Raw genomic sequence first — 57,671 nt, forward strand, 5'->3', positions numbered from 1 at the left:
CACCTACATCTCCTAGAGATAAACGTTGACTTAGCTTGCCTTCTTTTCCTACAGTGAGGCTCAAGCGATGCAACTCGGCGGCCATACGCTCATTCATTTCTAAAACCTCATTGAATGCGTCAGCCACTTTTCCGGCGACACCTTCCCATTGAATAGGCAAGCGGATTCCGGAATGTCCCTTTCGTAATGCGATGAGTGCCTGCAGAAGGATGGTCATCATTCCATTATAGTCGACTATTTCTTGATCAAAAGGCGCTAAACTAGACATATTATATCCCTGACGATTTCTATTTATCCCTATACTATTGGGCAGTGATGCTAACTTAAGTGATCAATTAAAAGCAAATTTTTTTATTGAGCCATGAGGCAAATTTTTTGGGGGAAAATTCTATTATTTTAGAGTGTTAGATAAAATAATAAATGAGATTTTTTTATACAAAAAAGGACAGGATTTTGTTTAATTGGCTCCCTGCGGATTGCAGGAAGCCGAAGGAGTTCACGACGATCCTGAGAGATGCTTTTTCAAAAGTGTATTAACTAATTCAGGATTTGCTTGCCCCTTTGTTTGCTTCATTATTTGTCCTACAAAAAAAGCGAGTAAGCGCTCTTTACCAGCACGATACTCAGCGGTTTGCTCAGGGAACTGTTGGAGTAAGGAGGCAATCAATTCTTCTAAGGCGACACTATCATCAACTTTTTGGTAGCCTTCTCGTGTAATCAACGCATCAATGTCTTCTTCTCCCATCCATAACAAGGAAAACAAAGAGCGAGCGTTAATTAATGAAATGCTGTCCTCATGCAATTTATCTAGAAGTTGTGCCATCATTTTTGCCGAAACGCGAGGGGTTTCAAAGCTTAAATGTTCATTATTCAACGCTGCGGCATATTGACCTTTTAACCAGTTAACAATCATTTTTTCTGAGGCTTGGCTCATTGATTTGATTTCTTTATAAAAATGATAGATTGCTGGTGCTGAGAGAAGAAAATCAATATCATCTTCTTTTAAATTTGGGATCTGACTTAACTGAGCACGAATTTTCCCTGGCAAATCCGGTAGTTGCCTTTTTATTTCCGCAATCTGGTAACGGGTTATTTGAATAGGCAATAAATCAGGATCTGGAAAATAGCGGTAATCGTTCTCATTTTCCTTTTCACGTAAGGTATGGGTGCTGTTGGTATCTGGATTATAAAGACGGGTTTCTTGAACGATGTTTTCCCCACATTCTAACAAATCTTGATGTCTTGCCTCTTCATAAGTAATGGCTTTTTCAATAAAACGAAATGAGTTTAGATTTTTTAATTCTGTACGGGTTCCTAAAACAGAGGAGCCTTTAGGCTTTAATGAAAGGTTCACGTCACAGCGAAATGAGCCTTCCTGCATATTCCCATCACAAATTCCTAAGAACTGAACTAATTGATGTAAGGTTCTTAAATAGCTGATAGCTTCTTGTGCTGAATACAAGCAGGGGGCTGTTACTATTTCCAATAGGGGAGTACCCGCACGGTTTAAATCAATTCCACTAAAACCTTGTTGAACACCGTGTAAGGACTTACCTGCATCCTCTTCTAAATGGGCGCGGACAATTTCTACATCACGCGTACTGCCATCACCTAAGGTAATTTGCAGTGTGCCATTACTCACAATAGGCTTTTGAAATTGGCTAATCTGATACCCTTTAGGTAGATCTGGATAAAAATAGTTTTTACGTTCAAAAATTGATTGGTCATTAATATCCGCATGGATTGCCAAACCAAATTGAATTGCCATGGTTACTGCTTCCTGATTTAAAACAGGTAAAACTCCGGGAAGACCTGCATCAATCAGACAAGTTTGCGTATTGGGTGCCGAACCAAAAGCGGTAGATGCGCCAGAAAAAAGCTTGGATTTTGTTTTAAGTTGGACATGTACTTCAAGTCCAATTACGGTATCCCATTCCATAGTTCACCTCTATTGCTGTGGTTTGGCTAGATGCCAATCAGTATGTTGTTGGTAATGATGTGCGGCATTTAATAGAAGCCCCTCGCTAAAATGCTTACCCATTAATTGCATGCCAATAGGTAATCCCTTAGCAAAACCTGCAGGTATGGAGATTGCAGGAATGCCTGCAAGATTAGCGGCTACGGTAAAGACATCAGCGAGATAGTTTTGAATGGGGTCGGCGATTTTTTCACCTATCTTAAATGCTGTAGTTGGTGTAGTTGGGCCAAGAATTACATCGACAGAGCGAAGAGTTGTGAGTAGCTCCTCCTGAATTAAACGGCGAATTTTTTGTGCTTGCAAATAATAGGCATCAAAGTAACCTGAAGAGAGAACATGAGTTCCAGTAATTATGCGGCGCTTTACTTCAGCACCAAAGCCTTCACTGCGAGAATAGCGTATTAACTCATTTAGACTCGCAGCCTTAATACTGCGATGGCCAAATCGCACTCCATCATAGCGGGATAAATTAGATGATGCTTCGGCGCAGGCAACAACATAGTAACAGGGCACCCATAAGGGTTGTAACTTTAAATCCAAAGGAATGATTTCCGCCCCCAGACGCTCATATACTTTAACGGCTTGGTGAATGGCTTGCTGAATTTCCGCTTCTACTTCTGGTTGAAAAAAGCAAGAGGGCAGGCCTATTTTTAATTTCGCTAAAGGTTTATTTAATTCGTTTTCATAATTGGGGATGGGAGTTTCTACAGAAGTTGAATCCTTATTATCAAAACCTGCTATAGCTTGTAAAACCAGAGCCAAGTCTTCTGCGTTACGGGCCATTGGTCCACCTTGATCTAGGCTGGAAGCATAAGCAACCATGCCAAAACGAGAGACTAAGCCATAAGTGGGTTTAATGCCACTGATTCCACAAAATGCTGCGGGTTGACGTATAGAACCACCGGTATCTGAGCCTATTGAAAAGGGAATTAAACCTGCAGCAACGGCTGCGGCTGAGCCGCCGGAGGAACCACCTGGAACCCGCTCTTTATCCCAAGGATTTTTTACTGCGCCAAAATAACTGTTTTCATTGCTAGATCCCATGGCAAATTCATCCATATTTGTCTTACCGACTAAAATGGTGCCATAATTTTTTAATTTTGCCGCAAGTGTTGCTTCATAGGGAGATTGAAAGTTAGCCAGCATTTTCGAACCGCAGGTGGTTGTCATTCGTTGGGTACAAAATAAATCTTTAAGTGCCATCGGAATCCCTGTAAGCGCATGGGCATTACCATGCCGTAATTGCCGATCGGCTTGTTGCGCATTCTGCAAAGCATGTTCTTCGTCCAGACTAATAAAGGCATTCAGCTCCTGATGTTTATTGATTTGTGCCAGGTAGTGCTGAGTGAGTTCGACGCTGGATATTTTTCCTTGATGCAAGGCTTCAGATAACTGTTTTAAAGCAAGCTGTTCCATGATTATTTGTCCTGTTCAATAACTTGGGGAACTAAATAAAGATCATCCTCAAACAAGGGCGCAATGGCTTCTAAGTCTGCCAGGCAGCTTTCTTCTGTAACGGCATCAGGTCTTAATCGTTGCTGTAAGGCAAAGGGATGAAATAAAGGGGTAACCTCAGTAGTATCTACCGAACGTAATTGTTCTACAAAATCCATGATTTCATTAACTTCTTGGATTAATTGAGGAGTATGATCCGTATCTGTATCCAGATAAGCGAGTTGTGCGATTTTTTCCAAGTCAGTAGGTGTGATGGTCATAATGAACAACGTCCAAAAAGAGAAACAGCTTATTATAACGAGGATAAATTAAGTTACAAATATAATTATCTTAAGTTAAATAGGGAAAATCAGCACGTAGCAAGCTTAATACTTCTTCTTGTTTATCCTTACTTTTAACAATCAACAAAACAGTATCATCTCCAGCTATGGTCCCTAAAATTCCTGAGCACTTATTACCTTGTATTGAAAAAGAAACGTATTTCTTATCAATATAATAAGCAAGACTATTGGCGTTACCCGGATGCGTATGCAAGACGATTAATCCAAAATCCGAAACTTGGATGTTCAATACCAAAGGAAGATTCGGAACATTAAAATCTACAACTTGATATACCCCTGCCACTTTAGCAATTTTTAATTTCTTTAAACGACGCGATAAGGTTGCTTGAGGGATAACATAACCCCGTTCTGTTAAGCTTTTTTGTAAATCCATTTGTTCAGAAATTTTTTCTGTTTGCACAATATTTAATATATGTCCGTCGAGAATTGTATCTTGGCTCATAATATCCCTTAACGTGAATACACAATCACTTTGAAGAAATTATATTCATTTGTTCTTGACATAACAAGCATTAAGTTGATAAATTCAAAAAACGGATAAAATTTGGATTTGTATTCATATGAAAAAGATAATTAATATAATAATTATTAGTTTTGCTCTTGTTGTTTCATGGTGTTATGCCTATATCCCTGAGGAAAATAAGAAGTTTATTCATTTTGCTATTTCCGCAGAATATCCACCATTTGAATATAATGAGCGGGGGGAAATTAAAGGTTTTGATATTGACTTGGCGCGTTTAATTGCAAAGCAGCTTGGTAAAGAGGCTGTTTTTGACAGCATGCAATTTAGCAGTATTTTACCTGCTTTAAGTATGAGTCAGGTGGATGTGGCAATATCCACATTGACGATTACCGAACAAAGAAAAAAGAGTTTTGATTTTAGTGCGCCTTACTATTTTGAAAGCCTAGCGGTTGTCTATTCGGAACAGCAACCCATAAAAAATATTGCGCAGCTTGCGAATAAAAAAATTGCGGTGCAATTAGGTAGTACTATGGAGGTATGGTTAAAGAACACTCTTCCTAATGCCAAGCTGCTTGTTATGGATAATAACAATCAAGCTATTGCTGCTTTAAAAGCAGGACATGCTGATGCGGTTGTGGTAGATGGGGCACAAGGCGCTACCTTTAGTCAGAAAAATCCTGGTTTAGCATTTACGGTAATTTCGAAATCTAATGATGGTTATGGTTTGGCTTTAAAAAAGAACTCCCCACTAACCCATGAAATTAATAAGGCATTACAACAGCTTGAGCAAAATGGAGAGTTGGCCAAGCTTAAACAAAAATGGTTTGGAGGTGCCTAATGGATGAGTTGAAACAAAATATTATGTTTATTGGTGAAGGGGTCATGATGACCCTATCTCTTTTGATTGGCAGCTTACTGATTGGAACTGTATTTGGAACAATGCTGGCTTTATTGCGTCATCAAGGAATTGCAAAGCCAATAATTAATGGGTTTATTTCCATTATGAGAGGGACGCCCATGATTTTGCAATTAAGCTTTGCATATTTTGCGGTGCCGGTGTTGATTGGTTTCAAACCGAATATTTTAATGGCGGGTTTATTGACCTTTGGTTTGAACAGTTCTGCTTATGTAGCTGAAATTTTAAGAGCTGGAATAGAAAATTTGCCAAAAGGACAATTTGAAGCGGCAAAAACTTTACAAATTTCGGGGTTTTACTTATGGAAAGACATTATTCTACCGCAAGTGATAAAGAATATTTTTCCGGCATTTATTAATGAAACAATAACCTTACTTAAAGAAACGGCATTGATTGCAACGATTGGAGGCATGGATGTAATGCGTCGAGCTCAATCTGTTGCGGCGGAACAATTTACTTATTTTATTCCTTTATGCATCGCAGCCGCTTATTACTATGGTTTAGTTTTGTTTATCGAATATATAGGCAAGAAAATTGAAGCAAGGGGGGCGCTATGCTAGTGCTGAATAATGTCTATAAATATTTTGGTTCATTACCGGTTTTAAATGGGATCAGCTTGCAAATAGAATCGCAAACTATTTTGGGGTTGGCAGGCTCCTCAGGAGGTGGCAAATCTACCTTATTGCGTTGCATTCAAGGATTAGAAACTCTGGATTCAGGGAGTATTAACTACAGGGGAAAAAGTGGATTTATGTTTCAGGACTTCCAACTTTTTCCGCATATGACGGTATTACAAAACCTTATCTATGCGCCAAGTTTGCAGGACAAAATAACAAATCATGAATCACAAGCTCAAGCCTTACTTCAACGTTTAGGAATTAGTGATAAAGCTGGGGCTTATCCGCAGCAACTTTCTGGCGGACAAAAACAACGCGTTGCTTTAGCTCGATGTTTAATGATGCAACCTGCTTTATTACTGTGTGATGAACCTACATCTGGCTTGGACTTAGCAACAATCGATGAAGTAGTTCATTTATTAAATTCGGTTAAATCTTTAGGTGTAACAATGGTTATTGCTTCACATGACCTTGATTTTCTTAGCAAAATGACTGATCGTTTGGTGGTTTTGAAAGAGGGAAAGATAGTTGCTGACATACTGCCTAAAAATTTGGCTGAGCCCATTTCGTATTTAAAACATTTTTATCAGGAGTAAATCATGGCTGAATCCGTCCAAAAAATTATATTAGCTTATTCTGGTGGACTTGATACCTCAGTAATGATTCCATGGTTAAAGGAACATTACCAACAAGCAGAAATTATTGCTGTGATCTGTGATCTTGGCCAAAGTGAGGATTTGCCAGCAATTAAAGAAAAAGCAATTCGTAGCGGAGCCTCTAAAGCTTATCTAATCGATGTACAGGAAGAGTTTGTCGATAATTATCTATGGAAGTTAGTTAAAGCAGGGGCTCTTTATGAAAATCAATACATCCTGGGAACTATTTCTAGACCATTGATTGCCCAAAAATTAGTAGAAATCGCCAAACAAGAGCAGGCTGAAGCAGTGGCCCATGGAGCTACTGGCAAAGGAAATGATCAGGTACGATTTGAATATACCATTAAAGCATTGGCGCCAGAACTTAAAATAATTGCCCCATGGAGAGTCTGGTCGATTAAATCCAGGCAAGAAGCTATTGAGTATGCCAAGTTGCATGGGATTGAAGTACCGGTGACGCCTAAGTCACCTTACTCCAGAGATCATAATGCCTGGTATATTTCTCATGAGGGTGGGGTTCTGGAAGATCCATCCCAACCTATGCCCAGTGATTTATTGTTAATGACTGCTTCTTTGGAACACACTCCTGCATCACCTGAATTGATTAGTATTGATTTTAAGCAAGGAGTTCCTGTTGCATTAAATTCAAAAACAATGACACCTGTAGCTTTATTAGCAGAGCTTAATAAAATTGCGGGAAAACATGGCATTGGGGTTGCTGATCTTGTTGAAAATAGATTGGTAGGGATGAAAATTAGAGGCGTGTATGAAGCACCTGCAGCAGCTGTTTTGTATAAGGCTCATTTAATGCTCGAAAGTCTGTGCATGGATAGAGCAACGCTCCATCTAAAACAGTCATTACAGCAGACTTATGCCAATATGGTTTATGAAGGACGTTGGTTTTCGCAAGCTAAGAATGCTTTGGATGCATTGATTGATGTAACACAACAGCATGTTACTGGAAGCGTTAAGCTGCAACTATTTAAAGGAAACATGATTCCTTATGGCATGCAATCTCCTTATAGTTTACATGATCCCGCTTTAGCAACCTTTGAAGAAGATTGTGTTTATAATCAATATGATGCAGAAGGATTCATTAACTTATTCTCTTTATCCGCTAAAATATATGGAGTAGTACATAAAGGGGAAGTTTTATGAGTCACAAAACCTGGGGCGGTCGTTTCAGTAAAGAGCTCGATCCACGAGTGATGCATTTTAATGCGTCATTAGCTTTTGACCGAGTTCTTTATGCCCATGATATTGTTGGAAGCCAGGCTCATGCCACAATGCTCGCACAGCAAGGGCTTATTTTATATAGTGAGGCAGAATTGATTTGCCAAGCACTGGCAGAAATTGGCTATGAAATAGAGCATGGCATTCAAGAATTTGATGAGTCATGTGAAGATATTCACATGTTTATTGAGCAACTATTGATTGCTAAAATTGGTGATGTAGGGAAAAAATTACATACGGGCAGGAGTCGTAACGATCAAGTCGCTCTTGATTTACGGTTGTATGCTCGCGATGCAGGAAATAGCATTAGTGTTTTGTTGCAAGAATTGAATAAGGTATTGGAGGCGTTGGCTACAGAACATGCTGAAGCGAAAATGCCGGGATATACACATTTACAACAAGCACAGCCAATTTATTTAGGCCAGTATTTTGCAGCTTATCAATCTATGTTTGAGCGTGATTTAAGCCGTATAGCAGATTGGCATGATCGCATGAACTATTCGCCCTTAGGGGCAGGTGCTTTGGCTGGAAGCAATTTACCGCTGGATCGCAATTGGACTGCTAAAACGTTAGGCTTTGCTGGAATCATTGAAAATACATTAGATGCAGTAAGTGATCGTGATTTTGTAATTGAATTTTGTTCGCTTGCCGCAATTATCATGATGCATTTATCACGTTTGGCTGAAGATTTAATTTTATGGGCAACCCAGGAGTTTGGTTTTATCACGCTTGATGACGCTTTTGCTACTGGTTCCTCGTTAATGCCTAATAAGAAAAATCCTGATGTATTGGAATTAATTCGAGGCAAAAGCGGTAGAGTATTCGGTCATTTAATGGGTATTTTAACCATCATGAAAGGATTACCGCTTGCCTATAATAAAGACATGCAAGAGGATAAAGAGTGTTTATTTGATACAGTAACCACGCTTAACGCATGCTTGCAAATTATTGCGCCTTTCCTACAAAGTATTCATTTTAATACGGCGCTAATGCAAGATAAAGCAAGCAGTGGTTTTCTGGATGCCACAGAGGTTTTGGAGTCTTTAGTGTTAAAAGGCATCCCCTTTCGCGATGCGCATCATCAAGTAGGACTTTGGATTAAAGAGGCAATAGAAAAGAAATGTACTTTAGCTAAGATAGTAAAGACTAAGAACATTAAATAACTTTGAATCGCTTTTATTAATATAAAGAAACTTTTGAGAGGCCTGTCATCCAGGGAGTTCCTAAATGTGTTTTGACATAATAGGGCATATTTAGGAATCCTTCGCCGAAAAAATTCGTGGGATACATCAGCTCCGGATGACGTACATTGTTAATTTCTCTTAATCTTTTTTTTGCAGTAGAATGCTGAGTAATCCCTAATTATCAGTGAGTAAGTAATTCATGCTGCAGCAATTTAAAACCCAGGGGGGTGTTCTGGTTGAGGTTTCTCAACAGCAATTAGATTATCAAGAAGGTATTACGCACCTTATTGAGCGTTTGGACTCCGAGCGTGGAGCCTTATTTGCCTCAAGCTTTGAATATCCAGGACGTTATACTTGCTGGGATATTGGGTTTTGTAATCCGCCGCTGGCCCTTGTGTGCAAGCAAAATTTTATTCAGATTGATGCCTTAAATAAAAGGGGAGAGGTTCTACTTGGGTTTATGCAGCAGCTTTTTAACTCAGATGAACACCTAGAGCTTATTACTCAAAATGCGCAGCAAATCCAGATTAATATAAAAGTCTCAGAACAGGTTTTTAGTGAAGAAGAGCGTAGCCAACAGCCTTCTGTATTTACAGTTATCAGATTATTACTTTCATTTTTTAAATCAGAGCAAGAACCTTATCTAGGCTTATATGGCTCATTTGGTTTTGATTTAATTTTTCAATTTGAGGACTTACTCCAGCATAAAAAACGCGATCCGTTACAACGTGACATGGTTCTTTATTTGCCGGATGAAATTTTTGTAGTGAATCATCGTAAAGAAGAAGCTTTTGTTAATCGTTATGAGTTTCAATTTCAAGGTCATGCCACTCAAGGTTTTCCACGCGAAGGTACTCGCTCTGCCTATGAGTCACCTAATAAACCCGAAAAATTTTGTGATCACGAGCCGGGTGAATATGCGGCAGTAGTCAATAAAGCGAAAGAGCGATTTGCTTGTGGCGATTTATTTGAGGTAGTACCAAGTCAAACATTCTACACCCATTATACGGAGCAGCCATCTTATTTATTTAAGCAAATGCGTCAGTTAAATCCTTCTCCTTATGGATTTTTTATTAACTTAGGTGAGGGAGAGTATTTAGTTGGCGCCTCTCCAGAAATGTATGTGCGCGTGACGGGCAAACGGGTAGAGACTTGTCCTATTTCTGGAACCATCAAACGTGGTGCAGATGCAATTGAGGATGCGCAAAATATCCAGCTTCTGCTTGATTCTCCAAAAGAAGAATCGGAATTAACCATGTGTACTGATGTGGATCGTAATGATAAGTCACGTATTTGTGAAGCGGGTTCTGTTAAGGTAATTGGTAGGCGTCAAATTGAAGTTTATTCCCGAGTAATTCATACTGTAGACCATGTCGAAGGAACGCTAAGAAAAGAATTCGATGCCGTTGATGCATTCCTAACTCACATGTGGGTAGTCACGGTAACCGGGGCTCCCAAAATTTGGGCTTTAAATTTTATTGAACAGCATGAGAAATCACCTCGTAAATGGTATGCAGGAGCCGTAGGATGGTTTGGTTTTAATGGTAATTTAAATACCGGTCTGGTTTTAAGAACAGTTCGTATATCCCAAGGTATTGCAGAGGTTCGTGTAGGTGCGACTTTGCTTTATGATTCAATTCCTGAGTCTGAAGAACAAGAAACACGTTTAAAAGCTTCAGCGTTTTTGGATATGTTAAATCATAAAACTCCAGCAAGCGCTCACAAAGAGCCATTGCCGCTTACGGGAAAAGGAAAGCGAGTACTTCTGATTGATCATCAAGATTCGTTCGTCCACACATTAGCCAACTATATTCGTCAGACTGGGGCCGAAGTAAGTACGATTCGTTTTGATAAAGCGCAATCCTATTTGCAAGAACATCATTATGATTTAGTGGTTTTATCTCCAGGACCAGGAAAACCTAGTGATTTTAATTTATCGGCAAGTATTGATGCGGTTGTAGCACAAAGTATACCTTTATTTGGCGTGTGCTTAGGTCTTCAGGGGTTGGTTGAACATTTTGGTGGCGTATTGGATATACTTGACTACCCTATGCATGGTAAATCGTCCATAATTAAGGTTTTAGATTCTTCTGATCTCTTTGCAGGTTTAGGGGATGAGTTCAAAGCGGGTCGATATCATTCGCTTTATGCACGCTTAAATGCAATACCAGAAGCGCTTAAGGTAACTGCTTTAAGTGAGGATGGTGTCGTGATGGCCATATCACATCGCCATTTACCGATTTATGCCGTGCAATTTCACCCAGAAACCATTTTGTCTTTAGTAAATCAAGCAGGATTGAAAATTATTACGAACTTAATGGGAATGGTAACAAGGAATGCGCCATAAAATTGTAATTTTGTATTTTGTTTCTATTGTACTGGGAGTTATTGTTGGACTAGTTGGATCTTCCTTTCGTTTATCAATCGATCTGGTAGGTTCCTCATTAATGCATGTAGTTCATCTGCTTGGTGGGCAGGGATGGCTGGCGGGAATTATTTCCGGAGCTTTTTCTATGCTCATGGTGCTTTCTGCATTTATGGCTGTGAAGTACATTGCTCCGGAAGCTGGTGGTAGTGGTGTTCAAGAAATTGAAGGAGCTTTATTGCATGTGCGCCCTATCCATTGGCATCGTTTATTACCGGTAAAATATTTTTTTGGTATTTTAGCGATTTCTTCGAACATGATTTTAGGTCGTGAAGGTCCAACCATCCATGTCGGTGGTAATTTAGGAGAAATGCTAGGCTGCGTGTTTAACCTTAGTCGACGTCGGAGGGATAGCCTTATCGCAGCAGGGGCGGCAGCAGGTCTTGCGGTAGCCTTTAATGCGCCTTTAGCCGGTGTTATTTTTGTCATGGAAGAAATGCGCAATCAATTTAACTATTCATTTACCAGTTTCACAATAGTGGTCATTACCTGTATTACAGCGACGGTGATGATGGATTTAATTATTGGCACCCAAGCGACCATTCCTATGGATGTCTTTCAATTTCCATCTTTAGACGCATTATGGCTTTTTGTGTTTTTTGGATTCATTGTGGGTCTAGCAGGACTTTTCTTTAATAAAGCATTAATGGCAACACTGGCCTGGGTTGACCGATTATCTGCATCCCAAAAGCTAATTTATGTGTCAATCGTAAGCTTTCTTGTCGGCTATTTAGCCGTTTCTACTCCAGCAGCTACTGGAGGCGGCATGCATATTATTCATCAAGCCTTAACACTCTCCCCTGGATTTGCCATTTTATGCATGCTGTTTCTTATCCGTTTTGTTGGTAGCATTGCTTGTTATGCAACCGGCATTCCGGGAGGTATTTTTGCACCAACTTTAGCTTTAGGAACCTTACTGGGTTTAGCCTCGTTTCAGATGCTGATATTTTTTCACTTAGACTTTTTAGTTCATCCCGGTATGTTTGCTGTAGCTGGAATGGCTGCATTTTTTGCCGCGATTACGCGCTCACCGATTACGGGAGGAATTTTAGTTGTAGAAATGACTCAAAATTACGCCCTCATCTTTCCGGTTATGATTACCTGTATTTGTGCGACGATAATGCTGCAACTTGCACGCAATGAACCTATTTATGCTCAGCTATTGGAGCGCACGATGAGGAACAGCACGTTTAAGAGCGTGTCAAAACATACCTCTTAATACCGTAGGCTGGCTGTCAAGCCCAGCAATGACGCAGCTCAATATCCTATGCTGGGCTTAACAGCCTAGCCTACGTTTATTTATGCAACGTGAATAACAATTTTGCCAAAATGGATGCCGGCTTGCATGTGTTGTTGTGCTTCTTCGATTTGCTCCAAGTTAAACTCAGAATCAATAACTGGTTTGATTTGCTGTTTGGCTAAAGCATCAAACCACTGTTCATGGGCTAATTTCCATAAAAGCGATTTTTCTTGTAAGCTTTGTGAACGTAATACAAAGCCAATAATTTGTAATCTCTTATGCATAACTAAAGCCAGATTACATTCAACCTTGCAACCTTTGAGACAAGCAATTTGAATTAATTTACCTTGAGGTTTTAACAGCTGAAGATGCTTATTAAAATAATCACCAGCAATAAAGTCTAATACCAAATCAATATTTTGTTCGCCAATCACATCCTCAAAATCATGAGTCTTGTAGTTGATTACTTGATCTGCACCAAGCTGTAGTGCTTTAGCAAATTTATCATCTTTACCTACTGTGGTGATAATTTTGGCTCCAACCTGTTTTGCCATTTGAATGGCTAATGAGGCAATCCCACTGCCTGCTCCATGGATTAATAATGTTTGTCCTGCTTTTAATTCACCCAAATTAAAGAGGGTAGCATAAACCGTGACTAAGGATTCAGGAAGGGCTGCGGCAAGGGAATAATCCCAGCCTTCTGGAATTAAATGAGCCAGGGATGATTCAACCAGACAATACTCGGCATAAGCCCCACTTCCTACAAGCGCATAGACTTTATCCCCAGGTTTAAACTGAGTCACTTTAGCACCTACAGCAACCACATCACCAGCAAGTTCTAAACCTGGAATTTCTGATTCACCTTTAGGAGGAGGATATTTGCCATAGCGTTGCATTAGGTCGGCGCGATTAAGCGCTGTTGCTTTGACCTGAACTAATATTTGGCTGTCTTTACATTCTGGGGTAGGGGCGTTTTCAATCGTTAGACGACTGTATGAGCCAGGATTTTCTATATGTACGTAGCGCAAAATATCTTCCTTATAGGGTAATTGTTTATTTGTTTTTTTGGCTAAGACTCAAGCACTGTTCCTCATTAAATTGTAGGCTAGACTGCAGCAAAGGCCAGTGAATAGGATTGGCCAGTATCCAGTTCCCAAGGCTGGGCTTTGTAGTTCAACCTACATTGAATACGAAAGATGCATGGTTTGTTCACCAAGTTACCACTTTACTTGAATCTATATACCCAAAGTATATAATCATAGCCTTACACGACTTTTTGCACCATGTAGGGCTAATGTCAAAATTTAATCATCAGCGTTTTTATGCCTGGCTTTTTATAGTCCCACAAATTATTGTCACCCTAATATTTTTTATTTGGCCTGCATGCAATGCTTTAGTACAAGCGTTTTTTTATACCGATGCTTTTGGGCTACACAAACGCTTTGCGGGTTTAACTAATTTTACTGACTTGTTTGCTGATGCCAGCTACCGTAAAGCAATAGTCGTAACCTTTATTATTGCCTGCAGCGTGACGTTCTGCACTATGAGCCTTGGGTTATTTACAGCCATATTAGTTAACAATCGTAGTAAAACGCAAGGAGTTTATAAGTCTTTATTATTATGGCCTTATGCAGTAGCGCCAGCAGTGGCTGCGATTCTTTGGCGTTTCTTATGCCATCCTACTTTGGGCTGGTTAACCCATGTATTACAGTCTTGGGGAATTGATTTTGATTACGTAAATAACGTAAACCAAGCCTTACTAGTTGTTATACTTACCGCGAGCTGGCAACAATACAGCTATAATTTTTTATTTTATTTTGCGGCCTTAAAAGCAGTGCCATCATCGCTGATTGATGCAGCAATTATCGATGGTGCATCGGCTTGGCAGCGTTTTTGGCAAATCGTTTTTCCCTTATTGTCACCCACAACATTTTTTCTATTAATCATGAACTTAATGTATGGATTTTTTGATACCTTTGGGATTATTCATGTTATGACACATGGAGGACCTGGCAATAGCACAACAAACATGATGTATAAAGTCTATCAGGATGGATTTGAGGGAATGGATTTAGGCAGTTCTTCAGCCCAGTCTGTAATTCTAATGGTTGTCGTGATACTTGTTTCTCTAATACAGTTTAAGTATCTCGAGAAAAAGGTTCATTACGCATGAAATTAATGGGACGTATTTTATCTCATGGATTTTTATCCTTATTCATTTTGTTGATGCTGCTGCCTATTTATTTGGCCATTGTCGCGGCAAGCCATGATGGCAGCGCGATGATGCATTCATCTTTACCCATGGTTCCAGGAAACTTATTATTAAAGAACTTAAAGACCGTGTTGAGCGAAGGTCTATCGGTCACCGGGGGCGAGCCAATTACCTCCATGTTATTTAATAGTTTAATTATGGCTTTAGCTATTGCCGTGGGCAAAATTATTTTGGCCTTAGGATCTGCATTTGCTTTAGTTTATTTTGACTTCCCTTTTAAAAGACTCTGTTTTGCACTGATTTTTGCCACAATGATGTTACCGGTTGAAGTGCGTATTGTACCTACCTTTCATGTGGTGGCTTCTTTTGGATTATTAAACTCATTTACTGGGTTAACCTTACCTCTATTTGTATCGGCAACCGGGACCTTCTTATTCAGGCAATTTTTTAAAACGGTACCGGCTGAATTAGTCGACGCAGCCAAATTAGATGGTGCAGGTGCAGTACGCTTCTTTTTTGATATTCTTTTACCTTTATCTAAAACACAAATCGCTTCTTTATTTGTAATTTTATTTGTCTATGGATGGAATCAGTACTTATGGCCTTTGGTCATTACTACAGAAACAAAAATGGCGACGGTAGTAATGGGAATTCGTTATCTTGCGGGGGTAGCTGATCAAGTCCCGCAATGGCATTATATTATGACAATTGCCCTGGTTGCTTTAATTCCACCTTGTTTGGTTGTGATGTTGATGCAGCGATGGTTTGAAAAAGGATTAAAGTAACATGGCAACAGTAACTTTGGTTGATGTCTCAAAACACGTTGGGCAAACGACCATTTTAGATAGCATAAATCTCAGCATCAAAAAAGGCGAGTTTATGGTCGTTGTGGGGCCTTCAGGCTGCGGCAAGTCAACTTTGCTTCGATTAATTGCTGGTTTAGATGAGGTAAGTTCCGGTTCTATTTTAATTAATGAGCAGTGTGTGAATAATCTTCCTGCCGCAAAACGCGACATGGCAATGGTCTTTCAAAATTACGCCCTTTATCCGCATATGAGCGTTTTTGATAATATGGCTTATGGGCTAAAAATGCGTGGCTTTAAAAAAGAGATTATTAAACAGCGAGTGGCTAATGCAGCAAAGATGTTACACTTAACCGATTATTTGGAGCGAAAGCCGCAAGCTTTATCAGGTGGCCAAAAGCAACGAGTGGCAATGGGAAGGGCTATAGTTCGCTCTCCTTCGGTATTTTTATTTGATGAGCCTTTATCGAATCTTGATGCCAAATTGCGTACCGAAATGCGTCAAGAACTAAGACGTCTACATCAACAGCTTAATACTACCAGCGTCTATGTAACACATGATCAAACCGAAGCAATGACCATGGCTGAGCGGGTGATTGTACTCAACCAAGGGAGAGTTGAACAAATTGGCACTCCGCAGGAATTATACCAAAATCCGGCAAGCTTATTTGTTGCAGGTTTTACAGGCCATTTTCCATTAAATACATTTTCAGGCGTATTTAATAAAAAGAGTGCTACTATAGAAACGAGTTTAGGTATTAATTTTCCAGCTCCCGACACAAGTTCATTACTTGCGGACCAAATGGAATTGGTTTTGGCAGTGAGGGCTGAGCATGTGCAATTGGCTACTGAAGCTAGCTTACAACGCATTTCTGTTGCGGTTGATTTTATCGATGATATGGGGGCGGATAAGCTAATTAGAGCGCGCTGTATAAACAATGGGGAACAACTAAATTTACGAGTTTCCGCTGAACAAGTAATTCCTAGTGGACAATTCAATGTTGAACTACCTAAAATGAAATTACATGTATTTAATCAGCAAACTGGACAACGTATTGGAGAATGACGTGGGTAAAGAAAAAACTGCATTAAAACCAATGGATACACCGGTATATGGTTATTGGTCTGCACTGTATCGGTCATTTTATTCACGGCGTCTTTATGTGGACGTGGGCAAGCGCTGGAAAGGGTTTGGCGTGCTGTATCTCTTATTAGTTATTGCAATATTGAGCGTGCCATTCTTCTTGAGAATGTCTGTTAGCTTAAATGAATCATTTAAAGAACAAATTGTTAATCCCTTATTAAAAATTCCTGTTTTTTATATTCAAAATGGAAATGTTCTATTTGATAAACCAATGCCTTACTTCATTAAAAATGACAAAGGTCAGACGGTAGTTATCATTGATACCACAGGGATAATAAATGATTTTACCGCCCAATATCCTTATCTAAGTATTCTGATTAATAAAAATCAGATTGCTTTTAGGATACCTAATCCCCAACTATTTACCATGAATAAAGAAGCTCCACCGAGCAGAAGCACACCTATTGTGCAAACTTTTGATAAAGGATCGAATTTAGTGTTTGATGGTAAAAAAATGGTGGAGGCAAATTCGGTTACGGGGCTTAAATATGCGTCACAAGTGGTGCTTTACCCCATCATTGTAGGTATTTTCTTCTCTATTTTTATTGTTTTCTTTTTAGTTTTTGCTTTGCTAGGGCAAACTTTTTCATCAATTTTCTTTTCATTTAAAATATCCTTTGCCGCTTCATGCCGTATGCTGATGGTGGCAGGAACACCCATGTTATTGGTGTTAATGACTATCCTGTCGCTCAATAGTGTATTTACAGGGCTAGGTGTTATCTTATTCTTTCTCTTAATTGCTTATTATAGTTTCGCGCTTTATGCGTTAAGAGCTGAAAGTAGACAAGTAGCTCGTGTATGAAGGAGCTAATCCATTTTGCCCATGGAAACGGATTTCCAGCATTATGCTATAAGCAGATGCTAGATGGCCTCAAGCCTGGTTATGATTATTGTTATATTGACAGAGTGGGGCATGACAAAGCTTTTCCTGTAGAGGAAAATTGGCATAATCTAGTTTTAGAAGTAATTGCCAGTATTGAGCGACAAGCCGATCGCCCAGTTATTGCTTTAGGTCATTCTTTGGGTGGCGTTTTAAGTTTATTGGCGGCTATTGAGCGCCCTGAATTAATAAAAGCGGTGGTCATGTTGGATTCGCCATTACTTGGTGTATTAAAATCCAGCGCAGTTCGGCTCGCAAAAGCCTTTGGTATTATCGATCGAGTGACTCCTGCGTTTAGAACAAAAGGACGACGAGAGTATTGGGAAAATCAAGAACAAGTTATAGCGTATTTAAAGAGCAGAGATTTGTTTAAAAACTTTACAGATCCCTGTTTGAACGACTATATTAAATATGGTCTGGAACATAAAACTGATGGTTATTACCTTCGCTTTAATCGCCATGTAGAGTATCAAATTTATCGAACGATACCGCACATTATTCCCAGGTACGAGGGGAAATTATTAATCCCGTCTGCATTAATTTATGGTGACAAAAGTACTGTGGTTGGTAAAATGGATCTTCGTTATATGAAAAAGAATTTTAATATTACCTGCTATAAAACCCATGGGACTCATTTGTTTCCTATGGAACATCCACAGGTTGTAGCTACACAAGTTTTAGGGGTTTTGGATAAGCTAACATAAGGAGAATACAGTGCTACATGCTATTTTAGTGCTTCTAGCAATAGGGGCTGCAGGGGTATTGTTAACACGGCAAGCGGCAGTCGCGGTATGGGCTATTAGTTTTGGTATATTCACCGGACTGATTTTTTATTATGGCGCCCCAGGATTTTTGGCTAAGACTATTTTAATCTTAGTCGAATTAACGTTAATCGCTTTCGCAATTAAGCCACTAAGACGGGAATTTGTCTCAAAACATTTATTCAAGACGGTAAGCAAAGCAATGCCAGCAATGTCTGCTACTGAGCGAGAGGCTTTAGAGGCAGGAACAGTAAGCTGGGAGGGCGATATTTTCAGTGGCGCTCCAGATTTTTCATTGCTTCGTAGTATCCCTCCAGTTCGTTTAAGCGAAGAAGAGCAGGCTTTTTTAGATGGTCCTGTTAGTACCTTATGTTCTATGCTTAATGATTGGGATATTACCCATAACCGCACTGATTTATCCCCAGAAGTATGGAACTATATTAAAGAAAACCGTTTTCTTGGCATGATTATTCCTAAGCGTTATGGCGGCTTAGAGTTTTCAGCTACCGCACAAATGGCGGTTTTAGCTAAAATTTATGGTTCTTCAATTAGTGCTGCATCAACAATTTCTGTACCTAACTCTTTAGGCCCAGGAGAATTATTACTTAAATACGGAACTGAGGAACAAAAGAACTTTTATTTGCCAAGACTGGCAGATGGACGAGAAATCCCATGTTTCGCTTTGACTGGTCCTAACGCTGGCTCAGATGCAGCTTCTATCCCCGATCAAGGTATTGTGTGCCGCCAAGAGTTTAATGGCAAAGAGGTGGTAGGTATTCGCTTAAATTGGAATAAGCGCTACATCACTTTATGTCCTGTGGCCACAGTGGTTGGTTTGGCTTTTAGAATGTTTGACCCTGAAAATTTATTAGGAAAGGGTGAAGATGTTGGTATTACCTGCGCTTTAATTCCGGCAGAAACCCCTGGAGTAATTAAGGGACGTCGCCATTTTCCTTTAAATATAGGCTTCCTAAATGGCCCAACGCAGGGTAAGAATGTATTTATTCCTTTAGATTATATCATCGGTGGCGCTGCGATGGCAGGTCACGGTTGGCGTATGCTTATGGAATGCTTGAGTGCGGGTAGAGCAATTTCTTTACCCTCAAGTGCCAATGGTGGAGCTCAGGCTGGGGCTTTAGCATCAGGAGCTTATGCACGTGTGCGCAAGCAATTCAATCAACCGATTGGTAAATTTGAAGGTATTGAAGAGCCATTAGCACGAATTGCAGCAAATACGTATATTATTGATGCTGGGGTTACTATGGCTGCAGCGGCAATAGATCACGGAGCTAAACCTTCGGTTGCGGGAGCAATTTTAAAATATCATACGACTGATCGTGCGCGTCAGGTTTCTATGGATGCTATGGATATTCATGGAGGGAAGGGTATCTGTCTGGGACCTAATAATTATCTCGGAAGAGGTTTCCAAGGAGCACCTATTGCCATTACCGTTGAGGGTGCCAATATTCTCTCACGTAGTTTAATTATTTTTGGCCAGGGGGCAATCCGTTGCCATCCTTATGTATTCAAAGAGCTGGAAAGTGTAAGAAACCACGATCTGGTAGGTTTTGATGAGGCATTTTTCTCGCATGCGGCTTTTTATATTGCAAACTTTACTAAGTCACTCTTGTTTAGTTTGACTGATGCTCATTTTTCTAAAGCACCAACCAGCTCGGTAAAACGCTATTATCAATTAACTCATAAGTACAGTGCTAATTTAGCGTTCCTTTCTGATTTTTCTATGACGATTCTTGGTGGTGATTTAAAGCGTAAAGAGAAATTATCTGCGCGTTTAGGGGATATGCTAAGCACCTTATATTTAATTTCAGCGGTGTTAAAACGTTATTATGATGATGGGGAACCTCTTGCTGACTTACCTATAGTGGAGTGGAGTTGCCAGCAATTACTGCATGATTGTGAAATGGCCATGCAAGGGGTTATTATTAACTTCCCTCAACGTTGGGCACGTGTAGTACTTAATATTATTTTAAGACCTTTAGGTAACCGCAGACACCGCCCTACAGATCAATTAGGTCACAAGTTAGCACGTATTTTAATTGAACCAGGTGAGGCACGTAACCGATTAACCCGTTTTGTTTATAAGAAGGCTGGTGAAAATTGTCCTATTGGCCGATTGGAAGAAGCGTTTTATAAAATTTGTGCTGTTGAAGACATAGAGAAAAAGATAATGCGTGCGGTAAAAGATGACGTATTAAAATCACTAACTTTATTAGAACAAATTGACGAGGCTTTGGCATGCGATTTGTTAACTAAAGAAGAAGCTCAGCAAATGAAGGATGCTGAATTAGCTCGACAAGATGTGATTAAGGTTGATGACTTTAGTGATGATGAATTACGTCGTCCAAGTAGTGAATCTAAAGCAAAAAAGTCAGCAGCTAAAAAGGATAAGCCTGTTGTAGTTCTCGGTGATGAAGTAACTAATCCAGAACCAGAGGTACCTTTTCATTAATTTGGCTCAATAAGCTCATTCAATATATCAGTGTAGTTTGGTTGCAAAACAACCAAGCTACACTAAAAGAAAAAGATTAAATATAAAATTAGGTAATAAAATTTTAGAATAATTATTCTATGGAGTAAGCGTTCACACTATGTATTAAAATAAAAAACTGCTGTCATTGTGAACAAAATGAAGCGGCTCCAGTACTGAGTCTTAACGAAGCATCGTTCTGGGTTACTTCGCCCTGGCTTGCAATGACGAAATTACATATCTCGTGAACGCTTACTCTATGGGGGATAAAAATTAACAAAAGAAAAACGGCCTCGGGGGAAGGATCCAAGGAAAAAATAATTAGCTAAGCAAATTAAGCTTCTTCAGCAACATCATCCGGCATGGTAATATTCAATTCAAGAACTGAATTGTCTCCCATACGCTCAAGATTAACACTCACTTGATCACGCGTTACATGGACGTATTTAGCAATAACTGCCAAAATTTCATCCTGAAGTTGTGGCAGATAATCAGGAGTGCTTCGTTGTGAACGCTCATGGGAAATAATTATTTGTAAGCGTTCTTTGGCTACTGAAGCAGAAGCAGTTCTCCGACGTAAATAATTGAAAATGCTCATACAGTCACTTCCTCCTTGTTTTTGCTGAATAAGCGACGCAATAATCCTTTACGCTCATTGCTAATAAAGCGCATTGGTCTTTCTTCTCCAAGAAAGCGGGCAATAGCATCTTGATAAGCAAGGCCTGCATCACTGGTTGTATCAAGTACAACGGGTATACCTGTATTTGACGCTTTAAGTACAGACTTAGATTCAGGAATAACCCCGATCAATGGAATAGCTAATATTTCTTTAACATCTGAAACAGAAAGCATATCACCACGTTCAACACGCTCAGGATCATAGCGAGTTAATAGTAGGTGTTCTTGTACTGGTTTGTTGTTATCAATGGCTCTTTTGGTTTTGCTAGAAAGAATGCCAAGAATGCGGTCCGAGTCACGAACTGAAGAAACCTCAGGGTTAGTGACTACAACGGCGTGATCTGCAAAATGCATTGCCATTAATGCCCCAGTTTCAATACCAGCAGGGGAGTCACAAATAATAAAGTCAAATTCTTTAGAAAGCTCATTCAAAACCTTCTCAACTCCTTCGATGGTCAAGGCATCTTTATCACGAGTTTGTGATGCAGGAAGAATGAAAAGATTGGGAAGACGCTTATCTTTAATTAATGCTTGATTCAAGCTCGCTTCACCATTGATCACATTAATGAAGTCATAAACAACACGTCGCTCACAACCCATGATGATATCAAGATTTCTTAAACCGATATCAAAATCAATAACCACAGTCTTATGCCCTAATAAGGCAAGACCTGATGAAATAGCTGCAGAAGAAGTAGTTTTTCCTACTCCGCCTTTACCTGAAGTAATAACGATAATTTTAGCCAACGCTGAACCCTTCCCCGTTTTGTTGATTCAACACAATAATTAACCATCAGTTTACACGTTAATGAATATTCAATTCAAGTGTTATCCATTTAATTCGTTGCAATCACACTGATAATGGTCAAGGTGATTCTTAAAGAGCTTGCCAGTACTGTTGTTGGGCAATAATTGCGGGAAGTGGTTTATATATGGGCGAATGAGCTGGCATCATTGATGAGAGAGAAGCTTTTAAAAGAGAAATAGTCCTTCAACTAAATATTATTAGGACTATATTGGAAGATTTTCCTCGTAAGCTATTCAAATAGCGTGTTTTCCAAGCTATTTTCTTTAATTTATTTGGTATTTGTGATATACTGTTTGGTTAATTTAACTACTTTAATGAGAAGAAAATGTCTCTTAATATTGTGCAGCAATCATTAACCTTTGATGATGTTTTACTTGTCCCTGCACACTCTTTAATTCTACCTAAAGATGTGTCCTTAAAAACCAAATTAACTCGTGAAATAAGCCTGAACATGCCTCTAGTATCTGCGGCGATGGATACAGTGACTGAGGCGCGGCTAGCGATTGCTTTAGCGCAAGAGGGTGGGTTAGGCATTATTCATAAGAATATGACAATCAGTGCACAAGCTGATGAAGTTCGTAAAGTTAAGAAATTTGAAAGCGGAATGGTTAAAGATCCCATTACTGTGACTCCTAATATTACCGTTAGAGAGTTAATGGAAGTCATGAAAAATCACCATTTCTCAGGGGTTCCTGTAGTTGATGGTAAAAACTTAGTGGGAATTGTAACCAGTCGTGATATACGTTTTGAAACTAATTTATCTCTGCCTGTATCTCAGGTAATGACCCCCAAAGCCCGTTTGGTTACTGTGAAGGAAGGAGCAAGTCGCGAAGAGGTTCGCAGCTTATTACATAAGCATCGGATTGAAAAACTTCTAGTAGTGAACGATGCGTTTGAATTACGCGGTTTAATTACGGTAAAGGATATTCAAAAAGCAAAAGAAAACCCCTATGCCGTCAAAGATGATGCAGAGCAGTTACGCGTTGGTGCCGCTGTTGGTGTTGGTGAATCTACTGATGAACGTGTTGCCGCTTTAGTTGATGCGGGTGTTGATGTTTTGGTTGTGGATACAGCTCACGGTCATTCTCAAGGCGTACTCAATCGTGTGAAATGGGTGAAGCAGAATTTCCCCGGGGTGCAGGTGATTGGTGGTAATATTGCTACAGCAGCAGCGGCTAGAGATTTATACGAAGCAGGTGCTGATGCGGTTAAAGTAGGAATTGGCCCAGGTTCAATCTGTACTACTCGTATTGTTACGGGTGTAGGTGTGCCGCAAATCAGCGCGATTGCTAATGTTGCACATGAATTACAAGGTAAGATTCCCGTTATTGCTGATGGCGGTATCCGTTTTTCTGGCGATGTGTGCAAAGCATTGGCCGCAGGTGCTAATACCGTAATGTTAGGAAGTATGTTTGCCGGAACGGAAGAGTCTCCCGGTGAAATTGAATTATACCAGGGAACTACTTATAAGAGTTATCGTGGTATGGGATCCATTGGGGCTATGGCGGCGGCTCATGGTTCCAGCGACCGTTATTTCCAGGATGCTGCAGCAGGCTCTGAAAAATTGGTTCCAGAGGGAATTGAAGGGCGTGTTCCTTATAAAGGCCCAGTACAGACAATCATTCACCAGATGTTAGGCGGCTTACGTTCATGCATGGGATATACTGGATGCGAAACGATTGAGCAATTACATGCTAAAGCTGAATTTGTACAAGTAACTAATGCGGGAATGCGCGAATCACACGTTCATGATGTAAGCATCACAAAACAAGCCCCGAATTATCAGGTAGATAACTAATAATGAATGATTTAAAACAACATCTCTTGCTTATTCTCGATTTTGGCTCTCAATATACTCAGCTTATTGCACGTCGAGTGCGTGAGTTGGGAGTATATTGCGAAATTCACCCTTTTAATATTAGCCAGGAAGCATTCACCAAACTTAATCCTTGTGGAGTAATTTTATCAGGTGGACCTTCAACCGTAACACATCATGCAAACCCCAGGGCTCCTGAATGGATTTTTACTTCAGGATTACCAATATTAGGTATTTGTTATGGTATGCAAACTATGGCCGTACAATTAGGCGGTGAAGTGCAGTCTTCTAATATTAGAGAGTTTGGCTATGCCGAATTAAAATTGCATGGACACAGTCAGTTATTTGCGCAAATTGAAGACCGCACCACGGATGAGGGGGAGGCTTTATTAGATGTATGGATGAGTCATGGTGACAAAGTGACCCAATTACCTCCTGGATTCAAGGTTATTTGCGAAACACGAAACGCGCCTATTGCAGGAATGGCCGATGAAAGTCGCCGTATGTATGGACTGCAATTTCACCCTGAAGTAACCCATACATTACAGGGTACTCGTATTTTACAACGTTTTGTGGTCGATATTTGCCAGGCGCCTACCAATTGGACTTCAGAACATATTATTGATGAAGCCATTCATAAGATAAGGCAACAAGTTGGTTCTGAAAAAGTGCTGCTAGGCTTATCTGGCGGCGTTGATTCTTCTGTTGTAGCTGCATTATTACATAAGGCAATTGGTGATCAACTAATCTGTGTTTTTGTTGATACGGGTTTATTGCGTCTTAATGAAGCAGATGAAGTTATGAAAATGTTTGGCCAGCATATGGGAATTAAAGTCATAGCGGTCAATGCTGAAGAGCGATTCTTAAAAGCACTGTCTGGAGTTAGTTGCCCGGAAGAAAAAAGGAAAATTATTGGGCATACTTTTATTGATGTATTTGATGAAGAGTCACATAAAATCGAGGGGGTTTCTTGGTTGGCTCAGGGAACAATTTATCCTGATGTTATTGAGTCTGCTGCAACGAGCACGAATGGGGCTTCGGTAGTTATTAAGTCACACCATAATGTAGGTGGCTTACCTGAAACGTTACATTTAAAGTTATTAGAGCCTATTCGCGAGTTATTTAAAGATGAAGTGCGCAAAATTGGTTTGGAGTTAGGTTTACCACATGATATGGTTTATCGCCATCCGTTTCCTGGCCCGGGCTTAGGCGTGCGCATTTTAGCTGAAGTTAAAAAAGAATATGCCGATATTCTGCGCAAAGCGGATGCAATATATATTGAGGAATTACGAAAAGCGAACCTGTATCATAAAGTAAGTCAGGCATTTGCGGTATTTCTCCCGGTTAAGAGTGTTGGGGTCATGGGGGATGGACGTAAATATGACTATGTTATTTGTTTACGTGCTGTTGAAACTATTGATTTTATGACCGCTCATTGGTCACATTTGCCTTGGGAGTTTTTAGGCCTGGTTTCTAATCGGATCATTAATGAGGTTTCTGGAGTATCGCGGGTGACTTATGATATTTCTGGAAAACCACCGGCAACGATTGAGTGGGAATAAATAATGTAACCTGGTTGCTTGCAACCAGGTTATGGTTATCATGATGAATGATCGATATTGGATGCAAAAGGCTTATGAACAAGCACTTCTTGCTCGGCAGGAAGGAGAAGTACCTGTTGGGGCTGTACTCGTAAGTCCTGACGGCACACTGTTAGGCATTAGTCGAAATGCGGTCCAATCTCTCCACGACCCCTCTGAGCATGCGGAAGTACGTGTTATTCGCCAAGCTGCATTGCTGCTTAAAAATCATCGTTTAGTTGATAGTACTCTATATGTTACTCTAGAGCCTTGTTCTATGTGCGCAGGACTTATGGTTCATGCGCGTATTAAGCGCCTGGTATTTGCTACTCGTGACTTTAAAGCGGGGGCTGCTGGCTCGGTCTATAACTTATTGCAGGGCTATCCTTTAAATCATAAGGTAGAAATTGATGAAGGAATTATGCAGTCAGAGTGTGCTTATTTACTCTCAGAATTTTTTAAAACATGCCGTTAACAATATAAAATAGCTTGTATACAGTTCGGAGTTATGAGGCTACATTATAAGCTTTTAGTGAAACATCTTTTTTTCATATATTTTTTGTTCGGCTTCTTCAAGGATAGAGGCGAGTGAAAAATGTTTCAGGCGGTTATATTGTATGTGTCCCATCGCAAAATTAATAGGATGCTCGGTTTTTAATAAAGCCAATTTACTTTGCAGCCTTTTTAAAACGCCAGGAATATTTTCCTCAAGCATTCCAGGACATAATACACAGAATTTATCGCCTTCAATTCGCGCAACCGCACCAGAATGGCGGAAGTTACTTATCAAAAATTGGGCAAATGCTTTTAAAATATTATCTCCCTCATCATAACCAAACTCTCTATTAATAGATTTTAATTGTATTATGTCAAAATAAAGCAGCATAAGTCCTTTATCATAACGGTTACATAACTTCAAAATTTGCTTGCCAATATCAAGAAGACCTTGACGGTTTGAGATTTCTGTTAGGGAATCAGTTGTTGCATAGCGATTGGTAATAAATTCTTTGGATACGGCAGCAGCCAATTCTTTTACAATGTTTAAGTCAATATGCCCTAGAGTGTTTAATTGAGGAACAATATTATTCATGAGGCATAATGTCCCAATATTAAATTGGCCCTCAATTTGTAAGGGACATCCTAGATAAAATCGAATATTAGGCTCACCAGTTACCAAGGGGTTATCTTTAAAACGCAGGTCTTGTTGTGCATCGTTTACTATCATTATTTCTTCTTGAAGAATTGTATGAGCACCAAAAGAAATTGGTCTAGGTGTTTCTTGAACGTGTAGGCCGTATTTGGATTTGAACCACTCTCTATCTTTATCGATCAAGGAGACTAAGGCAATGGGCACTTTAAATAAGCCTTGTGCAATACGGGTAATGCGATCAAAGCGCTCTTCAGCCATTGTATCTAGAATCTGAAGATTATAGAGTGATTGTAAGCGTTGCAGCTCATTTTTGGGTTTTTCTGTATTTATCATAGTTAACTCCAAAATAATTACTGAGCGGTTTTTTTGAAGTCTTTAGCTAGTATTATAGTACAAAAGTATAAAAAAAAATACATCTTTGAGGTCTTTTTTTTACCCAAAAAATAGGGTTTTGTTTCTATGAGAGTTCTTTAATAAGGAAATGGCGCAGATTTTCTTTTTCTTCACTGCTAAGTGCTTGGTTGTTTGGATTCGTGATGTAAAACATATCTTCAGCTCGCTCTCCAGCCGTTGCGATTTTGGCATTATGTAAATGGATATTTAACGTCAAAAAAATACGACTAATTGTGGCTAGAAGCCCGGGGCGGTCACCCGTTATTAAAAATAAACGCGTAAAGTTATTATGGGGATCATCGTTATAGCTAATTTGAGTTTTTACATTAAAATGAGCTAAAACGCGTGAACGTCTTTTTTGCGCTATAGCCGGTAATTGATCTTGCTTTTCAAGATGGAAGCATAAGGCTTTGCGTATGTCTTCAGATTGTTGCGAATTAAAAAAAGCCTGGTTTTGCTCATCTAAAATAATATAAGTATCTAAATCGAATTGATTGTCGCAGGTGAGGATCATTGCCTCCTGAATCGTGACATGGTAATTGCTTAATACAGCTGTGGTAACCGCAAAACGAGCATCACTATGGGGCATGTAGATAAACACTTCCGTACCACCTTGACTATGGTGAGGCATAATCATAATTAACGGAAAATGGGAGCAGGTTAATATGGCTTTAGTATGACGCGCAATAACCTCAGGTGACTCATGTAAAAAGTATCGGTCTTTAAATTGAGCCCAAAGCTTTTCAACGGTTTTTGCGGCAATACCCTCTGAAACTAATATAGTTAAGGCTGATTGTTTTCTTGTAGTAATTAAGGCCGTTTTATCCATGAGCTCTTGAGCTTTGTGCATCATATGTTTCGCTGCGCGATATAATTCTTTCAATAGTGAATCTTTCCACGCATTCCAAAGCTGCGGGTTGGTACCACAAATATCTGCTACAGTGAGCAAATACAAATAATCTAAATAATGGGCATGGGGCAATAGTTGGCAAAAGTTTTTTATTGTATTGGGATCATAAATGTCTTGACGTTGCGCGGTTTGGGACATTAATAAGTGATTACGTACTAGCCAAGTAAGTAAATCGCAATCTTCTTTTTTTAAGTGATGGTTTTGCGCAAAATTCTGTGCCTCAATTGCCCCTAATTCCGAATGGTCACCGCCTCGTCCCTTGGCAATATCATGAAATAATGCGCTTAAGTAAAGGATTTCTGGTTTATCCAATGTCGGCATAATCTGCGCACAAAGTGGAAATTGTTGAGCATAATGTGCTTGCTTGAAGCGCGATATATTACGCACCACAAATAGGGTATGCTGATCTACAGTGAATACATGAAATAAATCATATTGCATTTGACCAGTAACTAGAGCAAAACACTCAATATAGTGAGCTAAAACCCCATATTGACTCATATAGTGTAAGGCTTCATAAGGACCATTTGGGGCTTTTAAAATATTCATAAAGAGTTCAGTGGTTTTTTTTGATGTTTTAAATCGTCGGCTAATCAAATAGAGTGACTCTCTAATTAAGCGAATAGTACTCGCTCTTACCCCTTCAATATCAGGCCTGTCAGCTATCCACAAAAACAGTTTTAATAAAGCGTGAGGGGTTTGAAGAAAGACGCGATTATTACGTACTTCAATGTATTGGTTGGATAATTGAAATTCATTATCTAAAGGTATTAGCTTTTGTTTTGGCGACTGGGCAATCGTTTCATCAAACCATTGTAAAAGCATTTCATTTAATTCGCGGCTACTTTTTATGACTTTAAAGTAATCTTTCATGAATTGTTCAATAGCTAAGGAATGAGGTTTATCTTTATAGCCAAAGAAACTTGCTAATTTTACTTGATAATCAAAGGACAATCGTTCCTCTGCCTTTTCTGCGAGACAGTGTAGCGCAAATCGAACTCGGCAAAGAAAATGGTGGCAATGCATTAACTTTTCATATTCTTTATCGGTAATAAAACCATAACTGATGCCATCAGCTAATTTTTTAAGATTAAAATGCCGTTTACCAATGCTATATAATATCTGCAAATCACGAAGCCCCCCTTGACCATATTTAACGTTAGGTTCCAGGTTATAGGCTGTTTCCCCATATTTAATATCACGCTTTTTTTGTTCTTGCAGTTTGGCAATAAAGTAGTTTTTGCTAGTCCACATATGTAATGGATGGGTTTGATACAGCAATTCCTCCATTAAGGCACCGCGTCCACAGAGCAAAAACATATCCATAATGCTGGAAATAACCGTAACATCCCGGCAGGCCAATTCTGCACAGGAAGATACATTGGTAATTTGATGGCTAATTTCTAATCCAACATCCCAGCAATCTTGGATGAAGGCCTGTGCGCGCTGTAATTTTGCTTTAGAGATTTTATCGGTATGCAGTAGAATGATATCTACATCAGAATAAAGTAAAAGTTCTCGGCGTCCATAACCTCCTAAAGCAAGGAGACAAAAACTATCTCCTCGATCGAGTTGGTTTTTATGAAAAAGGTTGATGAGTAACTCATCAGTAAAGGCAACGAGTCGATGAATGAGGGTGCTAACATTAGCTTTTTGATCAAAATCTTCCCGCAGTTTTTCTTTAAACTGTTTTACTGTATTTTTGAGCTGCTGATTACCGTTCTTCATCGCGTAGAGTCAAAATTTCTACACCATCATCTGTTACCAATAGGGTATGCTCCCATTGAGCGGAAAGGCTATGGTCTTTAGTAACTACCGTCCATTGATCTGGCAATAAACGAGTATGATGTTTGCCTACATTAATCATAGGTTCTATAGTAAAGGTCATGCCTGGCTCCAGTTTCATGCCGGTTCCAGGTACTCCATAATGTAGCACTTGAGGGTCTTCGTGAAACACTCGTCCAATTCCGTGCCCGCAATAATCACGAACTACAGAACAGCGATTTTTTTCAGCATGTTGTTGAATGGCGTGACCAATATCGCCTAATTGGACGCCTGGTTTTACCATTTCAATGCCAATAAATAAGCAGTCATGCGCAATTTGCACGACATGTTTTGCTTTGACAGAAGGTGATCCGATATAAAACATTTTGCTCGTATCACCATGGTAACCATCTTTGATTACGGTGACGTCAATATTGATAATATCGCCATCTTTTAATGTCTTTTTTCCAGGTATGCCATGACAAACTACGTGGTTTACCGAAGTGCATATCGATTTTGGAAAGCCATTATAATTTAGGGGTGCTGGAATAGCTTTTTGTACATTAACAATGTAATCATGACAAATAGTATTCAGTTCTTCAGTACTAACACCTTCTTTAACATAAGGGCCAATCATTTCAAGAACTTCGCCCGCAAGCTTGCCTGCAACACGCATTTTTTCTATTTCGTCAGGAGTTTTTATGGTAACGGCCATGTGGTGAATCCCAAAATAATAGTGTGGAACAGTATGAATAGTAGCATAATTGATTATTGATCAACAGTATTTGGCTTATTTATGAGTTGTTTATCGAGATTAGCATTTTGTTGACCAAATAACCAAGATGGCACTTGAGTTATCATACTATACTTTAATATAAGACCTGTTTGTCCAACCTAGGGAAAGAAAATGATGTATCAAGAGCGCTTATTATTATTTATAGCATGTCTATCTATTAATTCCATTTCCTTTGCATATGTTCACACTACCCATAAGACGGTATACCATGTTAGTCGCCACCATAATGCGGTTCCTGAGCATATTAATTATATTAACTATAGCCATCCTTACCGCAATAACGTTTGGTATGTTGAGGGGAGTCATGGGACTGTGTATCGTGCTGGTGGATATCATGGTGATTGGTATAATGAGGGTGGAACTGTGATTATTAATACTGGTGGAGATACTGTGTGGTTTGATAATAGTATAAATAATGAGGAAGTTATTGGTGTTCCGGTAGGCGGCTACTTTGACCCTTCATGCGAGACTGTTCAAACCTGTACCTATGATGGTCACTGCATTACACAGCAAAAATGCGATTAACATATGGATTACTATGAATAAAAACTTTCAATGGGCAGTTGTTGGAGCAGGGCCTGCGGGCATTGCTGCAGTCGGGAAATTATTAGATCAAGGTATTTTATCAGAGGATATTTTATGGATTGATCCCCACTTTAAGGTGGGTGATTTAGGGCTACTTTGGCGCAATGTTTCCAGCAATACTAAGGTAAAGTATTTCAATAGTTTCTTAGCAGAAGTGCGATCGTTTAATTACGAAGAGGCACCTGATTTTGCGTTAAAGCACTTACCCGAAGATGAAACCTGTACTTTAAGCTATGTGGTGGATCCTTTACAGTGGGTCAGTGCACATTTAATGCAAAAGGTAAAAGCAGTAGAAGCTACGATTCATAGTATGTTTTTAGCAGAGCGAATGTGGACATTATCTACTGCAACTGAATCTTATCGCGCTAAAAATGTTATTTTAGCTACAGGTGCATTACCTTCTTCGTTGAACTACCCTGGTCTTAATGTGCTCCCCTTTGATACGGCAATTGATAAAGAAAAATTAGCTGCAGAGCTTAATCTTAATGAAACCTATGGTGTGTTTGGCTCATCACATTCTGCCATCATCATCGTGCGCTATCTGGTGGAGCTGGGAGTAAAAAAAGTAATTAATTTTTATCGCTCTCCTTGCCGTTATGCGATTGAGTTAGATGATTGGATTCTTTTTGACAATACTGGGCTGAAAGGACAAACCGCTGCTTGGGCAAGAGAGAATATCGATGGCGTATTGCCGGAAAATTTAGTGCGTTATAACACTTCTGAACCTAATATAGCCCGTTATTTACCTGAGTGTGAGCGGGTGATTTATGCAGTCGGATTTGAAAAGCGTAAAAATATTATCATTGGCGATTATGAAGATACCCGCCATAATCCTCATGTAGGTATCATTGGACCTGGTTTATTTGGTTTTGGGATTGCGTATCCTGAAAACAAAACAGATCCTTTTGGTAATGTAGAATCCCAGGTAGGCTTATGGAAGTTCATGGTTTATCTTAATAAAGTAATGCCCGTTTGGTTTAAATACCCTACTTAATAAAGCCAACATCTCAGTGGATGCACACGAGGTAACAGGCTCTATGCTACTAACCTGAGTTGCCTCGTCGCACTGCTCTTCGCAATGACAATCCTTAATAAAGGCTATTATTATTGCTGCGCACCAGTAAGTACTCAGGCTTGTGCTGCTATTTTGGCCTATAGGGTAATTATATTCTTCATATTTAGCCTTTTAATTATGATTTTTTTGAACGCAGGACAAAAAATTTGTAAACTATGTGCCTATTTTGAGGAGAGTTACCATTTTTAAGATGAACCGACCGAGTTACTGGTCAAGCGAACTGATTACTTTATTCAGCAGCCTATTTTTTACTCTTGCATGCAATGCTTCGTTCTGGAATGAATTATTAAGTGGTAAAGAATTAATATCCACGCATACCTTATTTATTATTATTTGTACTGGAATTGCTATTACGGGATTACAGTGGTTTTTATTATTGCTGGTCGTTAACCGCTGGACTTTCAAAGGGTTTATGATTAGCTTGTTTTTAGTCACTTCCATCATGGTCTATTTCATGAATACTTTTCATGTTTATATCGATCCAAACATGGTGACTAATGTGATAAGTACTGACTACCAGGAGAGTAAAGAACTACTACAATGGCGAATTGTTCCTTATCTCTTGCTATTGGGCGTGATTCCTAGTTGGATTGTATGGCATATTCGCATTTATAAACGAAGTTTACTCTCTTATTGGACAGGGCGTTTAGGCGCTATATTTCTATCTATGCTCATGTTTTTTGGCGCAGGATGGGCGGTATATAATGATCTTAGCCCCATACATCGTGCTAAAAAAGAAATTGTTTATTTGGTTACCCCGTTAAATTTATTTTCATCTTCATCAAAGGCTTATTGGAGAGCTCAGAGAGCCCAGGCAAATATTACACGGACGTTGATTGGAACAGATGCACAGCAAATGCCTCGACCTGATGGAAGCAAGCCTCGGGCTATTATTCTTGTAATTGGTGAAACAGTGCGTGCCGCAAATTGGGGATTAGGGGAATATAGTCGCCAAACAACGCCAGAATTAGCCAAACACCAGCTCATTAATTTTAGTCAGGTTAATAGCTGTGGTACGTCCACAGCCGTATCCTTACCCTGCATGTTTTCTCCCTATGGCCTACGTCATTATGATGAACAGCGTATTAGTCAAAGTGAATCATTATTGCATCTTTTAAATCGCTTAAATATTTCAGTATTGTGGCGCGATAATCAATCGGGTTGTAAAGGCGTATGCGATGGTTTACCTGTAGAAAAATTAAAAGTTGAAGCAATGTGCAAAAATGGTCGATGCTTTGACGAAATTCTTTTACATCAATTAAAAGAGAAAATAGGCTCAGTAAAAGGTGATCAATTGATTGTATTGCATATGCTAGGTAACCATGGGCCTGCTTATTATGAGCGTTATCCAGAGCAGTTCAAACGCTGGTTGCCCACTTGTGATACGGCGGATTTGGCTAGTTGTTCTCAAGAATCAATTGTAAACACCTATGATAATGCCATTTTGTATACGGACAGCGTGTTAGCTCGGGCATTGGATGAGTTAAGTACGGTCACCACGCATGATACAGGATTAATTTATGTTTCAGACCATGGTGAATCACTCGGCGAACATAATTTATTTCTGCATGGATTGCCTTATTTCATGGCCCCAGATGAGCAAAAAAAGGTACCTATGATTTTTTGGCCATCGAAAGGATTAGTAAAGCAGTTGGCGCTTGATGAAGAATGTATGCAAAATAAAAAAGAAGCAGCAATTTCTCATGATTATCTTTTTTCGACAGTGTTGTCATTGTTTGATGTGAAAACAAAAGCGTATAATAAAAAGTATGATTTGCTGCATTCGTGCCGAAAAGGATGAAATGTAGATCCGTAGCCTTGATTACGCTTCGCTGTAATAGGGCTACATTAGTCTTATCCTTTTGTTTGATAATGCCAAAATTTAGGCAAGAAATAACAACAAATGCCTACTCCTAAAATACATAAAACTCCCCCCGAGATAAGCGCTGTGCCAATGCCTAAGCTTGAAGCAACAAGGCCGGCGCGGGTATCACCTAATTTTGGACCACTTAAATAACTGATCATTTCAATCCCAGCCAATCGACCGCGATACTCAGTAGGAATCGTATTATTCCAAAGTGTTACTCTAAATATACCGCTGATTGCATCAAAAGCACCGGCAAGTGCAAGAAACAAGAGTACAAGCCAAAGTGACTTAGATAAGCCAAAACCAATAATTGCAGCTCCCCAAAGCGCTGCAGCAATAGCAATCGCTTTGCCATCATGAGTAATCTTTGAGGTCCAGCCACTAAAAAATGAAATAATTAATGAACCTACCGCAGGGGCTGAATAAAGTAGTCCTAAAGTTTGCGCTCCACCAAAAGATTGAGCGATGGCAGGTAGCAGCGCATTAGGCATTGCAAAAACCATGGCAAAAAAATCAACCAAATAGCTGCCAACTAACTCTTGTCGGCTAAATGCAAAAGAAATACCCTGCTTAAGCGATAACAAAATAGAAGGATGCTCCTCTACTGCAGGCTTAGGAATGTGATGCATTTTTATTAAGGTAATCAAGGAAAGGAAAAAGGTAACCAAATCCACAAGATAGGTAATAACAATTCCATGATGAGCAAGAATCAATCCGGCAATTGCCGGCGCAATAATCATACAAAAGCTGTATTTAAATGCTGATAAAGCACCTACATCTTTATAATCTTCTGGGGCTACAATTTGCTGGGTGATGCTGTCATAAGCAGGGCGATGCAATCCCGTAATGGCAGACATAGCTGCTGATGTAATAAAGATAAGAATCAAGGAAGGGTGTTCCTGATAGGAGTTTAAAGCAAGCAAAAAACAGCCAATACCAAGTAAGAACTCACTAATGATTAATAATAAACGTCGATTATAGCGATCCGCGAACACCCCCCCAATAAGGGCCGTAATTAAAAGCGGAAGTAATTGCACAAGGCTTAGAAGCCCAACCATAAAGGTAGATTGGGTTAAATGATAAATTTGATAAGGAAGTGCCACACTACTGATCATGGTGCCAATAAAAGAAATAAACTGTCCTAAATAAAGTAATCGAAAATCACGGTTTCTTTTAAGAATTGAAAGGTTTAGAAGATGACTCATATTGGGCAATATCCAAAAAAGCACTAATGCAAAGACTAATTTTAAGCTTTTTCATGAACTGAGTATATATACTTTTGCTGATCGGGATTGGTTGGACATATAATGGACTCAAAGGTCAAAATAAAGTAAGATGTGTTCTTTTTTGAGTGAGGGTTTTTATGAAGGTTTTTATTTTTGGTGCAGCACATACTGGTAAAACGGAGTTATTTAGACAACTAATGGATCAAGAGGCTACGCGAAAAAATGAATACAAACCGTCATTCGGTCCTGATTTTATAACCCTAGAAGGTATGAACATTTGGGATTCTCCTGGAAGTAATAGTTATAAAGACATTTTTCGCCTTTTTTGGAGCGGGGCGGAAATTGGAGTTTATTGCATTAATTTATCTAAAGAAATTAATGAGGATATGTTACAACAAATAAAAATGGACATTGAATCATTTCAAATTGCAAACGAAAATGCAAAATTAATTCTTGTAGGTACTTTTAATGACATGGCTTTAAATGGAAACACTGCAGAATCAATACGTGAACAGTTGCACGAATTTGCTTTTGCAGATGTACTTACAGTAACTACCTCTGAACCTTATGGCACCAAGGCATTGCTCACATTACTTAAGGACTATGCATATGCTAAAGCCCAATCGCATAGTTTAGTAGATGATCCCGAGGAAAATTTGAATTCATTAGAAATCTTACGTGATAAGCAGTTACCTGAATCGGAATTATATAATGCTTTAAATAAATTAAATAGCCAGGTAATTAGTTTGGGATTAGATGCTGATAATATTGCTGCTTTAGGTGAAGAGGTGAATGAATTACTTAACAATATAGCTGATCCCGGACAGTTAGATAAAACTAAAGCATATAATCAATTTCTTGCGAATTGTGATACAAAGTTTAGCGAAAAATATCATGGCCTTAAAGCCGCGGTTAAGACTTTCGCGACCGTAGTTTTAATTACTACTTTAGCAGCAAGCATATTTTTTGGGGCTGGTATGCTATTGGGTGCTTGGGCAGGTGTTTCTACATTTTTAACCGCATTAGCAGAAGGGACCACAGGGGCTGCTGTATTTGCTGCAGGAACTTCTGCGACCAATTTGGCTTCTCTTACTTATTTTGGAAACAGATTTTTCCAGAAGCCAGTTAAGAATGCAGCACATGAATTTATTGAAAGTATAAAAAATACGGATATTGAGGGTGTGAATTTTAATTCAACTCTGTAACCTGGTTGCAAGTAACTAAGGGATTTTGTAGGCTGGTGCTGAGTGCAACGAAGCCCAGCGCCGAGACTCAATGCCCCATCCATGCTGGGCTTCGCGATGCTCAGCACCAGCCTACACTTCATGCTTGGAGCTTTTGCAATTAATTGTATCTTGCTCAGGCATTAATCTAATCTTTGACCAATAAGTACTCCTCTAAACGCTCTTGGAGAGCAACCGATCATCTCCTTCCAGGCGGCCTCATCTTCTTCGCAACTATATGAGAGCTTTTCTCTATACGTTTACAGCAATGGGGTTAATATTGGAGCAATTATCTCTCAATTATCCACTATTAATTAATAGGGGTATGCTTTATCCGTCATTGCGAACGAAGTGAAGCAACCCAGAGTTTTGGGCTTCGATCATCACGACTTTTTGTTAGCATGAATGTGGAAGCCCACTTGCAACAGGTTTCTTTTCAACAGCTACACTATTAGATAACAGTATAAAATTGGCCACCGCGCTTAAGGATAAAGCATATGTACCCCCGGCAATTAATTCGTTCATCAAGTATTGGAATAATCGTTCTACTGCTGCTTTTATTTATTCCTGCAGGAACTCTGAACTATTGGCAAGGTTGGATTTATGCAGCCGTATTTATTAGCTCCTCCACAGCATATACTTTATACTTAGCAAAACATGACCCCGCATTACTTAAACGTCGTACCCAAGCCGGAATATCCTACGAAAAGGAACCCGCACAAAAATTAATTATTTCCTTACTTTTTGCCACCTGTATTACGCTAGTTATTTTATCAGTGCTCGATGTACGTTTCGGTTGGTCTTACGTACCAGGATATATCTCGATTTTAGGCAATTTATTCGTGGTATTTTCTTTCTATATTTTTCATCTGGTTTCAAAAGTGAATACCTATGCTGCTGCTAACGTTCGCGTTGAGGAAGGACAACAGGTTATTTCTAAAGGCCTATATGGAGTTGTTCGCCATCCGATGTATTTTGGGGTACTATTTTTATTCATCGGTACCCCCATTGCTCTTGGCTCTTGGTGGGGACTTCTTTTAATTCCTATCTTAGTCACCATTTTAGTAGCCCGTATTATGAATGAAGAAAAAGTACTGGTACGCGATTTGCCTGGATATGCAGAGTATCAAAAGAAAGTAAAATCTCGATTAATACCTCATATCTGGTAATGAAATGATACGGTTACGCCATAATATGATAACCACTATCAATATAAATCGTATCACCAGTAATGCTCTTGGCATAATCACTGGCCAAAAAGGTCACCATAGCGCCAATGTCCTTGATATTAGCTAAAGAGCCAAGCGGAGATTTATGTGTAGCATCACGTATTAACTCCTCAAATTTATCCAAACCAGAGGCCGCTCGTGTTTTAAGAGGGCCTGGGGAAATGGCAATTACCCTAATTCTCTCAGGGCCCAGCTCTGCTGCCATATAGCGTACCGATGCTTCTAATGCTGCTTTTACAGGCCCCATGAGGTTATAATTACTCACTACCTTTTCAGCCCCATAAAATGACATAGCAAATAGTGATCCACCATTTTTCATGAGGGGTTTGGCGAGATTAGCCATACGTATAAAAGAATGACAGGAAATATCCATTGCCATCAGGAATCCATCTTTTGATGAGGCGAATAAAGGCCCATGCAAGTCCTCTGTGGGCGCGTAAGCAATTGAATGCACAATGATATCAATGTGTCCCCAATGTTTAGTTATTTCTGTAAATAAATCAGTTAGATCCTGAGCATGGGTCACATTACAACGCATGTAAATGGCTGGGGATAGCTCTTGAGCAAGGGGGTCTACGAATGGTTTGGCTTTATCATTAATGTAGGTAAGGGCTAATTCAGCTCCCGCCGCTTTTAACATGAGCGCACATCCGTAAGCGATAGAATTTTTATTAGCAATACCGACAACCAAGGCTTTCTTTCCTGCAAGTAAGCTATTCTCCATGTTGTTTTCCTTAACGTCATGTTTTATTAAGTATACATTACAATTTGTTGTTTTTAATTTGTTCTATAATTTAAGGATAACGTATCCATAAAGGTAAGGGATTCCATGTTAAACAATCCATTAGATAATCGCTCGCTTTACAATTGGTATGATTGGGGGATGAATGTACTTCAGCCTTATTCCGATTATTGTTTAATCTTGTCCAAACGGTATAAACGCATCACCGATAGCATGAGTCTACCCTTTAATATTCCTTATATGTCAGGCATGCAAAAAGAGTTAATGAAAGAAGGCATGGATTCAGTAGTCAAATATTTTCGTGGGTTAACAGGCTATTTTTATGTAGCACATATGGTTACTAATTTTTATGAAAAGCCAAAGTTTGGGATTATTGATGTAAAAATTGGTGATGATTATTATGATATTGTCAAATCGGTTGTAGATCGTAAAAGTTTTTGTGATTTAGTTCACTTTAAAAAGAAAGGGATTAAAGAAGACGCCTTTCCTAAAATGTTGTTGGTTGCACCTATGTCAGGTCATCATGCTACTTTATTACGTGACACGGTTAAAAGTTTACTGCCCTATTATGATGTGTACATTACAGATTGGAAAAATGCTCGTGATGTTCCCTTAAGTGAAGGTTCTTTCGATCTAGACAGTTATATTGAATATGTTATTTCTTATTTTAAGCTATTAGCTCCCAATTTGAATGTTATGGCAGTATGCCAACCAACAGTTCCTGTACTCGCTGCATTAGCATTAATGTCTACGGAAAACGATCCTAGACTTCCTACTAGCGCAGTACTTTTAGGAGGCCCTATAGATACCTCAAAATCTCCTACAGTGGTTAATGATCTCGCGGTTTCACGTAGGGATGACTGGTTTCAACAAAATGTTATTTCAATGGTTCCTTCGCGTTTTCCAGGTGCAATGCGGCTTGTTTACCCCGGATTTATGCAGCTCTCAGGATTCTTGAGCATGAATATGCAACGACACATGGAAGCCTTACAAAAGGCTATTGATGACTATGCTGAGAATAAACATGAAGAAGCCTTAAAAACTGTGCAATTTTATCTCGAATATTTTTCTACAATGGATTTAACTGCGGAATTTTACATGCAAACAATCAATACGGTTTTTCAGGAGCAATTATTGGCTAGGGGCCATTATAAATCACGAGGCAAAGATATCCGCTTGCATGATATCAAAAAAACATCGCTTTTAATTATTGAAGGCGAGCGTGATGACATTACAGGGCTTGGCCAAACAAAGTCGGTAATGACTCTATGTAAAAATCTTCCCTCAAAAATGAAAAAGTATATATTAGTGGAGGGAGTTGGCCACTATGGACTATTCAATGGCAGTAAATTTCGTAGCAAGATTATTCCGGAAATTAATAACTTCATTAAAACACATAGTAGTTTTAGTGCAGAGGCTGATATTCATCACGTTTTTAAAAAAGCGCGACATTAATCGATTCATAAATGCTTATACATATGAGGGAGCATAATGAGCATTATTCATTACAAAAATATCCGTGAAATTACTGGTGATATCCTTAAAATTTCAGTACCTACGGCATTGGATACTCATACAATTGAGGTACCTCGGTTAGATGATCTAGCACTAGTTCACCCATCCACAGGGCCTGCTTTACTCGCTCAAATTACTCACTTAGAACAGGATATTGTAACCTTACAAGTCTATGGCAGTACCAAAGGATTATCCACCGACTCCTCAGTGACTTTTTTAGGTCAACCTATGATGGTGAGTTTTTCTGACAATATCCTTGGGCGTGTTTTTAATGGAACTGGAAAGCCAATTGATGGGGGCCCCAATCTAGATCAGGATGATAAAACGCCAATTAGCACGGCAACGGTTAATCCTGCACGTCGAACTTTAGCCTCCAAAATGATCCGTACCAATATCCCTATGATCGACGTGTTTAATTGTCTGGTCGAAAGCCAAAAAATTCCAGTATTTTCTATTGCTGGTGAACCCTATAATGAATTACTCGCTAAAATTGCAACTCAGGCTGATGCGGATATTATTGTGTTTGGCGGCATGGGCTTACTTTTTGATGACTATTACGCTTTTCGTAAAACATTTGAAGATCATGGCTCTATTGCGCGTACGGTTATGTTTGTTAACCAGGCCTCTGATCCTATTTTAGAGCGATTGTTAGTGCCTGATATGGCTTTAGCTGTTGCTGAGAAGATGGCCGTAGAAGAAGGCAAACGCGTTTTAGTTCTTTTAACAGATATGACCGCCTTTGCTGATGCTTTAAAAGAAGTAGGTATTGCCATGGAGCGGGTGCCTTCAAATCGTGGGTATATGGGAGATTTGTACTCACAATTAGCTCGTCGTTATGAAAAGGCCTGTGATTTTCAGGGGGCTGGGTCCGTTACAATTTTATCGGTAACCACTATGCCTGGGAATGATGTGACTCATCCCGTACCGGATAACACGGGGTATATTACTGAGGGTCAATTTTACCTACATTCGGGAGCTATTGATCCCTTCGGCTCTTTATCCAGACTAAAACAACATGTGATTGGAAAACAAACTCGCGATGATCATGGACAAATCATGAATGCTATGATTCGCTTTTTTTCTGCTGCTTGTGAGGCGGAGCAGAAACAGGCCATGGCTTTTGAAATCTCAGAATTTGATGAGCGGTTATTAAAGTTTGGCCGCTTATTTCGCGAACGCTTTATGGACATTAAGGTTTCCATTGTCTTGGAAAAAGCTTTGGATTTATGCTGGCAAACCTTAGCTGAGTGCTTCCATGAGAATGAGTTATTGATTAAACAGGAATTGGTTGATAAATATTTTAATATCCAACTAACTCAGGAGAATAAGCATGACTCAACCCAAGCTTAATAAAACCTCGCTTAGTCTGGAGCAAAAGAATTTAAAAAATTATAAAAAATATTTGCCTTCGCTGGAGTTAAAAAGGAAAAAGCTATTATCTGAACGAGGAATTGTTGCGGGACTAATAGCTCAGTTAAAAGAAAAAGAAAAGGAACTGGTAGTCCACGTAGAAAATCAGTTACCAATGGTTAATGAGAACATGGATGATTTGTCACAATATATTAAGGTCAAACAGTTTGATTTACAGGAAGAAAACATCGTTGGAGTTAAATTACCTGTATTGAAATCAATTCAATTTATGGTTCTTGATTATCCTTATCTAAATACTCCTCATTGGTTTGAGCCTTTAATGCACCGAGTAGCGGAGTTTCTTGAAATACGCTTAAGGCTTAAATTAGCTTTTTCACGATTGCAATTATTAGATAAAGCAATTCAAACTGTCACCCAGCGAAAAAATTTATTTGAAAAGGTATTAATTCCTAATGCCTTGAACCACATAAGATTAATACAGATTTTTTTATCAGATAATGAACGCGCAGCAGTAGTCAGATCAAAAATTGCTAAGAAAAAAAGGCAATTATTATGAGTATTGCAGCCTTCAAGAAAGTGACTCTATTAGGGCTTAGTCGATGCAAATCAGAAATTCTAAGATCATTGCAAAAACTGGGCTGTCTGCAGCTCATTACAATTAATTCATCAAACAAATCAGCTCTTACTACACCATCTACAACATTGCTTGATCAGATAAAAACAAGTTTACGCTACCTTCAAGATTCCCCAGAGCAGGGTACTCCACGTTTATTTTGGAAAAATAATAATGCGGATCAAGTGGTGAAGCAAATTTTAGAAAACCAACAGGCGCTCAAAAACTGTATTGATCGACGAGATTTTTTAACCGAGCGCATTCATGGGCTATCTGAATGGGGGCATTTTGAGCTGCCTGATGAAGCAGATTTACGAGGGATAAAGCTTTGGTTTTACAAAATACCACTAAAACAGTTAGCTGTTCTCCCTAAAGATCGCCCCATACAGAAGCTATATCAAAATAATCTTTTTATTTATATTGTAATCCTTGCAGAAGAAGAACCTCAAGAGGAACGCTTTTCATCTTATCGCATTCATACCGGGGCTATTGCGTTAAATGATCTTCTTGAAGAATTAGATGAGCTTGATGAACAAATAGAAGATCTTATTGAGGCACGTCGTAGCCTGTCTCGCTTTCGCTACTTATTAGCTAAAAAGGTAGCTCAGTTTGCCGACCGCTCCGAATTGCAAAAGGCATCGGAAAAAACCATGGAACACCAAGAGTTTTTTGTGCTTCAAGGCTGGGTTCCAGAATCACAAGTGCCTGCGTTATGCGCATTTTGCAGGGAACAGCAAATAGGGTTAACGATTGATGAACCTTTAGAAGGGGAATTACCACCTACTTTACTAGAATCAAACCCTTGGTTAAAGGGAGGGCAAGAACTGGTACGTTTTTATCAAACTCCAGGTTACCATGCATTAGATCCCTCAATAAGCGTATTTTTCTCATTTTCTATATTTTTTGCCATTATTTTAGCGGATGCAGGTTATGGGCTAATTTTAGCTTTATTTACTCTTTTAGGATGGAAGCGTTTAGGTAAATATAACGCAGGCCAGTGGATTAAACCTTTACTCGTGGCAATTAGCACTTTTTCCATTATTTATGGGGTTTTATTGGGTAGTTATTGGGGTGTGGAGCCTAAAAAAGGCACTTTTCTTGCTAGTTTGCATTTATTGGATATTCATAATTTTAAAAATATGATGATGTTTACAATTCTTATTGGCTGTATTCATATTTGTATTGGTTGTGGTTTGCGAATTTGGTTTTCTAATTCTTTCAGCGAAAAAATGCAGGCACTAGGGTTTATTATATTAATTAGTGCTGTATTAATCTTTTCTGCAGGCACAATGCAACATAAAGAGCTCTTAACTCAACTGGGAACTATCCTTTTAGGTTTAAGTATTTTAATGGTTATGTTTTTCGCCTCGGATGAACAAGTGATTGACGTCAAGAGTTTCGCAAGACGAGTTGGGTATGGTCTGGCATCAGTGGTGGAGTTGCCTTCCTTGTTTGGTGATATTTTGAGCTATTTACGTCTGTTTGCGCTGGGATTAGCCGGAGCCTCAATGGCTATTACCTTCAATACCATTGCTCACTCCATTGCTCCTAAAAGTTGGGTTCTGGCACTCCTTGTTTTATTGGCAGGACAAGCATTGAATTTTGGTTTATGTGTAATGAGTGCAGTAATTCATGGACTTCGATTGAATTATATTGAATTTTTCAAATGGTCAATCAAAGAGGACGGTTATAGCTATCAACCATTTAAGAAGCAGGAGATTTCTCATGAATGAGTTAATGGTGATGTTTGGGTGGATGGGAATATTTGCCCCTATGGCATTAGCAACTGTAGGCAGTATTTATGGTTGTTCAATTGCAGGGCAAGCGGCTATTGGCGTTATGTTGGATACAGAGAGTGGTTATGGAAAATACATAGGGGTTTCTGTACTTCCATCAACCCAAGCGATTTTTGGAATCGTAATTATGTTTACTTTAAACAGGGCCGTCACTCCCCAAATTGCGGGTGGTTTATTTGGAATAGGAATGTTAACCGGCATTGCCTTGATGCTTTGTGCTATTCAACAAGGCTATTGTTGTGCCAGTGCCATTAATGCCACTAAAAATAAGCCAGAAATCTTCGGATTATCTATTGCTCCTGCAGCCATTGTAGAGGGGTTTGCGGTATTTATTTTTGTGTTTGCGCTTGTTTTAAGTGCTGGACTTAAATAGGAGCTGGCAATGGAAATGAAGCAAAATAATACGGCAACTACGATTTCTCAAGGAATTGAAACCCTCATTAAACGATTAAAAGAAGATGGGGTGAATGCGGGTAGGGATGAGGCGGAAAAAATAGTACAAATTGCTCAAGAAAAAGCGAATGACTTATTGAATAATGCCCAAGCTAAAGCTAAAAGCTTGCTTGATGAGGCCCATGCACGTATCCAACAAGAACAAAAAGCAGCTGAAGATGCGTTGTATCTTGCAGCAAAAAACATGCGTCTTGAGCTAAGACAGAATTTAATTAATCGATTTATTCAAGAGGTAAAACATCTTGTTCACAAAGAATTAGATAATGAGGAAATGATTCGGCAATTAATAATTTTAATTGCAAAGGATACGGCAGAGCAAGCGCGTGCATTTAAAGCTCAAAAGATAGAAATTCAATTACCCGAGAAGATTTTGGATTTTAATGATATTCGAAAGAATCCTAATCTGTTAGATAACGATCCATTAAAAGCCTTAGTGCAGTCATTAATGCAACAAATGCTTAAAGAGGGCATGCATGTAGTTATTAATCCGGGTGCAAAAAACCTAATTGGAATTAAAGTACATTTAGTTAATGAAGAAATTGTTTTGGACTTAAGCGAAGAAGCCGTAAGCAGCCTGTTAGTAAAGCATATGCAACCCAGGTTTCGGGCTTTATTAGAAGGATTATTGAAATGAGCGCTCAATTTTATACAGTTGCATCGAGCCTACCAAGGCTTGGGTCTTCTTTTAAAATCGCGAGTCCACCCATTTCAAGATTTCAGCTGGAAAAGCGGCTTAAGCTATTACCAGAAAAACACATTACTCAGATTTTTGCTATTGAGTTATTAGTTTGGCGAAGCTGGTTCATGCCGCAACAATCTGTGGCTGAAACAAGAATCCTTTATCAACAGATCATAAAAAATCAGTCGTCTTTTATTATTAATCTTATTGATTGGTATTTTGACTTACGTAGCGTTTTTGCCGCAATAAGAATGAGAAATGAAAAAAAAGAAGCCCCTGAAAATCCACACTATTATTGGATTAGCAATTGGGAGCATCGATTGATGCAAAAATGGCATGATGCAGATTTTGGCCTAAAGTCTGTTTATCCCTGGCTTCCAAAAGTACAGGTTGATATGGAAAAAAATAATACGGCTGCCATTGAAGAATTCTTATTGGCACATATTTGGAAGCATTTATCTATTATTGAAGCAGGCCATTATTTTGATTTTGAAGCGCTTACTATTTATTTATTGCGTTGGAATATCATAAGCTATTGGTCAAGTTTTAATAAGTCTCAGACCTTAGAGCGTATTGAAAAGTTATGCAATTCACTAATCGATTGGGATCACTTATCACTGAAGTAAAAACAAAGGACGTGAGCAATGAACGACAAGCAAATGCAAGACGCTACTAGTTATGCCGAGGTGATAGCCATTCAAGAGGGTATTGTTCATATTCGGCAAAGCGGTGTTCAGCCCATAGTAAAAAATGAGATTATTTATATTTGCCCACCACCACGAGGTGCGACAAACCAGGAACAAATAATGGCTGAGGTCCTTCATATCCGTGGTGATATAGCCATAGCACAAGTATTTGAAGGAACCAGTGGTATTGCAATTGGTGATAAAGTAGAACAGACAGGGGAACAACTTTCGGTTGATTTAGGCCCCGGTTTATTAGGCATGATTTATGATGGTTTACAAAATCCTTTGCTTGATTTTGCCAATAAATATGGATACTTTTTGCCACGTGGGGTTAGAGAGCAGGCAATTGATTTAAATAAAAAGTGGGTTTTTAGCGCATGCGTTCAAGCTGGGGATGTTGTTCATGCAGGAGGCGTATTAGGAACAGTGCAAGAAGGGCGGTTAACTCATAAGATTATGGTTCCATTTGACATGGGTAAAGAACTTAAAGTGGATTGGATTCAGCAGGGAACATTTACTGTAGAAACACCCATTGCACGATTAGTGGATTCACAAAATAATGCTCGCGAAATAAGCATGGTACAAAAATGGCCCGTTCGTTTTTCCCTGGCACAACAACTAATGGCAAATAACCTTGCGCAACGTCAATATCCTGAGCAACCGCTAATTACTACCCTACGCTTGATTGATACATTTTTCCCCATTGCACGAGGAGGAACAGCCTGCATCCCGGGACCTTTTGGAGCAGGTAAAACCGTATTACAAAACTTAATCGCCAGATATTCTGATGTTGATGTAGTTATTATTGTAGCCTGCGGAGAGCGCGCGGGTGAGGTTGTAGAAACCATCACTGAATTTCCCAAATTAGTAGATCCCCATCTTGGGGGAACCCTAATGGATAGAACAATTATTATATGCAATACCTCATCAATGCCGGTTGCTGCACGTGAAGCATCTATTTATACTGGAATTACGCTAGGTGAATACTATCGGCAAATGGGGTTAAATGTGTTACTCATTGCTGACTCCACATCCCGCTGGGCCCAGGCTATGCGGGAAACCTCTGGACGTATGGAAGAAATTCCAGGCGAAGAAGGATTCCCTGCCTATTTAGACAGTAGTATTCGCGGATTATATGAGCGGGCGGGTATTATAGAATCCTTAGATAAGTCATTGGGTAGTTTAACTATTGTGGGTACAGTATCACCGGCAGGGGGTAATTTTGAAGAGCCAGTAACCCAATCGACCTTAAGCTCGGTCAAAACCTTTTTAGGCTTAAGCTATGACCGCGCTTATAAACGCTTTTACCCTGCCGTAGATCCCTTGATTTCTTGGTCCCGCTATTTGGAGCAATTAAACCCCTGGTTTGTAAAGAACCTTGAGCCATCCTGGGCGAGTAAAGTGAAGCAAGCAACTAAATTATTACATCAAGGTCAAGATATTTTTAATATGATGCAGGTAACTGGAGAAGAAGGAATCACGATGGAAGACTTCATCACCTACCAAAAATCACTTATGCTCGATATGGTATATTTACAGCAAGATGCCTATGACCCAATCGATGTATCTGTTCCTATAGCGCGACAACAGCAATTGTTTAACCTCTTGCTTGATATTATTAATAAAGAATACGAATTTGAAGAAAAGGTAAAGGCACGCAATTTTTTCGTGCAGCTCACTGGCTTATTAAAAAATTTAAATTATTCTTCGCTTGAATCGGATAAATATACGAGCTATTACCGGCAAGTAGTTGAGTTAACGAAATTATAAATAAACAAAAGCTTGTAGCCTTAGGAGGGTGTTGCGTCATCAACGCATGCCGCAATGAATTAAAAGAGATACAGAAAAACAAAAAAAGACACAAAAAGTGTCTTTATAATGCAGTGATTTTTCTTATTTTACTTGAGAACCACTTAAAAATGGCGCGCCCGGAAGGATTCGAACCTCCGACCCTTTGGTTCGTAGCCAAATACTCTATCCAACTGAGCTACGGGCGCGTTGACTGGCGGAGAGAGAGGGATTCGAACCCTCGATGGGATTTCTCCCATACTCCCTTAGCAGGGGAGCGCCTTCGACCACTCGGCCATCTCTCCAATCAATGCCGCGCAGTATACTCATGTATTTTTACAACGTCAACACTTCTTTTGAAAATATGTTAAAAGCATTAAAAAAACTTATTTTATGTGTAATATTCGTTCAGTTACCCTCCAAAAAAGGCAATGTATTTCATTAAGTTTAACTCTATGTAATTATGTGAAAATTAGTGTTAATCGTTTCCAAATTTATATGTTTACTGCTACTCTTACACTATAAAAATCAGACCATTGTCAGTGACAATTATTAAGGAGGATCAATGAATCAGAAGTCGAATTTAAGTGGTCGAGATGTCTATGTAGTTGATGGCAATCGGACCCCATATCTTAAAGCTAAGGGAATAGGTCCTTTTTCAGGATCTGATTTAGCGGTTGCAGCTGGTATGACTTTATTAAATCGACAACCATTTTCTCCAACTGAATTAGACCAAGTAATTATTGGTAGCGCCATGCCTGGTCCTGATGAGGCAAACATAGCTCGAGTTGTTGCTTTAAGATTAGGTTGCGGTGATCAAGTTCCTGCGTTTACGGTAATGAGAAACTGTGCCTCTGGCATGCAGGCGCTTGATAATGCTGCAATAGAAATTGCTAGCGGCCGTAGCGACTTAATTTTGGCAGGCGGTACGGAGGCAATGAGCCATGCTCCTTTATTATTCAATCAAAAAATGGTTTCCTGGTTAGCCAACTGGTATGGTGCTAAAAGCATTGGTCAGAAGCTAGGGGTAGTTACTCAATTTAGACCCTCCTATTTAGCTCCAGTGATTGCTTTGTTGCGTGGACTGACTGACCCGATTGTTGGTCTAAACATGGGGCAAACTGCTGAAAAGGTTGCTTACCGATTTAACATTACTCGTGAACAAATGGATGAGTTTTCGTTACGAAGCCATTTGAAATTAGCTGAAGCTTACAGTGAACATCGCATGACGGAAGTAACGCCTATTATTGACAGTAAAGGGCGAGTATATGCTCAAGATGATGGCATGCGACCTGATTCTACTTTAGAGAAATTAGCAAAATTAAAGCCTTTCTTTGATAAAAAATATGGCATGGTTACCGCGGGCAATAGTTCTCAGGTAACTGATGGGGCGTGTTTATTATTGTTAGCCAGCGCTGATGCAGTTAAAAAATATCGCTTAAATGTAATTGGTCGCATTGTGGATTCACAATGGGCAGCACTTGACCCCGCGAAAATGGGATTAGGACCAGTACATGCCGCAACGCCAATCATGCAACGCCATAATTTAAAGGCCAACGATTTCGATTGTTGGGAAATCAACGAAGCCTTTGCTGCTCAAGTTTTAGGTTGTTTAGCAGCTTGGGATGATGATGAATATTGTAAAACACAATTAGGTTTAGATAAGGCTTTTGGTGCTCCATCGATGGATAAATTAAACCGTGAAGGGGGCGCCATCGCGGCTGGACATCCTGTAGGTTCTAGTGGTGCCCGTATTGTACTTCATGTATTGAAATCATTAGAACAAAGAAATGAGTCGCGCGGAATGGCCTCTATTTGTATCGGTGGAGGACAAGGCGGGGCTATGTATCTGGAACGTGTGACTGAGGTGAAAGGACATGAATAATTATAAAAACTGGGACCTAAAACGAGACAGCGATAACATTCTGTGGCTTGGACTAAATAGACACGACGCTAGTGTAAATAGCATGAATGAAGAAGTTTTAGATGAATTAAATAGTCAGCTTCAAGAAATTGCTCAAGATAAAACTGCCATTGGTTTAATTATTTATTCAGCAAAAGAAAAGGGATTCATTGCTGGAGCCGATGTTTCTTTATTTTCTAAATTTGAAACCCCAGCTCAAGCCGTTGATTTCTTACGTAAAGGTCATGCCGTCTATGCCAGATTACAGGCACTCTCTATTCCTACTGTAGCCATGATTGATGGTTTTTGTATGGGGGGCGGATACGAATTAGCCTTGGCTTGTACTTATCGTATTGCTTCTGATGAAAAGGATACGCGTATTGGTTTACCTGAAGTAATGTTAGGTATTCATCCTGGTTGGGGTGGTACGGTGCGCTTGCCACAGCTTATCGGCGGTTTTAATGCATTAACTCAAACTATTTTAACCGGTAGTACAGTGGCAGCATCAAGAGCTAAAGCACTAGGTATGGTTGATGATGTAGTACCCGTTCGTCAATTAAAGCGTGCTGCTGTTTATTTTATTAAAAATAAGCCCCCACGTCATAAGCCATCATTTTTGCAAGGGTTAACTAATGCTGCTTGGGTTCGTAAGCCTCTTGCTGCATTAATGCGTAAAAATGTTGCTAAGCGGGTGCGTAAAGAACATTATCCAGCACCTTATGCCATTATTGATCTATGGGAAAAAGAAGGGGGCATGGGCGATCGTGCGTACCAGAAAGAAATTGAATCCGTGGAGCAATTGATCACTCAGGGTACTACCTCAAGAAATTTAATTCGTGCTTTTGGTTTAAGAGAGCGATTGAAAGCTTTTGCCAAAGACAGTAATTTTAAAGCGCGGCATGTGCATGTCATTGGTGCCGGAGTTATGGGAGGAGATATTGCGGCTTGGTGTGCTTTGCGCGGTCTTCATGTAACTTTGCAAGATCAATCTTATGAGCGGATTGCACCAGCAATTGGTAGAGCTTATTCTTTATACAAGAAAAAATTGCGTAAACCACGTTTAATTCAAGCGGCTATGGATAATCTTATCCCTGACCCTGAAGGACGAGGTATGGCGAAAGCAGATGTGATTATTGAAGCTGTCTTTGAAAATTTGAATGTGAAACAAGAGATTTTCAAAAAAGTAGAACTACTTGCTAAAAAAGATGCAATTATTGCTACGAACACGTCCAGTATTCCTTTAGATGAGATCAGTGTTGTGATGACTGATCCAACCCGTTTAGTTGGTATCCACTTCTTTAATCCAGTGGCTAAGATGGATTTAGTGGAAATTGTTAGCGGTGCATCAACAGCTAAGCAAGTGGCGCAAGCTGCCTGTGCTTTTGTCAATCAAATCGCTAAATTGCCTTTGCCAGTTAAATCCAGTCCCGGCTTCTTAATTAACCGAGTTTTAATGCCATATCTGATGGAATGCGTGCAGCTCTTAGAAGAGGGCTACAGTGGGGAGACCATAGATGAAGCTGCCTTGGAATTTGGAATGTTTATGGGGCCTGTTGAGTTAGCAGACACCGTAGGTATGGATGTTTGCTTGGCAGTAGCTGAAAACTTAACGGCACACTATGGCGGTACCGTACCACAAAAATTACGTGACATGGTTAAAGCAGGCAAACTTGGCCGTAAAACAGGTGAAGGTTTTTATCAATATAAAAATGGTAAGCCTGTGAAAAGTCGTCCAGCAGAAGTTGCTAAAGATCAACATATAGCCGATCGATTAATTTTAAGAATGGTTAATGAATCCGCAGCATGCTTACGTGAGGGGGTAGTAGCCGACTCAGATTTGCTTGATGCAGGTATGATTTTTGCAACAGGCTTCGCACCATTCCGTGGTGGTCCCATGAATTATGCTAAAGACTTTGGAACCAATAATTTAGAAAGTCTCTTTAAAACCCTGGAAACAAAATACGGTGAGCGTTTTAAAGTAGACGAAAGTTTGTAATATCTCTTCAGCGTATCCTGTATCATGCTAATACGGGATACGTTATTCCAGTGAACAATACTTTAGCGCAAAATAACTAATAAAAAGCACAATAAAGCTTCCTACGATGTCTGTAATATAATGCCAACCTAATAAAACACAAGATGCAATGAGCATTAAATTAATAATCGCCAGCACAATACACGCTATGGGCCATTCTCTCAGTAAATTAACACATAAAATTGCCCAAATAGCATGAAAGGATGGGAAAGCTATTAATCCACCTTCATTTGTAGTTGGGACAATATGATGATGAAGCTCGGTAAATTTCAGCCCTGTAGCAATTTGACTTGATTCAAATAACGCATGGTTGAATATACTGGCAGGTGCCGCGGTAGGGAAAAAATAATAAAACCCAAAGCCAATAAGCACGGTGAACAATAATAAAAAATAATATTCGCGCATCAAATGAACGCGGCAAGAAAATAACACAAATAAAGGGATTATGCTCATTTGATAAGATAAACTGTCATAAATTGCGCTGAGTAAAGTTCTGAACAGAGGATGTTCATTAGTCCATCCCACGATAGCAGGCGTATTAATTCCCATGAAGGATTCTAGCTTTACAATATGCCGATCAATCAAAGGAAACGGTGTAAGTTGAATAGCAATCGTTGCTACCGCAATAATTACCATAACTACAAAAAAATAGATTAACTCATTACCAATTTGACAGGCCTTGCTTTCTTTGGCAAAACATAAATGTAATCCCATGCTAAGCAGAATTAAGAAGATACCAAAAGGTATCACGTTATCCGGAAAATAATTATTTCCCGGAAACTGATAAATAGAATAATTGATAAAAAAAGCTATAAACGAAAAAAAAAGAATAAATCCGGCAAGTGAACTAATACATCGAGAAGATACTTGTCGCATTTCTAGGAGTTATTCAGTCGTTTCTAACAGCTGTTTTTGTTTAATTGCATGGAAAATTTCTTCTCGGTGCACGTTAACTGAACGAGGAGCTTCAACACCAAATTTAATATTCCCATGTTCTTGGGTTTTAAATGCCAAAATCTTAACAATTGTATCATTAATACTAATCATTAAGGGTTCTTCAAAGTGAAGAGAAACAATATCCATTAAAAACCTCATCATTTATGTCCAAGCTCGTTGTAAATCAACGATATCGAATAGAAAGTTAACCTAATTTGTAGATGCTTGTCACTATATATTTAAATGAAATGATAAAAAAAATTAGGTTGTGCTCTTCCCAGCAAAGGAATGTATAAAATTGTGCATGATCATTGTCATGAACGATTAAAAGCGTTACAATTGGCAGCTTTTTTAAAACCTTGCCTTACTGTCTATGTCATGCAGAAGGCTATTAATCCATAAGGAGAAATCATGAGACATTACGAAATTATGTTTCTTGTGCACCCGGATCAAAGCGAGCAAGTACCAGCAATGGTTGAGCGCTATGAAGGGATCATCACTAAACATGAAGGTAAAATTCACCGTAAAGAAGACTTAGGTCGTCGTCAATTAGCATACCCAATTAACGATGTGCATAAAGCTCACTACATTCTGATGAATATCGAATGCTCACTTGAAGCACTAGAAGAAATTAAAAATGCATTCAAATACAATGATGCAATTTTAAGAAACTTAATTACTCTTCAAAAACAAGCGATTACTACTGAGTCTGTTTTAATGAAGAAAGAAAAAGAAGTTAGAACTGCTTAAGGGGAGTCATTAGATATGTCAGCTTATTTCCGTAGAAAAAAAATGTGTCGTTTCAGCGCTGAAGGCGGCAACGAAATCGATTATAAAGATATCAATTTATTAAAGAACTATATATCTGAAACTGGTAAAATTGTACCAAGCCGTATTACTGGTACTCAAACCCGTTTTCAAAGACAATTAGCTAAAGCAATTAAGCACGCCAGATTTATTGGTTTATTACCTTACTGCGATAGCCACGGATAGTGAATGATGCGTATGGGCGACTTTATAATAAAGCAGTGTAAGGCTTTACTTGAAAATAAGCAGCAGGCAATAATGTATGCTGCTTTACTTTCAATTGTACCTTTTGCTACTTGGTTATCAGTTGCTCTAGTAAGCTTGGTAACATTAAGAAAAGGGGCTCGCTCGGGCTTCGATGTTTTGTTACCAGCATTGGTAATTCATTCTGTTCCATTAATGATGTTAATACCAATATCCGGCGCATTAATTAATACACTAATTGCCTATTTGCCTTGTTATTTTGCAGCGATTACATTGCGCAATACTCAAAAATGGCAAGCGGTTTTTGGCGTATTTTTAATTCAAGCAGTTTTAGGATGCTTGCTTATTCAATTACTCGCACCTGACTTTATTGTAATACAGTTTAATCAGCTTAAAGCGTTACTGATGCAATACCAGGAGTTAGTTGAAACCGGTATGGACAGCATAAGCTCGTTGAGTTTGGCGCAATTATTTTTCGGCATTCAGTTATTAAGTGCTATTGTTTCCTCAGTAGTTTCTTTAATGTGTGCTCGCTCAATTCAAGCCAAATTATTTTTACCCGGTGGGTTTAAAAATGAGATTTTAATGTTCCGTAGCGGCAGACTTTCATTGTTAATACTCTTATGTGTATCTTTGGGTACTTACCATGAAATTCCTTTAGCAATTAATATCCTACCAATTGTGCTGAGTTATTTCTTAGCTTCTGGATTTGGTTTGGCTTATTTTATTTTGGCCCGTAAAAGTCAAGTTAAGGTATTTCTATTATTATTGCTAATAATATTATTGAAGCCTACTTTTGCGTTATTTGCCTACATTGTTTTTGGTTCACTAGATAGTATATTTAATTTTAGATCGTATCTCCCTGAGCGGGTAAACGAGTCAATTTGAGGGTTATTAAGATGGAAGTTATCTTATTAGAAAAAGTGAGAAATTTAGGTAACCTAGGTGATAAAGTTCACGTAAAATCTGGTTATGGTCGTAACTACTTAATTCCACAAAATAAAGCCGTATTTGCTACAGCTACAAACATTGAGATGTTTGAGCAACGCCGTGCGGAGCTTGAGAAAAAAGCGCAACAATCTTTATCTGCTGCTGAACAGCGTGCCGCTAAGTTAAATGATGTTAATTTAACTATTAGTGCAATGGCTAGTGATGAAGGTAAGCTCTATGGTTCTGTTGGTGTAAATGAAATCAAAGATGCTTTAGTGGCAAAAGATATTGAAGTAAGCAAGCGCGAAATCGTTATGCCAGAAGGTCCTTTACACTCAATTGGTAACTTCGTTGTTGAAGTTCATGTTCACAGTGACGTTATTGCTAATCTACAAGTTGAAATTATTCCAGCAAAATAAGCTGGTTTCATAGATTTTGTAGGCTGGGCTGCAAAGCCCAGCAAATACACAAAACATTGCTCTAGAAATTAGTCTTTTTCAATTCTATTGTTTAACCCAATAAATTGTCATCCCACTTTAAATAAACCTAAAACAGAACCTAGCGAGCCTAAGTTTTCTTGTTTTCGATAAGTTTCTCTATAAGAAAATATGACATGTTTGGATTGTTAGCTATTTATTCTTCCAGCGTTTAGCATGTCTCAGTTTTCTTGGTGCTTAAGATAATCATGATATGTTCTTGAAGCTCTAAACATCGTTTAATTATTGCAGCCTGTACAATAAAGTTATGCTCCCCTTATCTTCCCCACATACCTAGTGCTTTGTATCTTATGGGGGATGGGGCTTCAATCCTGTTTTTAAAGGAAATATATTTTGTAAACTGACAACAAAGCAAAAATGCTATTTAATACAGCCCAAATATATGCTGGATAACGGCCTCTATAACCACTGTAATAAGAGTAGATTGCAATAAAGCTGCTTCCGGTACCAAATATCCATTGCTGGTCATAGGCAAAACCAATTGAAAGCAGGGCAATGCCGCAAATACCAAGTAGTAAAAAGAGACTACTTTCCTTAGCCAAAAACAAATAAAAGATTAAAAGTTGCACACATAATAAAACTGGCAGAGCAAGTTGAGTGTATCTGCCACTGCCAAAGACAATAGCTAAATGCCCAGCAATAAGAATAAGCTCCAGAGCAACATAATAAAATAGTTTATAATGAATCGCCGTGCCAAGTAGAGCAATGGCACCAAATATATAATAGGGCTGTGGGGGCCACTGCGTTGTGCCATACAGAACAATCAGTGCCCCGAAAATACCTAGGAACAAATATTTATTTTCATAAATATTAGCCATGGATCACCATTTTAGGTAAATACCTTTATTAACTGACTCTTGAATGATTGCATTTTGTGATTTATTAAAGGCAACCCAGTAATTACCCATGTTGCTTAAAGCAAAGCGCACGCGTGGGTATTGGCATATATCTAAAACAGTGTGGCAATCGACAAGCACTGTTGCTTCACCTTCGTGCTTATAACACTTAAAGTTCAAATTCTTAACATCTGATGCAAAAGCACCCCAGTTCATAGGGTCAAAGGTTGCATGTAATGGAGGGCTCATAAATGCTTCCTCAGAAGCTTGATGTTCCATTTCAATGGTTGTATTTGAATGATTCTGGATTAAATAGTAAGCCTGTTTCCCAGTTTCATTTAATACCAAAAAATTCTGATTATAACCAAAACCAGTAACCTCACATCCTCTAGGAAATGAGCCTACAGCATGAGCGCTGCTCATTAAAAGGCTAGACAAAATAATGGACGTACTAATACAGCTGAACCGTGACATAATTACCTCTATAAGCAAATTTGGCTGCTATTTTAATCATAAAAAAATCAAAGTCTATGGAAAATAAAAAATATAACCAAGATATACTAAGTTGACTTGGCCTGGTTGCTTGTAACTAACTTTTCTACATCTCTACTAATTCAATCTACTCTAATTTACATCTCGCGGCCGGCCGAGGGATCCAGTAATCTGCACCAGATACTGTACCCTAAGCGTAGAAGGAGATGTGAGCAAGAGACAACTGCTTGCAATCAGACCACGTTGGTCAAGCTAAATCCTTACTTGCTGCAATTTTAGCTTTTATCATTGGGTAGTAAGTTCGATAAAAACTCAAATATAAGTACATCGCAACATAAGCCATGGATAGAGTAAGCCAGACATTATTCGTGTTTGGATAATTAATCAGTAAGCAAATTGAACTGATACCATAAATAATCGAGCAACAATGCATCAAGATTTTTAATACCTTAGAATCAGTTAGATAATCTAGCCTTGAAGGATAAACATACTTTACGGGTACAAAAATCAGAATTGAAAGTATGGTCAATATAATGGCATTAGCTGTAGCCGAAGTATTAAAAAGAAACATATAGAAAATCGTAATATTCCAATAACAAGGGAACCCTTTAAAGAAATGATCCGGAGTTTTGGCGTCAGATTGGCAAAACTGATAAGAGGACGTAATTGTCACAGCTGCAATTATGAGCACGGATAAATTGGACGGCAACATGTCAGGCTTAACTAATAAGAAAAAACAAGGTGTAATTACGTAATTTACGTAGTCAACAATATTATCCAGTAAGGCGCCATCAATTTTGGGTAGTACATTTTTAATATCAACCTGACGCGCAAGACTTCCATCAACAGCATCAATGAATACCGTAACCGCCATGAGCCATAATGCAAAAATGTATTGGTGATGATATATTTTTTCTAGAGTAAAAACGCCAATGCAAGCAGCACTTGCAGTAAATATATGCACCGACCAAGCCGCTAGATATTGCATTGGTGGGAACTGTGGTTTGCTTAAGCTCATTAATTATCCTAGTGTTAATGAATGTTAATTTAAGTAGGGGCTATTTCAGCTCCTACTGCCCATGGCCAAACAACAAACAGCCACTATTAACATCATGATTTATTACTTTTGATTTTTGTGCAAAATTCATAGAATACAAAAATAGTATCAATAATCAAAAGTAGTGCGCAAGAAAAGTTGTTAACTTTAACAAAATATAAAATTTCATAGGGTGATTTGATGAAAATTCAAACTATAAATCCAGCAACTGGAAAAGTTATCCAAACTTATGAGTGCTTAAATGAATCAATGAGCTATGAACGAATTGCGGCAGGAGACCAGGCTTTTCGTAAATGGCGGCTAACCGCTTTTGCTGAACGAAAAAAATTAATGTTGAAATTAGCGCAAATGCTTAAAGAACAAAAAGAAGAGCTAGCTATTTTAATGGCCACAGAAATGGGAAAGCCAATTACTGCGGGTCAAGCCGAAATTGAT

Annotated in this window: 54 protein-coding genes and 2 tRNA genes (2 of these 56 running past the window's edge); 36 read left to right on the forward strand and 20 right to left on the reverse strand. The window is 39.0% G+C overall.

The features are described 5' to 3' along the window. The 5 genes from BN3124_RS11495 to BN3124_RS11515 form a co-directional block, all read right to left on the reverse strand. Positions 1-268, reverse strand: partial view of a HAMP domain-containing protein gene (locus BN3124_RS11495; RefSeq protein ID WP_078061547.1) — the 5' portion only. The gene continues 5,483 nt to the left of window position 1, outside the view; 268 of the gene's 5,751 nt are visible here — the first part of the coding sequence; the start codon lies at positions 266-268; its stop codon lies off the left edge, out of view. Between the two features lie 228 nt (positions 269-496). Then, positions 497-1,939, reverse strand: a complete 1,443-nt coding sequence (gatB, locus tag BN3124_RS11500) for an Asp-tRNA(Asn)/Glu-tRNA(Gln) amidotransferase subunit GatB (RefSeq protein ID WP_058534936.1) — start codon at positions 1,937-1,939, stop codon at positions 497-499. Between the two features lie 9 nt (positions 1,940-1,948). Then, positions 1,949-3,394 carry an Asp-tRNA(Asn)/Glu-tRNA(Gln) amidotransferase subunit GatA gene (gene gatA, locus BN3124_RS11505; RefSeq protein ID WP_058534937.1) on the reverse strand — a complete coding sequence of 482 codons (1,446 nt, stop codon included), beginning with the start codon at positions 3,392-3,394 and terminating at the stop codon, positions 1,949-1,951. Between the two features lie 2 nt (positions 3,395-3,396). Next, positions 3,397-3,693 (reverse strand): Asp-tRNA(Asn)/Glu-tRNA(Gln) amidotransferase subunit GatC, encoded by a 297-nt coding sequence (gene gatC / locus BN3124_RS11510; RefSeq protein ID WP_058534938.1) that lies wholly within the window; start codon positions 3,691-3,693, stop codon positions 3,397-3,399. A gap of 70 nt (positions 3,694-3,763) precedes the next feature. Further along, positions 3,764-4,216: an arginine repressor gene (locus BN3124_RS11515; protein WP_058534939.1), complete on the reverse strand. Its 453-nt coding sequence runs from the start codon at positions 4,214-4,216 to the stop codon at positions 3,764-3,766. 118 nt (positions 4,217-4,334) lie between these two features. On the opposite strand from BN3124_RS11515, the gene BN3124_RS11520 reads away from it, so the two are divergent. The 7 genes from BN3124_RS11520 to clcA all read left to right on the forward strand — a co-directional run bounded on the left by BN3124_RS11520 (position 4,335) and on the right by clcA (position 12,487). Next, a complete protein-coding gene (locus BN3124_RS11520; RefSeq protein ID WP_058534940.1) occupies positions 4,335-5,075 on the forward strand; it encodes a substrate-binding periplasmic protein in 741 nt (246 codons plus the stop codon). Then, positions 5,075-5,713, forward strand: coding sequence for an amino acid ABC transporter permease (locus tag BN3124_RS11525; protein WP_058534941.1), 639 nt, complete (start codon positions 5,075-5,077; stop codon positions 5,711-5,713). The genes BN3124_RS11520 and BN3124_RS11525 overlap by 1 nt, the downstream gene beginning before the upstream one ends. Then, positions 5,707-6,366 carry an ATP-binding cassette domain-containing protein gene (locus tag BN3124_RS11530; RefSeq protein ID WP_058534942.1) on the forward strand — a complete coding sequence of 220 codons (660 nt, stop codon included), beginning with the start codon at positions 5,707-5,709 and terminating at the stop codon, positions 6,364-6,366. Before BN3124_RS11525 ends, BN3124_RS11530 begins: the two co-directional genes overlap by 7 nt. Positions 6,367-6,369: 3 nt before the next feature. Next, positions 6,370-7,584: an argininosuccinate synthase gene (locus BN3124_RS11535; RefSeq protein WP_058534943.1), complete on the forward strand. Its 1,215-nt coding sequence runs from the start codon at positions 6,370-6,372 to the stop codon at positions 7,582-7,584. Then, positions 7,581-8,822: an argininosuccinate lyase gene (gene argH / locus BN3124_RS11540; protein WP_058534944.1), complete on the forward strand. Its 1,242-nt coding sequence runs from the start codon at positions 7,581-7,583 to the stop codon at positions 8,820-8,822. The genes BN3124_RS11535 and argH overlap by 4 nt, the downstream gene beginning before the upstream one ends. 220 nt (positions 8,823-9,042) lie before the next feature. Next, positions 9,043-11,190, forward strand: coding sequence for an anthranilate synthase component I (locus BN3124_RS11545; RefSeq protein WP_058534945.1), 2,148 nt, complete (start codon positions 9,043-9,045; stop codon positions 11,188-11,190). Then, positions 11,180-12,487 (forward strand): H(+)/Cl(-) exchange transporter ClcA, encoded by a 1,308-nt coding sequence (gene clcA / locus BN3124_RS11550; protein ID WP_058534946.1) that lies wholly within the window; start codon positions 11,180-11,182, stop codon positions 12,485-12,487. The genes BN3124_RS11545 and clcA overlap by 11 nt, the downstream gene beginning before the upstream one ends. 80 nt (positions 12,488-12,567) lie before the next feature. On the opposite strand, the gene BN3124_RS11555 is transcribed toward clcA, so the two are convergent. Further along, entirely contained in the window at positions 12,568-13,536 is a 969-nt protein-coding gene (locus tag BN3124_RS11555; protein WP_058534947.1) for an NAD(P)H-quinone oxidoreductase, read from the reverse strand. 266 nt (positions 13,537-13,802) lie between these two features. Here BN3124_RS11555 and BN3124_RS11560 point away from each other — a divergent pair, with 266 nt between their 5' ends. The 6 genes from BN3124_RS11560 to BN3124_RS11585 are packed head-to-tail and all read left to right on the forward strand — an operon-like array spanning position 13,803 to position 20,778. Continuing rightward, positions 13,803-14,681 (forward strand): ABC transporter permease subunit, encoded by an 879-nt coding sequence (locus tag BN3124_RS11560; RefSeq protein WP_058534948.1) that lies wholly within the window; start codon positions 13,803-13,805, stop codon positions 14,679-14,681. Beyond that, complete coding sequence (gene ugpE / locus BN3124_RS11565) at positions 14,678-15,505, forward strand: sn-glycerol-3-phosphate ABC transporter permease UgpE (RefSeq protein WP_058534949.1); 828 nt, start codon at positions 14,678-14,680, stop codon at positions 15,503-15,505. Before BN3124_RS11560 ends, ugpE begins: the two co-directional genes overlap by 4 nt. 1 nt (position 15,506) lies before the next feature. After that, positions 15,507-16,589 (forward strand): ABC transporter ATP-binding protein, encoded by a 1,083-nt coding sequence (locus tag BN3124_RS11570; protein ID WP_058534950.1) that lies wholly within the window; start codon positions 15,507-15,509, stop codon positions 16,587-16,589. A 1-nt stretch (position 16,590) separates the two neighbouring features. After that, positions 16,591-17,469 (forward strand): DUF1189 family protein, encoded by an 879-nt coding sequence (locus BN3124_RS11575; protein ID WP_078061548.1) that lies wholly within the window; start codon positions 16,591-16,593, stop codon positions 17,467-17,469. Beyond that, positions 17,466-18,251 carry an alpha/beta fold hydrolase gene (locus BN3124_RS11580; RefSeq protein ID WP_058534952.1) on the forward strand — a complete coding sequence of 262 codons (786 nt, stop codon included), beginning with the start codon at positions 17,466-17,468 and terminating at the stop codon, positions 18,249-18,251. The genes BN3124_RS11575 and BN3124_RS11580 overlap by 4 nt, the downstream gene beginning before the upstream one ends. Positions 18,252-18,261: 10 nt before the next feature. Continuing rightward, positions 18,262-20,778, forward strand: a complete 2,517-nt coding sequence (locus tag BN3124_RS11585; protein WP_058534953.1) for an acyl-CoA dehydrogenase — start codon at positions 18,262-18,264, stop codon at positions 20,776-20,778. A 352-nt stretch (positions 20,779-21,130) separates the two neighbouring features. On the opposite strand, the gene minE is transcribed toward BN3124_RS11585, so the two are convergent. Both minE and minD read right to left on the reverse strand, forming a co-directional pair. After that, entirely contained in the window at positions 21,131-21,394 is a 264-nt protein-coding gene (minE, locus tag BN3124_RS11590; RefSeq protein WP_058534954.1) for a cell division topological specificity factor MinE, read from the reverse strand. Beyond that, complete coding sequence (gene minD, locus BN3124_RS11595) at positions 21,391-22,221, reverse strand: septum site-determining protein MinD (protein WP_058534955.1); 831 nt, start codon at positions 22,219-22,221, stop codon at positions 21,391-21,393. The genes minE and minD overlap by 4 nt, the downstream gene beginning before the upstream one ends. Before the next feature lie 386 nt (positions 22,222-22,607). Between minD and guaB the strand changes: the two genes are divergently transcribed. The 3 genes from guaB to tadA are packed head-to-tail and all read left to right on the forward strand — an operon-like array spanning position 22,608 to position 26,153. Beyond that, positions 22,608-24,080 carry an IMP dehydrogenase gene (guaB, locus tag BN3124_RS11600; RefSeq protein ID WP_058534956.1) on the forward strand — a complete coding sequence of 491 codons (1,473 nt, stop codon included), beginning with the start codon at positions 22,608-22,610 and terminating at the stop codon, positions 24,078-24,080. Between the two features lie 2 nt (positions 24,081-24,082). Further along, positions 24,083-25,660 carry a glutamine-hydrolyzing GMP synthase gene (gene guaA, locus BN3124_RS11605; protein WP_058534957.1) on the forward strand — a complete coding sequence of 526 codons (1,578 nt, stop codon included), beginning with the start codon at positions 24,083-24,085 and terminating at the stop codon, positions 25,658-25,660. A gap of 43 nt (positions 25,661-25,703) precedes the next feature. After that, positions 25,704-26,153 carry a tRNA adenosine(34) deaminase TadA gene (tadA, locus tag BN3124_RS11610; protein ID WP_058534958.1) on the forward strand — a complete coding sequence of 150 codons (450 nt, stop codon included), beginning with the start codon at positions 25,704-25,706 and terminating at the stop codon, positions 26,151-26,153. Between the two features lie 54 nt (positions 26,154-26,207). On the opposite strand, the gene BN3124_RS11615 is transcribed toward tadA, so the two are convergent. The 3 genes from BN3124_RS11615 to map all read right to left on the reverse strand — a co-directional run bounded on the left by BN3124_RS11615 (position 26,208) and on the right by map (position 30,610). Beyond that, on the reverse strand, positions 26,208-27,161 hold the full coding sequence (locus BN3124_RS11615) for a sensor domain-containing diguanylate cyclase (RefSeq protein WP_058534959.1): 954 nt from the start codon (positions 27,159-27,161) through the stop codon (positions 26,208-26,210). A gap of 124 nt (positions 27,162-27,285) precedes the next feature. Continuing rightward, on the reverse strand, positions 27,286-29,859 hold the full coding sequence (gene glnD / locus BN3124_RS11620) for a [protein-PII] uridylyltransferase (RefSeq protein WP_058534960.1): 2,574 nt from the start codon (positions 29,857-29,859) through the stop codon (positions 27,286-27,288). Further along, positions 29,846-30,610 (reverse strand): type I methionyl aminopeptidase, encoded by a 765-nt coding sequence (gene map / locus BN3124_RS11625; RefSeq protein WP_058534961.1) that lies wholly within the window; start codon positions 30,608-30,610, stop codon positions 29,846-29,848. The genes glnD and map overlap by 14 nt, the downstream gene beginning before the upstream one ends. Positions 30,611-30,802: 192 nt before the next feature. Between map and BN3124_RS11630 the strand changes: the two genes are divergently transcribed. From BN3124_RS11630 to BN3124_RS11640, 3 genes are all read left to right on the forward strand, one after another. After that, positions 30,803-31,216, forward strand: coding sequence for a hypothetical protein (locus tag BN3124_RS11630; RefSeq protein WP_058534962.1), 414 nt, complete (start codon positions 30,803-30,805; stop codon positions 31,214-31,216). Between the two features lie 13 nt (positions 31,217-31,229). After that, positions 31,230-32,270, forward strand: coding sequence for an FAD-dependent oxidoreductase (locus tag BN3124_RS11635; RefSeq protein WP_058534963.1), 1,041 nt, complete (start codon positions 31,230-31,232; stop codon positions 32,268-32,270). A gap of 271 nt (positions 32,271-32,541) precedes the next feature. Next, on the forward strand, positions 32,542-34,152 hold the full coding sequence (locus BN3124_RS11640; RefSeq protein WP_058534964.1) for a phosphoethanolamine transferase: 1,611 nt from the start codon (positions 32,542-32,544) through the stop codon (positions 34,150-34,152). Between the two features lie 53 nt (positions 34,153-34,205). Here the strand turns inward: BN3124_RS11640 and BN3124_RS11645 are convergent, their stop codons facing one another. Further along, a complete protein-coding gene (locus BN3124_RS11645) occupies positions 34,206-35,423 on the reverse strand; it encodes an MFS transporter (protein ID WP_058534965.1) in 1,218 nt (405 codons plus the stop codon). A 158-nt stretch (positions 35,424-35,581) separates the two neighbouring features. On the opposite strand from BN3124_RS11645, the gene BN3124_RS11650 reads away from it, so the two are divergent. Together BN3124_RS11650 and BN3124_RS11655 are read left to right on the forward strand one after the other, a co-directional pair. Continuing rightward, positions 35,582-36,649 carry a GTPase domain-containing protein gene (locus BN3124_RS11650; protein ID WP_058534966.1) on the forward strand — a complete coding sequence of 356 codons (1,068 nt, stop codon included), beginning with the start codon at positions 35,582-35,584 and terminating at the stop codon, positions 36,647-36,649. A gap of 515 nt (positions 36,650-37,164) precedes the next feature. Further along, on the forward strand, positions 37,165-37,836 hold the full coding sequence (locus BN3124_RS11655) for a methyltransferase family protein (protein ID WP_058534967.1): 672 nt from the start codon (positions 37,165-37,167) through the stop codon (positions 37,834-37,836). A 13-nt stretch (positions 37,837-37,849) separates the two neighbouring features. Here BN3124_RS11655 and fabI read toward each other — a convergent pair whose 3' ends face one another. Then, a complete protein-coding gene (gene fabI, locus BN3124_RS11660) occupies positions 37,850-38,620 on the reverse strand; it encodes an enoyl-ACP reductase FabI (RefSeq protein ID WP_058534968.1) in 771 nt (256 codons plus the stop codon). 105 nt (positions 38,621-38,725) lie between these two features. Here fabI and phaZ point away from each other — a divergent pair, with 105 nt between their 5' ends. Genes phaZ through BN3124_RS11700 form a run of 8 tightly spaced genes read left to right on the forward strand, consistent with a single transcriptional unit; the run spans position 38,726 to position 47,521 of the window. Next, positions 38,726-40,093 carry a polyhydroxyalkanoate depolymerase gene (gene phaZ / locus BN3124_RS11665; RefSeq protein ID WP_058534969.1) on the forward strand — a complete coding sequence of 456 codons (1,368 nt, stop codon included), beginning with the start codon at positions 38,726-38,728 and terminating at the stop codon, positions 40,091-40,093. A 36-nt stretch (positions 40,094-40,129) separates the two neighbouring features. After that, the gene (locus BN3124_RS11670) at positions 40,130-41,503 is read left to right on the forward strand and encodes a V-type ATP synthase subunit B (RefSeq protein WP_058534970.1); all 1,374 of its coding nucleotides are present in this window, start codon (positions 40,130-40,132) and stop codon (positions 41,501-41,503) included. Beyond that, positions 41,484-42,080 carry a V-type ATP synthase subunit D gene (locus BN3124_RS11675; RefSeq protein WP_058534971.1) on the forward strand — a complete coding sequence of 199 codons (597 nt, stop codon included), beginning with the start codon at positions 41,484-41,486 and terminating at the stop codon, positions 42,078-42,080. The genes BN3124_RS11670 and BN3124_RS11675 overlap by 20 nt, the downstream gene beginning before the upstream one ends. Continuing rightward, on the forward strand, positions 42,077-43,870 hold the full coding sequence (locus BN3124_RS11680) for a V-type ATP synthase subunit I (protein WP_058534972.1): 1,794 nt from the start codon (positions 42,077-42,079) through the stop codon (positions 43,868-43,870). Before BN3124_RS11675 ends, BN3124_RS11680 begins: the two co-directional genes overlap by 4 nt. Continuing rightward, positions 43,863-44,306 (forward strand): ATP synthase subunit C, encoded by a 444-nt coding sequence (locus tag BN3124_RS11685; RefSeq protein ID WP_058534973.1) that lies wholly within the window; start codon positions 43,863-43,865, stop codon positions 44,304-44,306. The genes BN3124_RS11680 and BN3124_RS11685 overlap by 8 nt, the downstream gene beginning before the upstream one ends. 9 nt (positions 44,307-44,315) lie before the next feature. Next, entirely contained in the window at positions 44,316-45,020 is a 705-nt protein-coding gene (locus tag BN3124_RS11690; protein ID WP_058534974.1) for a hypothetical protein, read from the forward strand. Next, a complete protein-coding gene (locus BN3124_RS11695; RefSeq protein WP_058534975.1) occupies positions 45,017-45,691 on the forward strand; it encodes a DUF2764 family protein in 675 nt (224 codons plus the stop codon). The genes BN3124_RS11690 and BN3124_RS11695 overlap by 4 nt, the downstream gene beginning before the upstream one ends. 18 nt (positions 45,692-45,709) lie before the next feature. Continuing rightward, positions 45,710-47,521 (forward strand): V-type ATP synthase subunit A, encoded by a 1,812-nt coding sequence (locus BN3124_RS11700; protein WP_058534976.1) that lies wholly within the window; start codon positions 45,710-45,712, stop codon positions 47,519-47,521. 150 nt (positions 47,522-47,671) lie between these two features. Here BN3124_RS11700 and BN3124_RS11705 read toward each other — a convergent pair. Further along, positions 47,672-47,748 (reverse strand) — tRNA-Arg (locus BN3124_RS11705). Between the two features lie 6 nt (positions 47,749-47,754). Then, positions 47,755-47,844 (reverse strand) — tRNA-Ser (locus tag BN3124_RS11710). 260 nt (positions 47,845-48,104) lie between these two features. Here BN3124_RS11710 and BN3124_RS11715 point away from each other — a divergent pair. After that, the gene (locus BN3124_RS11715) at positions 48,105-49,424 is read left to right on the forward strand and encodes an acetyl-CoA C-acetyltransferase (protein WP_058534977.1); all 1,320 of its coding nucleotides are present in this window, start codon (positions 48,105-48,107) and stop codon (positions 49,422-49,424) included. Then, positions 49,417-51,438 (forward strand): 3-hydroxyacyl-CoA dehydrogenase NAD-binding domain-containing protein, encoded by a 2,022-nt coding sequence (locus BN3124_RS11720; protein WP_058534978.1) that lies wholly within the window; start codon positions 49,417-49,419, stop codon positions 51,436-51,438. Before BN3124_RS11715 ends, BN3124_RS11720 begins: the two co-directional genes overlap by 8 nt. A gap of 42 nt (positions 51,439-51,480) precedes the next feature. Here the strand turns inward: BN3124_RS11720 and BN3124_RS11725 are convergent, their stop codons facing one another. Next, positions 51,481-52,353: a phosphatase PAP2 family protein gene (locus tag BN3124_RS11725; protein ID WP_058534979.1), complete on the reverse strand. Its 873-nt coding sequence runs from the start codon at positions 52,351-52,353 to the stop codon at positions 51,481-51,483. A gap of 9 nt (positions 52,354-52,362) precedes the next feature. Next, positions 52,363-52,560: a carbon storage regulator gene (locus BN3124_RS11730; RefSeq protein ID WP_058534980.1), complete on the reverse strand. Its 198-nt coding sequence runs from the start codon at positions 52,558-52,560 to the stop codon at positions 52,363-52,365. A 264-nt stretch (positions 52,561-52,824) separates the two neighbouring features. Here BN3124_RS11730 and rpsF point away from each other — a divergent pair, with 264 nt between their 5' ends. From rpsF to rplI, 4 genes are read left to right on the forward strand one after another with little or no spacing between them, the layout of a single operon-like run. Further along, positions 52,825-53,163, forward strand: coding sequence for a 30S ribosomal protein S6 (rpsF, locus tag BN3124_RS11735; protein WP_058534981.1), 339 nt, complete (start codon positions 52,825-52,827; stop codon positions 53,161-53,163). Between the two features lie 15 nt (positions 53,164-53,178). Further along, positions 53,179-53,406: a 30S ribosomal protein S18 gene (gene rpsR / locus BN3124_RS11740; RefSeq protein WP_006871756.1), complete on the forward strand. Its 228-nt coding sequence runs from the start codon at positions 53,179-53,181 to the stop codon at positions 53,404-53,406. Positions 53,407-53,409: 3 nt separating this feature from the next. After that, positions 53,410-54,312 (forward strand): hypothetical protein, encoded by a 903-nt coding sequence (locus tag BN3124_RS11745; RefSeq protein WP_149865258.1) that lies wholly within the window; start codon positions 53,410-53,412, stop codon positions 54,310-54,312. A gap of 11 nt (positions 54,313-54,323) precedes the next feature. Continuing rightward, on the forward strand, positions 54,324-54,773 hold the full coding sequence (gene rplI, locus BN3124_RS11750) for a 50S ribosomal protein L9 (RefSeq protein WP_058534982.1): 450 nt from the start codon (positions 54,324-54,326) through the stop codon (positions 54,771-54,773). A gap of 395 nt (positions 54,774-55,168) precedes the next feature. Here the strand turns inward: rplI and BN3124_RS11755 are convergent, their stop codons facing one another. The 3 genes from BN3124_RS11755 to pcsA form a co-directional block, all read right to left on the reverse strand. Continuing rightward, positions 55,169-55,669, reverse strand: a complete 501-nt coding sequence (locus tag BN3124_RS11755) for a hypothetical protein (RefSeq protein WP_058534983.1) — start codon at positions 55,667-55,669, stop codon at positions 55,169-55,171. Positions 55,670-55,672: 3 nt separating this feature from the next. Next, complete coding sequence (locus BN3124_RS11760; RefSeq protein ID WP_058534984.1) at positions 55,673-56,161, reverse strand: hypothetical protein; 489 nt, start codon at positions 56,159-56,161, stop codon at positions 55,673-55,675. 265 nt (positions 56,162-56,426) lie between these two features. Further along, positions 56,427-57,197, reverse strand: coding sequence for a phosphatidylcholine synthase (gene pcsA, locus BN3124_RS11765; protein ID WP_058534985.1), 771 nt, complete (start codon positions 57,195-57,197; stop codon positions 56,427-56,429). Between the two features lie 219 nt (positions 57,198-57,416). Here pcsA and BN3124_RS11770 point away from each other — a divergent pair, with 219 nt between their 5' ends. Beyond that, a protein-coding gene (locus BN3124_RS11770; protein ID WP_058534986.1) for an NAD-dependent succinate-semialdehyde dehydrogenase crosses the window boundary here: on the forward strand, positions 57,417-57,671 show its 5' end (the start). Its footprint extends 1,122 nt past the window's final position; only the first 255 of its 1,377 coding nucleotides appear in the window; the start codon lies at positions 57,417-57,419; its stop codon lies off the right edge, out of view.

Origin of the sequence: Legionella saoudiensis (assembly GCF_001465875.1) — a bacterium.
Classification (GTDB): Bacteria; Pseudomonadota; Gammaproteobacteria; order Legionellales; family Legionellaceae; genus Legionella; species Legionella saoudiensis.

Excerpts from the sequence above, each read along its gene's own strand:
- gatB (WP_058534936.1), bottom strand. The coding sequence starts at position 1,939 with ATGGAATGGGATACCGTAATTGGACTTGAAGTACATGTCCAACTTAAA.
- gatA (WP_058534937.1), bottom strand. The coding sequence starts at position 3,394 with ATGGAACAGCTTGCTTTAAAACAGTTATCTGAAGCCTTGCATCAAGGA.
- gatC (WP_058534938.1), bottom strand. The coding sequence starts at position 3,693 with ATGACCATCACACCTACTGACTTGGAAAAAATCGCACAACTCGCTTAT.
- BN3124_RS11515 (WP_058534939.1), bottom strand. The coding sequence starts at position 4,216 with ATGAGCCAAGATACAATTCTCGACGGACATATATTAAATATTGTGCAA.
- BN3124_RS11520 (WP_058534940.1), top strand. The coding sequence starts at position 4,335 with ATGAAAAAGATAATTAATATAATAATTATTAGTTTTGCTCTTGTTGTT.
- BN3124_RS11525 (WP_058534941.1), top strand. The coding sequence starts at position 5,075 with ATGGATGAGTTGAAACAAAATATTATGTTTATTGGTGAAGGGGTCATG.
- BN3124_RS11530 (WP_058534942.1), top strand. The coding sequence starts at position 5,707 with ATGCTAGTGCTGAATAATGTCTATAAATATTTTGGTTCATTACCGGTT.
- BN3124_RS11535 (WP_058534943.1), top strand. The coding sequence starts at position 6,370 with ATGGCTGAATCCGTCCAAAAAATTATATTAGCTTATTCTGGTGGACTT.
- argH (WP_058534944.1), top strand. The coding sequence starts at position 7,581 with ATGAGTCACAAAACCTGGGGCGGTCGTTTCAGTAAAGAGCTCGATCCA.
- BN3124_RS11545 (WP_058534945.1), top strand. The coding sequence starts at position 9,043 with ATGCTGCAGCAATTTAAAACCCAGGGGGGTGTTCTGGTTGAGGTTTCT.
- clcA (WP_058534946.1), top strand. The coding sequence starts at position 11,180 with ATGCGCCATAAAATTGTAATTTTGTATTTTGTTTCTATTGTACTGGGA.
- BN3124_RS11560 (WP_058534948.1), top strand. The coding sequence starts at position 13,803 with ATGTCAAAATTTAATCATCAGCGTTTTTATGCCTGGCTTTTTATAGTC.
- ugpE (WP_058534949.1), top strand. The coding sequence starts at position 14,678 with ATGAAATTAATGGGACGTATTTTATCTCATGGATTTTTATCCTTATTC.
- BN3124_RS11570 (WP_058534950.1), top strand. The coding sequence starts at position 15,507 with ATGGCAACAGTAACTTTGGTTGATGTCTCAAAACACGTTGGGCAAACG.
- BN3124_RS11580 (WP_058534952.1), top strand. The coding sequence starts at position 17,466 with ATGAAGGAGCTAATCCATTTTGCCCATGGAAACGGATTTCCAGCATTA.
- minE (WP_058534954.1), bottom strand. The coding sequence starts at position 21,394 with ATGAGCATTTTCAATTATTTACGTCGGAGAACTGCTTCTGCTTCAGTA.
- guaB (WP_058534956.1), top strand. The coding sequence starts at position 22,608 with ATGTCTCTTAATATTGTGCAGCAATCATTAACCTTTGATGATGTTTTA.
- guaA (WP_058534957.1), top strand. The coding sequence starts at position 24,083 with ATGAATGATTTAAAACAACATCTCTTGCTTATTCTCGATTTTGGCTCT.
- tadA (WP_058534958.1), top strand. The coding sequence starts at position 25,704 with ATGAATGATCGATATTGGATGCAAAAGGCTTATGAACAAGCACTTCTT.
- BN3124_RS11615 (WP_058534959.1), bottom strand. The coding sequence starts at position 27,161 with ATGATAAATACAGAAAAACCCAAAAATGAGCTGCAACGCTTACAATCA.
- glnD (WP_058534960.1), bottom strand. The coding sequence starts at position 29,859 with ATGAAGAACGGTAATCAGCAGCTCAAAAATACAGTAAAACAGTTTAAA.
- map (WP_058534961.1), bottom strand. The coding sequence starts at position 30,610 with ATGGCCGTTACCATAAAAACTCCTGACGAAATAGAAAAAATGCGTGTT.
- BN3124_RS11630 (WP_058534962.1), top strand. The coding sequence starts at position 30,803 with ATGATGTATCAAGAGCGCTTATTATTATTTATAGCATGTCTATCTATT.
- BN3124_RS11635 (WP_058534963.1), top strand. The coding sequence starts at position 31,230 with ATGAATAAAAACTTTCAATGGGCAGTTGTTGGAGCAGGGCCTGCGGGC.
- BN3124_RS11640 (WP_058534964.1), top strand. The coding sequence starts at position 32,542 with ATGAACCGACCGAGTTACTGGTCAAGCGAACTGATTACTTTATTCAGC.
- BN3124_RS11645 (WP_058534965.1), bottom strand. The coding sequence starts at position 35,423 with ATGAGTCATCTTCTAAACCTTTCAATTCTTAAAAGAAACCGTGATTTT.
- BN3124_RS11650 (WP_058534966.1), top strand. The coding sequence starts at position 35,582 with ATGAAGGTTTTTATTTTTGGTGCAGCACATACTGGTAAAACGGAGTTA.
- BN3124_RS11655 (WP_058534967.1), top strand. The coding sequence starts at position 37,165 with ATGTACCCCCGGCAATTAATTCGTTCATCAAGTATTGGAATAATCGTT.
- fabI (WP_058534968.1), bottom strand. The coding sequence starts at position 38,620 with ATGGAGAATAGCTTACTTGCAGGAAAGAAAGCCTTGGTTGTCGGTATT.
- phaZ (WP_058534969.1), top strand. The coding sequence starts at position 38,726 with ATGTTAAACAATCCATTAGATAATCGCTCGCTTTACAATTGGTATGAT.
- BN3124_RS11670 (WP_058534970.1), top strand. The coding sequence starts at position 40,130 with ATGAGCATTATTCATTACAAAAATATCCGTGAAATTACTGGTGATATC.
- BN3124_RS11675 (WP_058534971.1), top strand. The coding sequence starts at position 41,484 with ATGACTCAACCCAAGCTTAATAAAACCTCGCTTAGTCTGGAGCAAAAG.
- BN3124_RS11680 (WP_058534972.1), top strand. The coding sequence starts at position 42,077 with ATGAGTATTGCAGCCTTCAAGAAAGTGACTCTATTAGGGCTTAGTCGA.
- BN3124_RS11685 (WP_058534973.1), top strand. The coding sequence starts at position 43,863 with ATGAATGAGTTAATGGTGATGTTTGGGTGGATGGGAATATTTGCCCCT.
- BN3124_RS11690 (WP_058534974.1), top strand. The coding sequence starts at position 44,316 with ATGGAAATGAAGCAAAATAATACGGCAACTACGATTTCTCAAGGAATT.
- BN3124_RS11695 (WP_058534975.1), top strand. The coding sequence starts at position 45,017 with ATGAGCGCTCAATTTTATACAGTTGCATCGAGCCTACCAAGGCTTGGG.
- BN3124_RS11700 (WP_058534976.1), top strand. The coding sequence starts at position 45,710 with ATGAACGACAAGCAAATGCAAGACGCTACTAGTTATGCCGAGGTGATA.
- BN3124_RS11715 (WP_058534977.1), top strand. The coding sequence starts at position 48,105 with ATGAATCAGAAGTCGAATTTAAGTGGTCGAGATGTCTATGTAGTTGAT.
- BN3124_RS11720 (WP_058534978.1), top strand. The coding sequence starts at position 49,417 with ATGAATAATTATAAAAACTGGGACCTAAAACGAGACAGCGATAACATT.
- BN3124_RS11725 (WP_058534979.1), bottom strand. The coding sequence starts at position 52,353 with ATGCGACAAGTATCTTCTCGATGTATTAGTTCACTTGCCGGATTTATT.
- BN3124_RS11730 (WP_058534980.1), bottom strand. The coding sequence starts at position 52,560 with ATGGATATTGTTTCTCTTCACTTTGAAGAACCCTTAATGATTAGTATT.
- rpsF (WP_058534981.1), top strand. The coding sequence starts at position 52,825 with ATGAGACATTACGAAATTATGTTTCTTGTGCACCCGGATCAAAGCGAG.
- rpsR (WP_006871756.1), top strand. The coding sequence starts at position 53,179 with ATGTCAGCTTATTTCCGTAGAAAAAAAATGTGTCGTTTCAGCGCTGAA.
- BN3124_RS11745 (WP_149865258.1), top strand. The coding sequence starts at position 53,410 with ATGATGCGTATGGGCGACTTTATAATAAAGCAGTGTAAGGCTTTACTT.
- rplI (WP_058534982.1), top strand. The coding sequence starts at position 54,324 with ATGGAAGTTATCTTATTAGAAAAAGTGAGAAATTTAGGTAACCTAGGT.
- BN3124_RS11755 (WP_058534983.1), bottom strand. The coding sequence starts at position 55,669 with ATGGCTAATATTTATGAAAATAAATATTTGTTCCTAGGTATTTTCGGG.
- BN3124_RS11760 (WP_058534984.1), bottom strand. The coding sequence starts at position 56,161 with ATGTCACGGTTCAGCTGTATTAGTACGTCCATTATTTTGTCTAGCCTT.
- pcsA (WP_058534985.1), bottom strand. The coding sequence starts at position 57,197 with ATGAGCTTAAGCAAACCACAGTTCCCACCAATGCAATATCTAGCGGCT.